Annotated in this window: 49 protein-coding genes, 1 pseudogene and 3 other annotated features (1 of these 53 running past the window's edge); of the genes and pseudogenes, 39 read left to right on the top strand and 11 right to left on the bottom strand. The window is 34.5% G+C overall.

Annotated features, from left to right (window positions below):
* The first annotated feature begins 538 nt into the window (after positions 1-538).
* From AC4BBR_RS14385 to AC4BBR_RS14330, 12 genes and pseudogenes are all read left to right on the top strand, one after another.
* The gene (locus tag AC4BBR_RS14385; RefSeq protein WP_490460187.1) at positions 539-2,035 is read left to right on the top strand and encodes an AcpB/EbpR/MafR family transcriptional regulator; all 1,497 of its coding nucleotides are present in this window, start codon (positions 539-541) and stop codon (positions 2,033-2,035) included.
* A gap of 777 nt (positions 2,036-2,812) precedes the next feature.
* Positions 2,813-3,919: a tyrosine-type recombinase/integrase gene (locus AC4BBR_RS14380; protein ID WP_490460186.1), complete on the top strand. Its 1,107-nt coding sequence runs from the start codon at positions 2,813-2,815 to the stop codon at positions 3,917-3,919.
* A 146-nt stretch (positions 3,920-4,065) separates the two neighbouring features.
* Complete coding sequence (locus AC4BBR_RS14375; protein WP_490460185.1) at positions 4,066-4,728, top strand: winged helix-turn-helix domain-containing protein; 663 nt, start codon at positions 4,066-4,068, stop codon at positions 4,726-4,728.
* 196 nt (positions 4,729-4,924) lie between these two features.
* Positions 4,925-8,953, top strand: coding sequence for a hypothetical protein (locus AC4BBR_RS14370; RefSeq protein WP_490460184.1), 4,029 nt, complete (start codon positions 4,925-4,927; stop codon positions 8,951-8,953).
* Positions 8,954-8,971: 18 nt separating this feature from the next.
* On the top strand, positions 8,972-9,322 hold the full coding sequence (locus AC4BBR_RS14365; protein WP_490460183.1) for an EF2685/EF0750 family sortase-dependent surface protein: 351 nt from the start codon (positions 8,972-8,974) through the stop codon (positions 9,320-9,322).
* A gap of 5 nt (positions 9,323-9,327) precedes the next feature.
* Positions 9,328-10,128: a WxL domain-containing protein gene (locus AC4BBR_RS14360; protein ID WP_490460182.1), complete on the top strand. Its 801-nt coding sequence runs from the start codon at positions 9,328-9,330 to the stop codon at positions 10,126-10,128.
* A 29-nt stretch (positions 10,129-10,157) separates the two neighbouring features.
* A complete protein-coding gene (locus AC4BBR_RS14355) occupies positions 10,158-10,922 on the top strand; it encodes a WxL domain-containing protein (protein WP_490460181.1) in 765 nt (254 codons plus the stop codon).
* A gap of 225 nt (positions 10,923-11,147) precedes the next feature.
* Complete coding sequence (locus tag AC4BBR_RS14350; RefSeq protein WP_490460180.1) at positions 11,148-12,248, top strand: WxLIP family cell surface protein; 1,101 nt, start codon at positions 11,148-11,150, stop codon at positions 12,246-12,248.
* 13 nt (positions 12,249-12,261) lie between these two features.
* A complete protein-coding gene (locus tag AC4BBR_RS14345) occupies positions 12,262-12,918 on the top strand; it encodes a hypothetical protein (RefSeq protein ID WP_490460179.1) in 657 nt (218 codons plus the stop codon).
* A 177-nt stretch (positions 12,919-13,095) separates the two neighbouring features.
* Positions 13,096-13,404: pseudogene (locus AC4BBR_RS14340) on the top strand (YfhO family protein); the annotation flags it as partial.
* Between the two features lie 92 nt (positions 13,405-13,496).
* Entirely contained in the window at positions 13,497-14,456 is a 960-nt protein-coding gene (locus AC4BBR_RS14335; RefSeq protein ID WP_490459128.1) for an IS30 family transposase, read from the top strand.
* 19 nt (positions 14,457-14,475) lie between these two features.
* Entirely contained in the window at positions 14,476-16,758 is a 2,283-nt protein-coding gene (locus AC4BBR_RS14330; RefSeq protein ID WP_490460178.1) for a YfhO family protein, read from the top strand.
* A gap of 137 nt (positions 16,759-16,895) precedes the next feature.
* Here the strand turns inward: AC4BBR_RS14330 and mnmM are convergent, their stop codons facing one another.
* The 5 genes from mnmM to AC4BBR_RS14305 form a co-directional block, all read right to left on the bottom strand.
* Positions 16,896-17,459 (bottom strand): tRNA 5-(aminomethyl)-2-thiouridylate-methyltransferase MnmM, encoded by a 564-nt coding sequence (gene mnmM / locus AC4BBR_RS14325; RefSeq protein WP_490460177.1) that lies wholly within the window; start codon positions 17,457-17,459, stop codon positions 16,896-16,898.
* The gene (gene mnmL / locus AC4BBR_RS14320) at positions 17,459-18,427 is read right to left on the bottom strand and encodes a tRNA modification radical SAM protein MnmL/YtqA (RefSeq protein WP_490460176.1); all 969 of its coding nucleotides are present in this window, start codon (positions 18,425-18,427) and stop codon (positions 17,459-17,461) included. Before mnmL ends, mnmM begins: the two co-directional genes overlap by 1 nt.
* A 14-nt stretch (positions 18,428-18,441) precedes the next feature.
* Positions 18,442-19,092: a phosphatase PAP2 family protein gene (locus tag AC4BBR_RS14315; RefSeq protein ID WP_490460175.1), complete on the bottom strand. Its 651-nt coding sequence runs from the start codon at positions 19,090-19,092 to the stop codon at positions 18,442-18,444.
* A gap of 233 nt (positions 19,093-19,325) precedes the next feature.
* Positions 19,326-20,354, bottom strand: a complete 1,029-nt coding sequence (locus AC4BBR_RS14310; protein ID WP_490460174.1) for a DUF4097 family beta strand repeat-containing protein — start codon at positions 20,352-20,354, stop codon at positions 19,326-19,328.
* A 1-nt stretch (position 20,355) separates the two neighbouring features.
* Positions 20,356-21,012 (bottom strand): DUF1700 domain-containing protein, encoded by a 657-nt coding sequence (locus AC4BBR_RS14305; protein ID WP_490460173.1) that lies wholly within the window; start codon positions 21,010-21,012, stop codon positions 20,356-20,358.
* A gap of 297 nt (positions 21,013-21,309) precedes the next feature.
* Here AC4BBR_RS14305 and AC4BBR_RS14300 point away from each other — a divergent pair, with 297 nt between their 5' ends.
* From AC4BBR_RS14300 to AC4BBR_RS14235, 14 genes are all read left to right on the top strand, one after another.
* Positions 21,310-23,343 (top strand): LysM peptidoglycan-binding domain-containing protein, encoded by a 2,034-nt coding sequence (locus AC4BBR_RS14300; RefSeq protein ID WP_490460172.1) that lies wholly within the window; start codon positions 21,310-21,312, stop codon positions 23,341-23,343.
* 51 nt (positions 23,344-23,394) lie between these two features.
* Positions 23,395-23,678, top strand: a binding site (T-box leader).
* Between the two features lie 313 nt (positions 23,679-23,991).
* Positions 23,992-26,505: a leucine--tRNA ligase gene (gene leuS / locus AC4BBR_RS14295; RefSeq protein WP_490460171.1), complete on the top strand. Its 2,514-nt coding sequence runs from the start codon at positions 23,992-23,994 to the stop codon at positions 26,503-26,505.
* Between the two features lie 73 nt (positions 26,506-26,578).
* A complete protein-coding gene (gene fosX, locus AC4BBR_RS14290) occupies positions 26,579-26,980 on the top strand; it encodes a FosX/FosE/FosI family fosfomycin resistance hydrolase (RefSeq protein ID WP_490460170.1) in 402 nt (133 codons plus the stop codon).
* Positions 26,981-27,419: 439 nt separating this feature from the next.
* Positions 27,420-29,021 carry a ribosomal protection-like ABC-F family protein gene (abc-f, locus tag AC4BBR_RS14285; protein WP_490460169.1) on the top strand — a complete coding sequence of 534 codons (1,602 nt, stop codon included), beginning with the start codon at positions 27,420-27,422 and terminating at the stop codon, positions 29,019-29,021.
* A 374-nt stretch (positions 29,022-29,395) separates the two neighbouring features.
* Positions 29,396-32,047 (top strand): fibronectin type III domain-containing protein, encoded by a 2,652-nt coding sequence (locus AC4BBR_RS14280; RefSeq protein ID WP_490460168.1) that lies wholly within the window; start codon positions 29,396-29,398, stop codon positions 32,045-32,047.
* A 10-nt stretch (positions 32,048-32,057) separates the two neighbouring features.
* On the top strand, positions 32,058-32,588 hold the full coding sequence (locus AC4BBR_RS14275; protein WP_490460167.1) for a hypothetical protein: 531 nt from the start codon (positions 32,058-32,060) through the stop codon (positions 32,586-32,588).
* Between the two features lie 63 nt (positions 32,589-32,651).
* Positions 32,652-33,308, top strand: coding sequence for a hypothetical protein (locus tag AC4BBR_RS14270; protein WP_490460166.1), 657 nt, complete (start codon positions 32,652-32,654; stop codon positions 33,306-33,308).
* Between the two features lie 24 nt (positions 33,309-33,332).
* A complete protein-coding gene (locus tag AC4BBR_RS14265; RefSeq protein ID WP_490460165.1) occupies positions 33,333-33,647 on the top strand; it encodes a hypothetical protein in 315 nt (104 codons plus the stop codon).
* Positions 33,648-34,027: 380 nt separating this feature from the next.
* Positions 34,028-34,861: a PRD domain-containing protein gene (locus AC4BBR_RS14260; RefSeq protein WP_490460164.1), complete on the top strand. Its 834-nt coding sequence runs from the start codon at positions 34,028-34,030 to the stop codon at positions 34,859-34,861.
* A 170-nt stretch (positions 34,862-35,031) separates the two neighbouring features.
* Positions 35,032-36,936, top strand: coding sequence for a beta-glucoside-specific PTS transporter subunit IIABC (locus tag AC4BBR_RS14255; protein WP_490460163.1), 1,905 nt, complete (start codon positions 35,032-35,034; stop codon positions 36,934-36,936).
* A gap of 79 nt (positions 36,937-37,015) precedes the next feature.
* Positions 37,016-37,738, top strand: coding sequence for a glucosamine-6-phosphate deaminase (locus AC4BBR_RS14250; protein ID WP_490460162.1), 723 nt, complete (start codon positions 37,016-37,018; stop codon positions 37,736-37,738).
* Positions 37,739-37,741: 3 nt separating this feature from the next.
* Positions 37,742-39,208 carry a glycoside hydrolase family 1 protein gene (locus tag AC4BBR_RS14245; RefSeq protein WP_490460161.1) on the top strand — a complete coding sequence of 489 codons (1,467 nt, stop codon included), beginning with the start codon at positions 37,742-37,744 and terminating at the stop codon, positions 39,206-39,208.
* Positions 39,209-39,435: 227 nt separating this feature from the next.
* Positions 39,436-39,747 carry a rhodanese-like domain-containing protein gene (locus AC4BBR_RS14240; RefSeq protein WP_490460160.1) on the top strand — a complete coding sequence of 104 codons (312 nt, stop codon included), beginning with the start codon at positions 39,436-39,438 and terminating at the stop codon, positions 39,745-39,747.
* Between the two features lie 239 nt (positions 39,748-39,986).
* Entirely contained in the window at positions 39,987-40,592 is a 606-nt protein-coding gene (locus tag AC4BBR_RS14235) for an NAD(P)H-dependent oxidoreductase (protein ID WP_490460159.1), read from the top strand.
* A gap of 429 nt (positions 40,593-41,021) precedes the next feature.
* Here AC4BBR_RS14235 and AC4BBR_RS14230 read toward each other — a convergent pair whose 3' ends face one another.
* From AC4BBR_RS14230 to AC4BBR_RS14220, 3 genes are all read right to left on the bottom strand, one after another.
* Positions 41,022-41,840, bottom strand: coding sequence for an amino acid ABC transporter substrate-binding protein (locus tag AC4BBR_RS14230; RefSeq protein ID WP_490460158.1), 819 nt, complete (start codon positions 41,838-41,840; stop codon positions 41,022-41,024).
* 14 nt (positions 41,841-41,854) lie between these two features.
* Complete coding sequence (locus tag AC4BBR_RS14225) at positions 41,855-42,490, bottom strand: amino acid ABC transporter ATP-binding protein (protein ID WP_490460157.1); 636 nt, start codon at positions 42,488-42,490, stop codon at positions 41,855-41,857.
* A 281-nt stretch (positions 42,491-42,771) separates the two neighbouring features.
* A complete protein-coding gene (locus AC4BBR_RS14220) occupies positions 42,772-43,413 on the bottom strand; it encodes an amino acid ABC transporter permease (protein WP_490460156.1) in 642 nt (213 codons plus the stop codon).
* A gap of 67 nt (positions 43,414-43,480) precedes the next feature.
* Positions 43,481-43,725 (bottom strand) — a binding site (T-box leader).
* Between the two features lie 77 nt (positions 43,726-43,802).
* Positions 43,803-44,035: a binding site (T-box leader), on the bottom strand.
* Between the two features lie 254 nt (positions 44,036-44,289).
* On the opposite strand from AC4BBR_RS14220, the gene AC4BBR_RS14215 reads away from it, so the two are divergent.
* The 6 genes from AC4BBR_RS14215 to AC4BBR_RS14190 all read left to right on the top strand — a co-directional run bounded on the left by AC4BBR_RS14215 (position 44,290) and on the right by AC4BBR_RS14190 (position 48,618).
* Positions 44,290-45,012: a gamma-glutamyl-gamma-aminobutyrate hydrolase family protein gene (locus tag AC4BBR_RS14215; protein ID WP_490460155.1), complete on the top strand. Its 723-nt coding sequence runs from the start codon at positions 44,290-44,292 to the stop codon at positions 45,010-45,012.
* A 120-nt stretch (positions 45,013-45,132) separates the two neighbouring features.
* The gene (locus AC4BBR_RS14210; protein WP_490460154.1) at positions 45,133-46,779 is read left to right on the top strand and encodes a peptide ABC transporter substrate-binding protein; all 1,647 of its coding nucleotides are present in this window, start codon (positions 45,133-45,135) and stop codon (positions 46,777-46,779) included.
* A 254-nt stretch (positions 46,780-47,033) separates the two neighbouring features.
* Positions 47,034-47,597: an alkaline shock response membrane anchor protein AmaP gene (gene amaP / locus AC4BBR_RS14205; RefSeq protein WP_490460153.1), complete on the top strand. Its 564-nt coding sequence runs from the start codon at positions 47,034-47,036 to the stop codon at positions 47,595-47,597.
* Positions 47,598-47,611: 14 nt separating this feature from the next.
* On the top strand, positions 47,612-47,824 hold the full coding sequence (locus AC4BBR_RS14200) for a DUF2273 domain-containing protein (protein ID WP_490460152.1): 213 nt from the start codon (positions 47,612-47,614) through the stop codon (positions 47,822-47,824).
* A 37-nt stretch (positions 47,825-47,861) separates the two neighbouring features.
* On the top strand, positions 47,862-48,332 hold the full coding sequence (locus tag AC4BBR_RS14195) for an Asp23/Gls24 family envelope stress response protein (protein WP_490460151.1): 471 nt from the start codon (positions 47,862-47,864) through the stop codon (positions 48,330-48,332).
* A gap of 37 nt (positions 48,333-48,369) precedes the next feature.
* Entirely contained in the window at positions 48,370-48,618 is a 249-nt protein-coding gene (locus AC4BBR_RS14190) for a GlsB/YeaQ/YmgE family stress response membrane protein (protein WP_490460150.1), read from the top strand.
* Positions 48,619-48,702: 84 nt separating this feature from the next.
* Here the strand turns inward: AC4BBR_RS14190 and AC4BBR_RS14185 are convergent, their stop codons facing one another.
* Together AC4BBR_RS14185 and AC4BBR_RS14180 are read right to left on the bottom strand one after the other, a co-directional pair.
* Complete coding sequence (locus tag AC4BBR_RS14185; protein ID WP_490460149.1) at positions 48,703-49,023, bottom strand: DUF960 domain-containing protein; 321 nt, start codon at positions 49,021-49,023, stop codon at positions 48,703-48,705.
* Between the two features lie 180 nt (positions 49,024-49,203).
* Positions 49,204-49,818 (bottom strand): 50S ribosomal protein L25/general stress protein Ctc, encoded by a 615-nt coding sequence (locus AC4BBR_RS14180; protein WP_490460148.1) that lies wholly within the window; start codon positions 49,816-49,818, stop codon positions 49,204-49,206.
* Positions 49,819-50,322: 504 nt separating this feature from the next.
* Here AC4BBR_RS14180 and AC4BBR_RS14175 point away from each other — a divergent pair.
* Both AC4BBR_RS14175 and AC4BBR_RS14170 read left to right on the top strand, forming a co-directional pair.
* Positions 50,323-51,078, top strand: coding sequence for a 16S rRNA pseudouridine(516) synthase (locus AC4BBR_RS14175; protein WP_490460147.1), 756 nt, complete (start codon positions 50,323-50,325; stop codon positions 51,076-51,078).
* On the top strand, positions 51,068-51,781 hold the full coding sequence (locus tag AC4BBR_RS14170) for a YjjG family noncanonical pyrimidine nucleotidase (RefSeq protein WP_490460146.1): 714 nt from the start codon (positions 51,068-51,070) through the stop codon (positions 51,779-51,781). The genes AC4BBR_RS14175 and AC4BBR_RS14170 overlap by 11 nt, the downstream gene beginning before the upstream one ends.
* 16 nt (positions 51,782-51,797) lie before the next feature.
* On the opposite strand, the gene AC4BBR_RS14165 is transcribed toward AC4BBR_RS14170, so the two are convergent.
* Positions 51,798-52,250: a GNAT family N-acetyltransferase gene (locus AC4BBR_RS14165; RefSeq protein WP_490460145.1), complete on the bottom strand. Its 453-nt coding sequence runs from the start codon at positions 52,248-52,250 to the stop codon at positions 51,798-51,800.
* Positions 52,251-52,390: 140 nt separating this feature from the next.
* On the opposite strand from AC4BBR_RS14165, the gene udk reads away from it, so the two are divergent.
* The 5 genes from udk to AC4BBR_RS14140 all read left to right on the top strand — a co-directional run.
* Entirely contained in the window at positions 52,391-53,020 is a 630-nt protein-coding gene (gene udk / locus AC4BBR_RS14160; RefSeq protein ID WP_490460144.1) for a uridine kinase, read from the top strand.
* A gap of 555 nt (positions 53,021-53,575) precedes the next feature.
* The gene (locus AC4BBR_RS14155) at positions 53,576-53,917 is read left to right on the top strand and encodes a type II toxin-antitoxin system PemK/MazF family toxin (RefSeq protein ID WP_490460143.1); all 342 of its coding nucleotides are present in this window, start codon (positions 53,576-53,578) and stop codon (positions 53,915-53,917) included.
* A gap of 330 nt (positions 53,918-54,247) precedes the next feature.
* Positions 54,248-55,222 carry a Gfo/Idh/MocA family protein gene (locus tag AC4BBR_RS14150; protein ID WP_490460142.1) on the top strand — a complete coding sequence of 325 codons (975 nt, stop codon included), beginning with the start codon at positions 54,248-54,250 and terminating at the stop codon, positions 55,220-55,222.
* A gap of 558 nt (positions 55,223-55,780) precedes the next feature.
* Positions 55,781-57,667, top strand: coding sequence for a BglG family transcription antiterminator (locus AC4BBR_RS14145; protein WP_490460141.1), 1,887 nt, complete (start codon positions 55,781-55,783; stop codon positions 57,665-57,667).
* On the top strand, positions 57,654-57,671 hold the 5' end (the start) of the coding sequence (locus tag AC4BBR_RS14140; RefSeq protein ID WP_490460140.1) for a PRD domain-containing protein. The gene runs 321 nt beyond the window's last position; only the first 18 of its 339 coding nucleotides appear in the window; the start codon lies at positions 57,654-57,656; the stop codon falls past the right edge of the window. Before AC4BBR_RS14145 ends, AC4BBR_RS14140 begins: the two co-directional genes overlap by 14 nt.

Here is a 57,671-nt window from a genome sequence, read left to right as displayed (position 1 = left end):
AAGTTTTAGAGCAACGTTACGCATGGATAATTTTCTGCCAAATATTTCATCCTTTTAGCATGCATACACTATATTTAGCAACATTATTCATAAATATGAGCAAAATTAATGTAAAAGAAAAAGCAATCAATGAAACAGAAATTGAGGAAGTACATAGTCCAACAGTTCTGGGAAAAATACCTGAACTATTACTGGAAGAATATCAACTATTATAATATATTGCACCACTGTTTATTCGTTTTAGAGTGTGAGGCAAAAGTGATTTTTACTTTTGTCTCACACTCCTTGTTTTCTTTTGCAATAAATTTTACACAAGCGAATGTTGGAATACATATGAACTTAATATAGAGAAAAAAAGAATTAAAACAATTTTAGTCATGTATTTGTTAAGAATTTTGTCGAGTGAGACGACTGACAAAATAAAAGTTTATACTCAATAGTTCGTTACAATAAAAGATAACAATAACAGGAAAGCACTGTATCATCCAATCAAAAATAGCTGTTGATAAATAATTAATTAAAGAAAGAGGGGGATTTTTTGGAAGATAATATCTTTGAATTGTTAGAAGAAAACAATAAGTTAATGCTGAAATTGGTAGACATTGTTTCAGAAAGTCATCGTTGGTACAGTGTGTATGAACTGGGAAAAAGACTTAACGTAGTTGAAAGAACAATTCAACGCTATATTTATCAATTGAAGGAAAAGATTGATAAATACAATGAGACGCAAGAAAATCCTATTATTCTACACTATGAAAAGTTTAAAGGAATTCAGCTTGATATGGTTAGCGACAATAATTATACAGAATTTAAGATGTATATTTTTGAGACAGATGAACGAATAAAAATTTTAAAAAAAATAATATTAGAAGATTGTTTCTTCGTAAGGAAATATGCAATAAGAAATTTTAAAAGTGAAAATTCAATTCGGAAAAACCTGAAAGAAATAAAACAATTTTTAAACATATATGGTATTTCTCTTTCCAGAGGTACATTTCGATTTATTGGAGAGGAAAAAAATATTAGAGGTTTAATATTTATTTTGAATTGGGTGCTGTTTAAAGGTGAGCAATGGCCATTTGAATCGGTTGACCAAAAAAAAGCATATGAAACATTGGATAGTTTTTCCAGTACATTTAATTTAAGTATTTCAGAGATTCAGAAAAAGCAAATGAGCTATATATTGGCAATCAATCTTATACGAGTAAGGAAAAACCGTATTATCAAGTTTGAACCAGAATGGAAAGGATATTTAAATATTCAAAACATATCAAAAAGTGTACCCTTCCTGAATTATTTTATAGAAAGATACCAAATATCTGAAGAATCAGAGATCTATTTTTATATCTTATTACTTCAAATGAAAACCAAATTTTATGAGTCTGAACACTTAAAGTATAAAATATTTAACTACCATAAAAAATGTCAGTCAGATATTTATCTAGCGACACAAAGTGCTATCGATAAGTTTGGCGTGAATTTTTTCCCCATCCCTCTTGAGGCGCAAGATCAATTTTTTATCACAAGTTTTTGCGCGCATTTGTTTTGTAAAGTATTTCCTCAGAGTCATATTGATTTAGATGGTTATAATGTTTTAAATGCTCCGGATTATAATTTCCCTAATTTAAGGGAAAGAGTAGATCAATTTATTGATGAGCTATATCAAGAAACTAAAAATGATTTGTTTTTAAACAAAGAATTTCTTTTACAAAAGTACATGCTTTTGTTTTCATCTAGTATGCCTCTTAATTTTTATGAACCTGTTATTAAAATCCGTTTAGAGACAGATTTCCCAGTCATTATTAAAAAAAATCTTAAAGCAAAAATAAGTAATTACTTTAGTCTTGAGTTCAACATAGTTTTTATAACTGATAAAAATAAACAAAAACCAGATATCGTTCTGACAAATATTCCTAATCGATTTGTGACACAAAAACAGAGTGTATATCAATCATATATTTTTGATTTTCCAATAAAGGAAAGAGATTTAGTAGAAATAAGAAAAAGGTTAAGAGCTATTTTAAGAACGAAATAGCTCTTAAGCTATAAGATCGTAGCTTTTTAGTTAGTTTTTTATTAAATAGAAGGGAATCTGTCTAATTAAAAGACAATATAGGTCAAGTTTTTACATAGTTTTACATGTATCATTGAGGTTAAGATTCAATTGAAAATGAACGTTTATAAAAAAAGTATTAATTAGATTTTTTAAATCATTTTAAGAAGAAAAAGATATTAAAACTGTAGAAATGAACTGGTAAGAACATTCATTGTGCTAAGATTAGAGAATAGCGATTACCGATGTTCAACGAAATAAAACGAAATATTTAGAAAAGTAAGGCTAATATCATAGGCTTAGGGACAACTGTTAATGTTATTTTCTTAAGTGTCAAAAAAGGTGTGAAGAGACTAGAGCATAACTTTACGAGTTGAATCTCTACCTCATCACACAAAAAATGAAATATACAACACACTGTTTTGGACCATAACTAAAGAAAACTAGAGATTAAAAAGTGGAATGAATAACTTGATTGAAATTTCGTGTTTGTAAAAAGAACAAGAAGCGGTATTTATTATCAAAAAATACATAAATATAAATAAAATATGATTTATTTATAGGTTTAATGATATATGTTTAATATTTCTAAGTCAATACTAATTTTATTTTTTTATTTTTTTAATGAAAAAAATGAAAAAATGCTTTTATGACTTTTTTTTATTTGTTCTTACTGTTGATAGTTGATTTTTTAGGTTATTTTAAGAAATTAGCCGTCAAATCGCCGTCAAAAAATAAAAGTAAAAGGATGAGTTATTTATGGCAAAAAAAGGGGAAAATATTTATAAAAGAAAAGATGGACGCTGGGAAGGGCGGTATATTAAAGGTCGAAAACCGAGTGGGGATATTCATTATGGTTATATCTATGATTATTCGTATAAAAGTGCAAAACAAAAATTAATAATAAAAAAGTCCTTCTACCAAGAAAACTATGGACAACAATCACTACCTAGCTATTCTGGAACATTAAATCAATGGGCCGCACATTGGTTAACTATTGTAAAAAAACGTGTAAAGATCAGCACATTTGTTAGCTATACGAATAAATATAGACAACATATCCAACCTTCTTTAGGCGAGTTAAATTTGCTAGATTTAACTACTGAAAAAATAAATCAATGGCTCCAACAATTGGAAAACAAACTAAGTATTAGTTCTATTCGTGTAGTGATGCAAGTTTTAAGAACCTGTTTAGAAGATGCTGTAAAAAAAGGGTTGATCACAAATAACCCTTGTAAAGGGGCACTTATTCCCAAAGCGGAAATAAAAAAAGTAAAAGCGTTAACAAAAATAGATCAGAATCGTTTATACAAGAGTGCAATCAAGCATGAAATTGGGCTTCCCGTAATTTTAGCATTAGAAACAGGACTACGAATTGGAGAAATTTCAGGATTAAAATGGAAAGATATCGACTTTTCTACGAAACTGCTTCATGTACGTCGAACTGTTCAACGGATCCAATCACTTGATCCCTTTAGCCAAACGAAGACAATTATTATCGAGCACAGTCCTAAGAGTTCATCTTCTGAGCGAACAATTCCTTTATCACCAGGTTTATATAAACTTTTAAAAGCGAAAAGGAAAGCTGCAGCAGGTTCGTACGTATTTGGTGACAGTTCACCTTGTGAACCAAGAATAATCTTATATTGGTTTAAGAAAATCTGCCAAGAAGCTTCACTTAAAAACATACACTTCCATGCGCTCAGACATACATTCGCTACAAGATGTCTAGAAAAAGGAGTTACAATTGTGACGATAAGTGCTTTGCTTGGTCATCATTCGTCAAAAATGACGTTAGATATTTACCTCAATTCATTCTTGAGCGAAAAAAGAAAAGCTATTCGTTTAATCAGTGGTCAGTGCTAATAAATATGTTTAGACAAAATAGGAATGATTAAATTAGCGCCGTCAGTTCAGCCGTCAGCATCCGGACAAAGCACGATTAGTATTGGTTAAACAATACCGCTTCTTGTTCTTTTTACAAACAAGAAATAAATAAAGGAGAGACTCTTTTGTTAAAACTAGGAATTTTAGCCGATCAGTACACACCCCATGAAGAACTAATTAATATTTTTCAATCGAGTGATTATCAAGTGTTACAAATAAAAGAACAAAGTCAATTGACTTTGCTAGATGGTCTTTTACTTGTAATGAATGGAAAAGATCAAGTTGTCGAGATCATTAATTGGTTAATTGCTTCAAATACAAACCCAAATGTATTTGTATGGATATATTCGAATACCTCTTTAGGATATGAAGAAAAGATATTGTTGGAGCTAGGTGCAAATGATGTGATTACATCAGAAGACAATCTAGATAGGTTGCCTTATATAGTAAAAAACACCTTCTCTAGACTACAAAATAGCTCGAAAGAGTCACTAGCTAAAATGAACAATTCATTTTTAAATGAACGGAATCAAACGGTCTTCGTTAACGGTAGAGAACAGCAATTAACACTGATTGAATATCGTTTGCTTAGTTATTTGTACGAACGAGCAAATGACATGGTTACTTATGAAGAGCTGTGTAAAAAATTATGGAACACTAATAATACTGAAAACAGATTTCGCTTAGCCAATATTATTTGTTTTTTAAGGAAAAAGACACATAAGAATGATCGGTTTTCCATTAAAACGACCCGATCTAAGGGATATGTTTTAATGTTGAATGATTGAATAAATAGTTAGTAATTACAAACAATTCTTTATGACGTAACGTATAACGGAGCTAGCAATAGTTATTTGTAAAAATTTTTGTTAGCTGAATTATAAAAAAGTAACTCAAATCCACTATTAATGTAATGGAGGTGATTGTTATTGTATAAAAAAATCGCTCACTAGTAATTTAATGCTCAAATAAGGAGGGGGAAAATTGAAAAGTAAGCATAAAAAAATTGTGCTAATAGCCATGTTAGGCATTTTTTGTATAACATTCGTTTTTTTAAAATTAAATGAAAGTAGTATTTCTGCAGAAGAAACTTTCAACATAAATCATAACACAGAGGCTTTAAATAATTCAATTAAAACGATACCAAAAGGAACAGCCATTCGGTCAACTTCAGAATGGAACAGTGCGATGTCAGATACTACAGGAGTGGATTATTATCTGGATGTACCGACATTAACTATAACAACGACAGCCACAGTTAGTACAGATAAGAACATTGATTTAAATGGAAATACGCTGAATTTTTCTGGGAATAATGGAAAATTACTCCTAAAAGGATATGCAAATTTCACAAATTTTACACTCTTTAGTTCCGCAGATGAACAAGGGAAAATTACATCTTCTGGTCATACTTCTAGAAATTACCGAGGGCCGATATTTGATGGAAGAGCAGACAATACAACGGCTCCCAATGTAGCGACAGACAGACAAAATGAAAATTTAGTTGTTACCTTTAAAAATTTGAATGTGAATTCTTCGGATGAATTCGCCTATTTATTCTTAGCAAAAGAAATCATTTTTAAGGGGAAGAATTCTATCTATACAGAAGGAAAAGGGATTGTAGCAACAAATATTACTATGTATGGAAATGAAAATGATCCCAATGATCCTGAAAATGCAGAGGTTTATTCGACTACGGGAACAGGTAGTGGCAATCCTAGTGAATACGCATTTTATTATGGACCATTAAATTTTGTATTGGCACCGAACTACGGAACAAATAGTAGTTGGGATAAGCGAGGTTCAGACAGTGCTAAATTCTTAGTTCAAAAAAATGCGAAAGTACACGCTGAAAATAACGGAAGAGCCACAAACGTACCCTATCAAAATGTTATTGCAAATTACCGTCATATAGAAAACAACGGAACACTCAGAGCTATTGCTAAAAACTATGGAAGTGCGTTGAGAACAATAACGAGCAATGGTTCAAATGCGCAAACACCGCATGCAAGTATTAAAGCAACTGAACATTCTGTGACAGAAATTTCTACTTTAGGAAAAAATGCCACTTATGGCGCTATATTTTCATACAAAATGAATTTAGTTGTCGATAATCCAGAGATTTTTGATGTTAGATACTTTGGGAGAAATCAGTTTTTCTTTGCCTATGATTCAGGATCGAGAAGTACGGTAAGTGTGAAAAATATGAACCATGCTGTTTGGAACAATAATTTAAACGGGGTTGGAAATCCTTCAAATATTTGGCAAGGAGTTTCAACATTTGACATAACTGGTTTATATACAACCAATCGTGGAACCGTGACATCTTCGGATAGTGACATGCAGAGCAAATTTAATTTTAATCAGTATAGTAGATGGTCAAATGATATTTTGCTTCCTGTTATAATACCAGAAAAAGAAATTGATGTTGTAAATGATACGTATGAAATTCCCAATAATAAAGTAGGATTATCTGGTCATACAGACTATACAATGCCTGATGGTTCGTATATAGACAAACCTGCGATAAATGCAGAATTAACACTTACAGTAGGGGCTGATACGTATAACACTACAACGGATAATGAAGGAAATTGGCATTTTTCTGAGATTGACTTTAAAAAATATGCTGGTGGTATAACTGGATCAATCAAATTAGTTGATAATGATTTGAGAAATGCTGATGTCAATGTAAAGTTGATTGATAAACTTCCGCCAACAGCAAAGCCAGTAAGGCAAAAAACGAATATAAATTCAATAGAAGGAATTCCAAGTGATCCTAGACAAGTACTGTCAAATATATCGGATGAAACAACACCGACAAATCAAATAACGGCGACTTGGAAAACAACGGAACAAGAAAAACAAGAATTGGTTAAGTCAGTGGGGTTAAAAGAATTAGCTGTAACACTAGCAGATGCCGCAGGTAATACTTCAATCATCAAGGTTCCATTATTAGTCGTTGATTCACAAACCGTTGTTGGAACCACTGGAGCCGTTAGAGGAAAAGATTTTGTAGCAGATTTAGATGAATGGAACGCTGATACTTCAAGAGCGATAGTCATTGATAAAGGAGAAGTCAAAGGATATTTGCTAACCGCCGACACAATTACTGATGTAACAGGAGATTCCAATAAATTTACAATAGATACAAATGCGGTTGGCAAACAAATGGATACACCTTATTTGATTACCTTAACTGCTGGGGATGCGAAAAAAACAATCACAGTTACATTTAAAGATACCTTACCACCAAGTGCCAAAAGTAAAGTTACAAAGGTTAAACTGGGTGATAGCAATGCTATATTGAATGCAGATTTAAAACAATTTGTAGCTGACTTGAACGACAACTCAACACCTGTCGAGAAGATCAAAGCAGAACTGCTCGCTAATCAAAATATTGAGGAATTAGTTTCATCTGTAGGTGTAAAAACTATTCAAATTAGGTTTACCGATGAGAGCAATAATTCTTCAGTGATTACCACACAAATTTTTGTTTACGATGATAACTGGATACTTGGAGATACAGGTGTGATTACTGGAAAAAGTTTTACAACAGATCAATCAAATTGGTCAGAGGGCGCGATTCGTGAACTTGTCATTGAACAAGGAAACGTACAAGGTTTTGATATTTCTGGAGAACAGGCAATAGACGTTACGACAGATTCGTCTAAACTATTGATTGATACATCAAATGTAGGTAATGAACAAGGAAAAGCATACCCAATTGTCTTGAAGGTAAGAGATGCGTCCAAGGTGATTACGGTTACTTTTAAAGATACACAACCACCTAAAGGAACTGGCAAGTTGACAATTATTAATCTGAACGATGCTGCTGCAATTAACGATGTGGATGATTATACAGTATTTTTAAGCGAATGGAGCGATAATGTCACGCCACAAGATAAGATCAAGGTGTCATTACTTCAAGGACAAAATATCAATTCTTTAGTCTCAGAAGCTGGAGTGAAGAGCTTTAAACTACAACTAAGAGATGAAGCTGGAAATAGTGCAGAAGTTGAAGTGCCGATTTTTGTAAAAGATACAGATGCAGAAGTATCAAAAGATAAATCATACGTTCTAAACGGAGAAAACTTTAGCATCATGGCAAAAAATTATCCAACTTCTAATGATGATTTAACGAAGATGATTCTAGAAAAAGGACACATTACTTTACAAGATACAAAAACGGGAGAGAAATTGCCTCTTTCAATGATTGAAATAGATAGAGGTACATTGCCGGATCCGATCGAGAATGGTTCGATTGTAGCATCGGGTAATTATGAAGTGATATTGTCCTATGGTCAAGACGATTCGCTAGTTACTAAAAAAATAATAGTGACAATTGAAAAAAGTATCGCTAATGTGACGGTAGAGTTCACAGATGAAGAAGATAAAGCTGTTTTTGATTCAGTAGTTATTGAAGGAACCATTGGCCAAACGATCGATTTAACAAAAAATCAAGATGTAATAAAAGCCATTGAATCTATTCAAGCTAAAAAATACATCATTGATCAATCGCCGAAAGATGAAACGGCAGTGCCTGTAACTGAAGACGGTAATATCGTACGATATACGTTTAAAGGAACATTGTTTATTGAATCTGCACCAAGCACGCTGGATTTCGGTATAAAAAGCGTGGGGATTTTTTCAACAAAAGTTGATAAAGCGGCCTATGATAAACCTTTGATTATTTGGGATAACCGAAAAAATCTTAGTAAATGGACTCTAACTGCGACACTTCAAAGTCCTTTAACAAGTCAAGTAGATCAAAGTAAGATTTTACCAGATGCTATCCGCTATAAAGTGAATGCCTTAGATGATGTGATACTTTCTGTGGGGAATGCGCAACCAGTAGCGACTCAGATTCATGATTCAGCTGGTCAATATAGTATTAGTGAGGGATGGGATCAAGGTGACTCAGGATTTATGCTGGAAATTCCTGCTGGCGGCATTCGGCGATTAGGTGAATATCAAGCGTCAATTCTATTACAACTAGGTGATACACCATAAATACAAGGAGGAGAAACTATGAAAGTATATAGAAAACAAGTATATTACTTGCTCTTCCTTGCATTGACTTTAGTTGCGATTTATAGTGGACCGGCTAAGGCTGTAAGTGCAACGGAAGTAGAGGGTGGAGCTGTTCAAACAAATGGTTCAGTCAGCTTTTATAAAGAAGAGAGTAAAAGTAGTTCCAGTGAATCTGTAACGGCTACTTCTGCAAGCAACATGTCAAAGGGGACAAAACCAGTTGGTCGATACCCATCAACAGGAGAACGTATCCAAAAAAGCTGGATATTTTTAGGATTGTTAGTGTTGCTGCTCGTATTTTTCCTGCGCTACTTTATAAAAAGGAAAAGGCAAAAGAAGGGAGTCTAACTAAAATGAAAAAGAAAAATTATTTATTTGTGCTAGGCGCTGTTGTTCTTTTGGCGAGCGTACTGATTTTTCCGAATGAAACTCAAGCGGAGACAAGTCAGAGTGGGAATGGAACTATTCGTTTTGACGGAGAATATAAGCAAGAAATAAGAGACCCTGAAAATCCAACTAAAATTGTTGATCCTGGAACAAGCCCTGTAACGACAGGAGATTTACGGATTGATTTTGTTCCTCAGTTAGACTTCGGATCAAATAAAATTTCTGATCAGGATGAAATCTATTCTGGAAATGCACAACTCTTTTTAGATGAAACGGAGGCCAGAGGAAATTTTATCCAACTATCTGATTATAGAGGAACAGCTTCTGGTTGGCTTCTTCAGGTAAGGCAAGAGACGCAGTTGAAAAATACTACAACTGTTGACAAAGAGTTAAACGGAGCAGTAATTTCGTTTGACCAATCTTGGGTAAACTCCTCGAGAGATTTGAAGCAAGCACCAATTGTTTCTAAAGATGTTATTCATATCAATAATATTGGTGAAACCTATAATTTAGCAGAAGCCAAAAAAGGAACGGGTGAGGGAACGTGGTCAATTATATTTGGCGCGTCAATTGATAATGGTAATGAAAAGAAAAACACACTTTCAAAAAGACTGGATAGACATGGAGAACAAATAAGTAATTCTTCATTCAATGATAAAACAGTCTACCAAAATTCTGCTGTGACATTATCAATACCTGGAGCAACTAAAAAAGAACCGATAAATTACCAAACGGTGATAACTTGGATTTTATCCGAGCTACCATAAATAGCACGTACAATTAGGAGGAAAAACACATGAAAAACAGTTACAAACTAATGGGAGCATCATTATTAGCTACAGTATCAGTAGGATTAGCATTACCAGCCGTATCAAAAGCAGCACCTGGGGATGTTGTTGGAAAAGGAAAAATCAATTTCACACAAGATGATAGTACAAATCCAACGAATTTACCACCAGGTGAATCATCAGGAGATCCGATTACTGAGCCAACACAAAATACAGAAGCTAATCCATTAAAAATCGTTTCAGTAACAGATCTAGATTTTGATACTCATGCGATTATTTCTAATGATTCAGATAAAACTTATGATGCAAAAGCATTCAAAACGACAACTTCAAATGGAGACGAAGCAATTATGCCTCATTTTATTCGTTTCCAAGATGTTCGTTCTGATACAGATACAAACTACTACACAGTATCAGCAAAATTAACAAAACAATTCTCGAACGGAACAAGAGTATTAAACGGAGCAACAATTGATTATAAAAATGTTTCGCTCGTTACAGGAACAAACGAAAAAACAAAACCAGATGTAACAGTAGAAGGAACCTTGACGCCAACTTTTAATTTAGCATTGGATAACAAAGCAACAATTTTAACGAATGAACAAGAAGGAAAAGGATTTGGTGTATTTGAATTAATGTTTGGTGATAAAGCTGCTACAGTTGCTAATCCAGAAGCGTACAATTCAGTGACATTGAATATCCCAGGAGATAACTTATTAAAAACAGGTGACTATCAAGCCGAAGTGACATGGTCTATTACTGACGCAAACTAAGGTATTAAAAATAATTACTTTTATACGAATGTATCACCGTAAATAAAAGCGAGGATGAGACAAAAGTAAAAAGCGCTTTTGTCCCAACCTACATTTATTTCAATTTAGATCCCAAAACAAAAATGAGTGTTCGTTTTGTTTTGGGATTGTTATTTATATAACTGGACAAAAAATAGTATGTACTAATTTTACTATTGCAATAAATAGCAGAAAAGAGGATTTTATATGAAGAGAAAAGTACTTGCTGTAGTTCTTAGTTTTGTATACATAGTGTGTCTAATTCTTCCTTTGAAAGGTTATGCAAATGAAGAGAACCAGTCTAATCCTACTCCAGGAGGCTTCTCATTTGAAGTGATTCAGCCAGATAACCAACGAAATAAAGATGTGACTTATTTTGACCTTCTCATGAAACCTGGTCAAAAACAAACTGTACAAATGAAAATGAACAACTCATCCAATAAAGAAATAAAAGTTAGCGTAAAACTGAACAGTGCAAAAACAAATAGTAATGGTGTGATAGAGTACGGACCAAATAAAATTTCAAAGGATAAATCTGCTACATATGATTTTAACGATATTGTTAAAGCGCCAAAAGAAGTAGTAATTCCAGCTGGTGGAAATCAATTAGTCAATTTCGAATTAGCGATGCCGGAATCTGAATTTAAAGGATTTATTTCAGGAGGAATACAGTTACAGCAAATAGACGACGAAGGCATAAAAAAAGAATCAGAATCTGGTATGGTGGTAAACAAATTTGCTTATTTGGTAGGGATGTTATTAAGCGAGTCTGAGATAGAAGGAATCGAACCCGATTTAAATCTAAATAAAGTATACCCAGAATTACAGAATTTTCGAAATGCTGTTTTCATTAATTTCTCCAATACTCAACCAGTTTATGTAGAAGGTATGACTGTAAATGTTCAAATCATGAAGAAAAATTCTGAAGAAGTTCTATATGAAACCAAAAAAACGAACATGAGAATGGCTCCTAATTCAATGATTGATTTTCCTGTTTCTATGAATGGAGAACAGATGAAACCAGGAACCTATCGATCTAAAATTTTAGTGACAACAACTGCTGGAGGGAAATGGTCGTGGAATCAAGAATTTAAGATAACAAATGAAGATGCTGACAAGTTCAATGAACAAGATTTAAGTTTAGTGCAAGATAGAAGTATTCAATGGGGATTAATTGGACTGATTATTGGAATTGTTTTATTACTAGTAGCAGTCATATACCTATTTATTCGTAGAATGAGAAAAAAGAAAGAAGAAAAAGAACGTTTAAAACGTAAAGCAGCTAAGAAGAGAAAGAAAAACAGATAGGAGAAGAGATGCCGTGGAAATACTTGATTGGCTTTTTACTGTTTTATTATCAATGGTTATATTAGGATTGATATTCTCGGCGATCTGCTTGTTTTCTTTGTTAAGTACGCAAAAACGATTAAAGAAAGTAAAAAACAGTAGACCAAAAAATAAGAGAAAACGGAAAAAATGGATACGCCACCGAAAAAAATTAGAACAACAGCTCAAGAAACAATGGAAGTTATTATTGTTTTTGATAATCAGTTCACTGGTATGCGGAGGCGGTGCAGTATATACCCGTTATTATCAGGCAACTAATTTAGGGAAAAAAGATTCAGATGCCATAGTTCAAGGCTATCATTTAATCAATGATATTCAAAAACAGTTAGATCAAGTCAATGATGAAGAGCATGAAGTAAAAATACAAAAGAACTTGTACGATTTATCTGCACGTTTGTCTAGTTACGGTACAAGAAGTGCAGATCGTCGCCTTTCTCAGGAAGGACAATTGTTACTGAATCGATTATACGTAAACATGAAAGAACTAGGATTAAATATAAACAACCAATCAGTTGAATCATTACGAAATAAAAAAAATATGGATGAGTACGATTCTGATATAAACAAAGCAAAGAAAAACCAAGAAAAGGTTCTCCATTACTTCCATATAGATGAACGCACATTAACATAGAAAGAGTGAATGAACCAAGAACAAAGATAGTCAAAAGTACGTACTTTTGAATGAACTACTTTAGTACTATTATTTATCTGGATTTAGCCCCTAAAACAAGCTGTTCTATTACTTGTTTGGGGCTCTTTTTTACTAAAGATGAACATGTATTTGTCAATAATAGAAAGTGAGAGAACTATGGAAAAAGTTAAGGATTTTATTAGAAGGAAAAGTGTATATGGTCTAATCAGTTTTTTAGTACCAATTATAATAATGGCATGTGTTTATAGATATATTGGTATCTATCCAGGAAGCGAAGATCGAACAATTTTAGCGAGTGATGCTTTTTCTCAATATGCAAATTTCCATGCAAGTTTCAACAATAGTTTAAAAGGAGAGCAGAGCTTTTTCTACACGTGGTATGGGTCATTAGGATTGAATTATTGGGCATTTATATCTTATTATTTAGGCGGACTTTTTACACCGCTTGTGTTTTTTTTTGATAACGCCGATAGTAAAATTAAGCTAGACAACTAAATAAGTCATTTGTGCTACACTCAAAATAGTTCCGACCAAAGAATTATAAGGAGTGAAGACAAATGACCTATACTCATCTTACATCAAATGAACTCGTGATGATAGAAGCTTATTTCAATATGAGCCAACCTGTTACGATGGTTTCTAAGACTTTAACTCGTTCTAGACAGACAATCTACAATGTTTACAACTTCCTGAAACAAGGAAAATCTATCTGTGACTATTACCAACAATATAAAGAAAATAAAACACGTTGTGGTCGACAACCCATTAGTTTGCCTACAAAACAGCATGATTACATTCAATCTATGGTGGCTCAAGGGTGGACACCTGATGTGATTATTGGTCGAGCTGAGTTTCCTATTTCATGCTCTGTTAGAACACTTTATCGTCAGTTTAAAGCGAATCAATTTGATTGCTCAAAACTACCAATGAAAGGGAAACGAAAGCCCAACGGGCATAAAGAACGTCGTGGAAAGCAAGCATTTAAACGCAATATTTCAGAACGATCCACTGACTACCCTAATTTCCAACAGGAATTTGGGCATTTAGAAGGTGACACAATTGTTGGCGTTCATCATAAAAGTGCCATCATCACTCTAGTTGAACGCCTTTCAAAAGTGATTATTACATTAAAACCAAATGGTCGGAAAGCATTGGATATTGAAAAAGCGACAACTGATTGGCTACAAAAGATTCCCAGAAACTTGTTCAAATCCATTACCTTTGATTGTGGAAAAGAATTTTCAAATTGGAAAAACATGAGTAATGTCAATGATATTTCTATCTATTTTGCAGACCCTGGAACCCCCTCACAACGCGGATTAAATGAGCATTCGAATGGGTTATTACGTAAAGATGGGCTGCCTAAAACAATGGATTTTAATCAAGTTGACCAAGCTTTTGTTGCGGCTGTCACCTCTAAAAGAAATCACATACCAAGGAAATCTTTAAATTATCGAACACCATTAGAAGTATTTTTGAGTTACATAAATGAAAGACATTTGTCTAGCTTAATTTGACAAATCAAATAATATAAATATGCCAGACTATCTTTACTTTTTAACATTGCTAAAAATTGGTAGTGTAGGCGTAAGTTTTTGGGTATTTTCAATTCAAACATTCAAAATTCCCAAATGGACACATGTATTATTAAGTATCTCCTATGCGTTGATGTCATTCGTGATTTCTTTTTCAGAGATTATTATGTGGTTAGATGGATTAATATATCTGCCATTAATTATATTGGGAATTCATCGTCTGATGGATCAAAGAAAGCCAACGATTCTATTCATTAGCTATTTATTGTTGTTTTTGTCTAATTTTTACATCGCTTTTATTGTAGGCCTTTTTTCTTTTTGTTATTTTATTGCTAGAATGTGTACGGATTTAAAAAAGAATAGTAAGCAGTTAGCGATGTATTTACTGACTTCTTTTTTAGCAGGAGGAGCGTCAATGGTGATGGTCTTGCCTACAATTTTAGATTTGAGAAACAACGGGGAGGCATTATCGCCGATTAAGCATTTGAAAACAGCTGCGACAGGACCACTTGATTTAGTAATCAAAAATATGATCGGTGTGTATGATAGTACCAAGTTTGGTTCAACTCCTTATATTTTTACAGGATTATTTGGATTGACTTTTTGTCTTTATTATTTTGTTAGTAAAAAAATTTCATTAAAAGAAAAAATGTGTTTTGGGAGTCTTTTTCTTCTGCTAATTTCTAGTTTTTATCTAGAACCTTTGAACTTATTTTGGCAGGGAATGCATGCACCTAATATGTTTTTATTTCGTTATAGTTTTTTATTTTCATTTTTAGTTTTACTGCTTGCAGGCTACGGAATACAAAAATATGAACATAGTGATTTTGAGCAATTGACAACAATTATTTTCAGTCTACTGTTCCTTTTTTTAGGAACTAAAGTAATCATAGATAGAGGGAATAGTGATTACTTAACCAGTTTTTCCTTCATTTTAACAATTCTTTTTTTAATAGGGTATCTTTTTGTATTCTACTTATTGAGCCGGACAAAAAAATACAGAAAGTTTCTTATTCCCCTTCTTTTTCTGGCGACTAGCTCTGAGCTTACGTTAAATACTTTAGAGGTTATTAAGGGGATCTCAACTGAATGGAATTATCCAGCAAGAAAATACTATTCGGGTTCTTATCCAGAGATAAAGGATTTAGTAGATCAAACAAAGGTAGAAAATACAACCTTTTATCGTTTAGAAAATTTAGATGGTGCTTCTGCTAATGATAGCTTTAACTATGGATATAGTGGTATTTCTATGTTTTCTTCAATAAGAAACCGCCATTCATCAGCTTATTTAAATGATTTAGGCTATCGTTCTCTAGGAACAAATTTAAATATTCGATATGGAAACAATACGTTATTAATGGATTCATTACTTGGAGTGAAATACAACATTTCTAAAACGACGCTCAATAAATTCGGTTTTGAGGAAACAGGAAGGCGAGGGGGATACAAATTATATGAAAATAACTACGCACTTCCTTTAGGAATAATAACGGATAAGAAAATTTATGAACCAGAAGCTGTAAAAACGCAAGCGACGTTATTTAATCATTTAGCAGAATCAAATGAAGACTTTTTCACCTTTTCTTCAACAAAAAAAATAGGAACAAAAAATTTGAAGGAAAAAACAAAAAAGATAAATCAAACAACTATTGTGACGTATACTGCAAAAAATAAAGCTGAACCTATTGAAATTGAATGGGAAGCTAAAATACCCGCAAGCAAACAAGCTTATTTTAGTGTATATCCGATCAATTATGACAATTTGGGAGCTACGAAGCTGACTATTGAGGTAAAGGGAGGACGGAGATCGTCTACTGTCTCCGAGACTGGTCAATATTATGCATTGGGTAACTATGATACAGAGACAACTGTCCAATTTAAAACTATTTTTAGTGGGCTTGTGGGAAAAAATAACATAGAGATTGTTGAACCAGATATTGCATTGATGGATACAGGAAAATTTAAAGAAGCATATCAAACGATCGAAGAAAAAGGAGTAGATCTCTCTGTTTCAGGACGAAAAGTAACAGGAAGTGCGACTGTAAAAAAAGATCAAGTTCTTTTAACAACAATCCCTTATGATAGAGGTTGGAAAGCTTATATTGATGGTAAAAGAGTAGAGATACCTACCTTCAAACAAGCGTTGTTGACGTTACCAATTCCAGCGGGAACACACGAAATTAAATTTGTGTTTCTACCAGAAGGGATAATAGTTGGAGGTTGTCTATTTATTTTGTGTATAGTTATTTTTATAGGATATTGCTATAGAGTGAAAAATGAGTAAATAACTAAAATTAGAAGGTCGAGACAAAAATCTACAGTATCTATCTGAAAGAGTGGTTTTTCTATTAAGATTTATTCGGAACTTTCAGGTGAAAATAGCTGTTTGGTTGCGTCTCGCTTGCCTTCTTTTTAAAGTACCTATTTTTTTTCGATACAAAACAAAATAGGCGGATTATTCTTCTGATTGATAAATTGATAAATCAGTACACTATATGTTTCTTGAGGTAACTGTTGAGAATACTCTTTTATCAAAGACAATTCTGCTTCACCGCCAGCATGACCGTAATAAACGACCAAAATGATCCTGCCTTTAGAAGCCAGCCGAGCAATCAATGCATCTAGCGCTTTTTTTGTTGTATCTGGTTTGGTGATAATTTGTTTATCACTTTTCGGAAGATACCCTAAATTAAAAATAGCGGCTTTCAACGGTGTTTCTACTGGAATCAATTGTTCAATGGTTTCATGTCCTTGGTGAAACAAAGTTGTTTGTTCGCGTAATCCTAGATCAGTGAGTTTCTTTTCTGTATTCGTCACTGCCTGTTTTTGAACATCAAATGCGTAAACGAAACCCTTTGAACCAACAAGCTCAGCTAGAAAAGCTGTATCATGCCCATTTCCCATCGTAGCATCAACCACAATATCCCCTTTTTGAACCACTTCTTTTAAAAGGGAGTGACTAAAATGCAGTGCGGTTTGCAACATTAATTCAAAACCTCCTTAGTGTTACGCACATTATAGATCCCCTGAACGCTATTCCGATGCTTCATTTCATCATCAATCGCATTCAAAACTTCCCATTTTTTTAAACTCCACATGGGACCAACTAAAGAATCCATTGGAGCATCACCAGTTAAACGATGGATCACGATCTCTGGAGGAATCATTTCTAGCTGATCGCAAATAACACCGACATAATTTTCTCGAGTCATCAATTGCAAACGCCCTTCATGATAATCTCGTAACATACGCGTATTTGTCATTAAATGCAGCAAATGTAATTTAATCCCTTGAATATCCGAATCAAGAATCGTTCGACGAACATTTTCTCTCATCATATCTAAACTTTCACCAGGCAATCCGTTGATTAGATGAGTACAGACACGAATATTGTGTTTCCGCAATTTTTCTACACCATCAAGATAAGTCTCATAATTATGTGCTCTATTGATTGTATTGCTGGTATTTTCGTAGGTCGTCTGTAATCCTAGTTCTACCCACAAATAATAGCGCTGATTCAGTTCAGCTAAATATTCAACCACATCATCAGGCAGACAATCTGGACGAGTACCGATCGAAATGCCGATAACGCCTTTTTCATTGACCACTTGTTCAAAACGATGACGAATTACTTCAACAGGTGCATGAGTATTTGTGAAGTTTTGAAAATAGACGATATATTGGTCAACATTCGGCCACTTTTTGTGCATCATATGAACTTCTTTTTGAAATTGGATCGGCAAAGGATCCTGAGGGGCAACGATCATATCGCCTGATCCTGAAACACTGCAAAAAGTACAACCGCCTTTAGCGACAGTTCCATCTCGATTAGGACAATCAAATCCGCCATCCAAAGGGACTTTAAAAATTTTCCCACCAAACTGCTGACGTAAAGCATAATTCCATGTATGATATCGCTTATTTGGATCTTCCGTATAGATAAATTCAGACATAATTTTTCTTCCTTTTATTGTTGTTTACTTTTAAAGCGCCAGACAAACCGTTTTTCTAAATAAATCGGGTAGCTCATCAATAACCAAGCTAAACCAAAGCAGAATCCGCCTAAAACATCGCTAGGGAAATGAACACCAACATAGATTCGGCTGATCCCAATCAGAAAAATACCTAATCCTAAAAGAAATTGTAAAAATAAACAAAGATTTTTTTGTTTAAGAAATTGTGGCAGTAATAAAATAAGTGTTCCATAAAGCAACATGCTTCCAGTAGAGTGCCCGCTTGGGAAACTGTAACTATGTTCTGTTACTAAATGATCTAATGTCGGGCGTGGACGCATAAATAATAATTTGATTAATGGATTTGCCACACCAGCAATCAATCCCATATTGATTAAAAGCCAGAGCATCTCAGCATAATATTTTCCTTTAAATAGTATGAAAACAATCGCTAAAGTCAAAATTCCCAAAGTTAAAGGATCAGCAAACTTTGTATACCAAATAAAAAAATGATTAGCAATTGGGTAAGGTGCTCTTACGATTGCCGTGATTGCTTGATCAAAACCATTCAGCCAGCTTGAATAAAAACGTACTACGTAGCCTAAGAACATAAAAACAACTAAAAAGCAGCTGCCGGCAAATTGATAATATAATTTATTTTTCATAAGAAACCCTTTCTGAAATAAGTAAAGCCTATTATAACACCAAACAATTAAGAAGACATCTGAGAATCATCAAAAAAAGAGTCCGATAAAACTAAAAGTCAGTTTTATCTAGGACTCTATATCTGAATAAACGGCGAGAAAAAAGTAGCTACTACTTCAACTTCGTTGCGATCACATTAAAACTCTAAATACTGAAGAACATTCATCTTAGCCTCTCTTAATCTAAAAGAAAATTAATCATCATCATTTTCGTAGTCTGAGGGACCTTCAACGGAAATATCGCCAGAGTTTGTTTGTAAGGTAAGTGATTTTGTTCCTTTGCCTTTTTTGTAAGAAGTCCGTTCTTTGCCGAAAATCGTACTATCACCTAACGTTGTTTTTGTTTTGATAATTACATCATATAATATTTCTTCTGTATGCAAATCGATACTTCCTTGTTGAGTTTCCACCAGTAATTTTTTTGGAATTTCTGTTCCATATAATGAAAAATCACCATTGATACTTTTAATGGCTGCCTCGCCTTTAAGATCAGTTGCTTGGATTTCGCCATTAGTAGTTTCTATTTTAGCGATCCCTTTGACCGTATTCAAGGAAATATCGCCAGATGTGCTAGTCGCAGACCAAACTGAGGCAGCAAAATCACTTATCTGAATCTCACCATTAGTGGTTTTGACAGTTGCTTCATCGGTTCGAACATCTGAATGAACATTAAGATCACCATTAGTGGTTTCCACCGCTAATTTCGTTGTATTGGTAGTATTAACATTAAGATCTGCGTTGATCATTTTAATGGATAAGTCTTTTGTAGTAACTCCGGAAAGATTGATAGTCCCATCAGAGTTACCATTGATGACTAAACGCTCGGTATCATTAGGGATAGTCAACGTTACAGCTGATCCCTGATTGAAAACACCAAATTTTATTCCATCTAGTTTTACTTTTTGCTTATTACTATTTACTGAAATGTTCAGCTGCTTATCTTTTTCCTCAACATCTAAAGAACTTTTAAGAGAAACTGGCATCGAACTCCGAGTATTCATTACAACTTTATTCGAATTTTCAGTTTGTACATAAAACTCAGCGTTGCCTGAAAGATCAAGATGAATCTCTTTGGTACTTTGTTTATTTTTTATGTCATATGTCTGTTCTTTTGTATCTATCAAAGAATGTTCAGCGCGGCTAAAAAAAACTGCACTGCCTATTCCGCCGATAATCATAGCTAAAACGCCAATACTTAGAAAAAAAGCAGTTGTCTTCTTCATACTAAACCTCTCCTCTTAAAACGCGAATATTCCAGTGTAAATAACGTTTGAATACTTTTCCAAAAAATTTTGTTAAGGGTGTTAAAATCAATAATCCAATAACCCCGGCACCAAAAAGGAAAACACTAAGGAATAATTGAAACATCGTTCCGTCATTAAAGCCTGCAAAGACAGAAATGCCTCCGAGAATCGGTGAAAATAAGAAAATAACAGCAACTAGCCAACAAGAAAATAATAGCATAATAAAAGAAAAAATCATCCAAATCATTAAAAGAAAATTAAATGAAAGGATACCTGCTATCTGACAAAATCGAACGAAACTGCTACGATGAGGCCGCTCATAGGTCCGATAAGTATCTTCATATGGATGTTTAGGTATTTCCTCATAATAATAATCATTATTTACAACGGGCTGGATTTCTTGCCAACCATCTCGTTCAAGTTTTTTTTCAGGAACAGTGATGTCAAATTCCTGTAAAATTTCTTCAGCAATCCCTCTAGGTTTCCCTAAATTTTTTGCGATTTCTTCCTCTGTTTCCCCAGCAGCTGAACGCTCGTCAAATATTGTTTCATATTTATTCAAGATAAAAACTTGCTGTTGATGGGTCAGAGGCTTTAAATAAATTTTTAATTCGATTAAAAAGTGTTCTTTATTCATTTTTTTCCCCCATTTCATTATACAATCTTGCTTCTTCTACACTATAATTTTTTTTGAAAGTAATAACAAGTCTTAAATCAAAAAATCAGCCTAAGGTAAAGAGAAGAATCGGTCTTTAGACCTAGTCCTGTTTGTAAGATAAAAGCTATGAAGATGAACAGAAAACAGAAAATAAAATAATTCGTTTTTATTTCGATTTATAAGCAAAGTAAAAGCGAAAAACATTTCTATTTTCATTAAAAACAGGTATAATATAGCTTGTAGAACACTTTTTTTAGAAAATTCGGAGGATATATTATGGAAAAGTATAAAACATCAAGAAAAGAGCGGAGGAAAGCCGAACAGAACAAGTTTGCTTCTGATCAGCTAAAAAAAGGAACTACTGTACTTAGCTCTGCAATTGTTGTATCTTCAATTGCAGCACCAATTGCAGCACCAAAACTTGCTGAAGCTTCAGAAGATAAAATACCTAGTGAACAAGTAAGTTACTCAAATACAATTACACATACAGAAGCCGTTCAAACACAAACAACGACGACTGACACAAACGATTCGATGACACAAGAAACTCAGACAACAGAGACTTCTTCAAACGAAGACACGTCTGAAACACAAGAATCATCAGAATTAAATACATCAGAAACAACACATAGTACTGAATCAACTGAATCAACTGAAACAAAGGAGTCTTCAACAACTGAAACAGAAGAATCTAAAGCACCAGATCTTGCGATGCGTTCAGCATTTGCTGCGCAAACTAGAAGTATCAGCCCAAGCGCCTTCATTGCTGAAATAGCTGGACACGCCCAATCGGTTGCAGCAGCAAATGATTTATATGCGTCTGTCATGATGGCTCAGGCAATTCTTGAAAGTGACTGGGGAAGAAGTACTTTATCTGCAGCACCAAATCATAATTTATTTGGGATCAAAGGAAGTTATCAAGGTCAATCTGTTACCATGAAAACATGGGAAGTTATTAATGGTCAGTGGATTCAAGTAGATGCTGCTTTTAGAAAATATCCTTCTTATTCGGAATCATTTAGTGACAATGCTTATGTTTTGAAAAATACGTCGTTTCAATCTGGAGTATATTATTATTCAGGAACATGGAAAAGCAACACGAATTCTTACAGAGATGCAACAGCGTGGCTAACAGGACGTTATGCAACAGATCCTAGCTATAATACAAAATTGAATAATATTATTACAACGTACAACTTAACTCAATATGACACTCCTTCATCAGGTGGAGGAAATACAGGTGGCAACACAGGTGGAAATACTGGGGGCTCAACTGGAAATACAGGTGGTTCTAATAATACAGGAACGTCAAACACTTATTACACGGTAAAATCAGGCGACTCATTATGGACGATCGCTAATGCAAATGGTGTAAGTATTGCTAATCTACGTCAATGGAACAATTTAAATGGAGATATCATTTATCCAGGTCAAAAACTGATTGTGAAAAAAGGTTCTGGTAATGCTGGAGGAGGTTCCGGAGGCAGCACAGGTGGCTCAACAAACAATACAGGTGGCTCTAGCAATACAGGAACATCAAATACTTATTACACGGTAAAATCAGGCGACTCATTATGGGCGATCGCTAATGCAAATGGTGTAAGTATTGCCAATCTACGTCAATGGAACAATTTAAATGGAGATATCATTTATCCAGGTCAAAAACTGATTGTGAAAAAAGGTTCTGGTAATGCTGGAGGAGGTTCCGGAGGCAACACAGGTGGCTCAACAAACAATACAGGTGGCTCTAGCAATACAGGAACATCAAATACTTATTACACGGTAAAATCAGGCGACTCATTGTGGGCGATCGCTAATGCAAATGGTGTAAGTATTGCCAATCTACGTCAATGGAACAATCTGAATGGAGATATCATTTATCCAGGTCAAAAATTAATTGTGAAAAAAGGTTCTGGTAATGCTGGAGGAGGAAGTTCTGAAGGCAATACAGGTGGGTCTACGAATGCTGGAACGGCCGCTGGTCACTACACAGTAAAATCAGGCGATTCACTATGGGCGATTGCTAATACAAATGGCGTAAGTATTGCTAATTTGCGTCAATGGAACAATTTAAGTGGAGATATTATTTATCCAGGTCAACGCTTAGTTGTGAAAAAAGGTCAAGGTGGATCAGCTAGTCCATCGAATAATCAAGGCGGTAGCCAAACAGTAGGTTCATATACTGTAAAAAGTGGAGATACCTTATGGGGACTTTCTCAAAAATATGGAACAAGTGTTCAAAGAATTAAGCAATTGAACGGCTTATCTAGCGATATGATTTATATTGGTCAAAAATTGAAAGTTAAATAAAACAATTGAAATTGACTGAAATTTTTGGTAGTATGATAGCACATGACAGATATATATACAGTGAAAAGGAATAGTAGAAAGAACCATGTTTTAGAGAGCGTATGGCTGGTGAAAATACGTACAGAAGCTTTCGAACTCGCCTTTGAGTTATTTTACTGAACGAGTGAATAAATGTTCTCTGATCTTTTTTTTGAAGTAAATGGGGGATGAGACATAGTTCAACAATCAGCTAAACTTTACTAAGTAAAATCGGTGGCGGCCGTTACAGCGTTGAGGCTTGTAATTTATACAAGTAAAATTAGGTGGTACCACGTTGTTAATCATACGTCCTATAGGAATTTTTCCTGTAGGACGTTTTTGTTGTGAATCACTACGATTGGCTCCACCAGAGTAGATGATGAACAATACTTGGCGACCAAAGGGAGAGAAGTTACCATACTAGTGAATCATACCACTTCGTTTCGATCTCATTAAATTCTAAGAGCTAAAGTTTTAAGAGTAGATGATGAACAATACAAGGAGTTTAAAGGGAGAGAAGTTACCATACTAGCGAGTGAAGTTAAACGCTGTAAGAAAATGTAGAAAATGAACATAAGAAATAGGTGGAAAAATTATTAAAAAAAGCTACTTAAAATAGGGGGAAAAAACGTGAGTTACGATCATAAAGAAATCGAGAAAAAATGGCAAAAATATTGGGAAAAACATAACAGTTTCACTACAGATGAAGATGTGAACAAAGAAAAATTTTATGCCCTAGATATGTTTCCGTATCCATCAGGACAAGGTCTTCATGTTGGGCATCCAGAAGGCTATACAGCGACAGATATTCTGTCACGAATGAAAAGAAGTCAAGGCTATAGTGTTTTGCATCCAATGGGGTGGGATGCGTTTGGATTACCTGCGGAACAATATGCATTAGATACTGGAAATGATCCAGCTGAATTTACGAATAAAAATATCGAAACATTTAAACGTCAAATCAATTCATTAGGTTTCAGTTATGATTGGAATCGAGAGATCAATACAACCGATCCAGAATATTATAAATGGACCCAGTGGATTTTCACAAAACTATATGAGCACGGCTTGGCTTATGAAGCCGAAGTGGCAGTCAATTGGGTACCAGAACTTGGTACTGTTATTTCAAATGAAGAAGTTATTGATGGAAAAAGCGAACGTGGCGGCTATGATGTTGTTAGAAAACCAATGCGTCAATGGATGTTGAAAATCACTGCATATGCAGATCGTTTACTGGATGATTTAGAGTTAGTCGATTGGCCTGAAAGCATCAAGGATATGCAACGTAACTGGATCGGTCGTTCTGAAGGAGCGAACGTTACGTTTAAAGTAGCTGGCTCAGAAGATGAATTTACCGTATTTACGACTCGTCCAGATACATTATTTGGTGCAACCTATACCGTTTTAGCACCTGAATTAGAATTGGTGAAAAAGATTACTACGCCAGAGCAAAAAGATGCTGTGGAAGCCTATATTGATGCTGCATCAAAAAAATCAGATTTAAACCGAACAGATCTAGCAAAAGAAAAAACAGGTGTCTTTACAGGGGCATATGCAGTGAACCCAGTCAATGGTGTTGAGATCCCAATCTGGATTGCTGATTATGTATTGGCATCATATGGTACAGGAGCAATTATGGCAGTCCCAGCTCATGATGAACGTGACTATGAATTTGCTAAAGCTTTCAATATTGATATCGTTCCAGTATTAGAAGGTGGAAATATTGAAAAAGCCCCGTATACAGGCGATGGTGTACACATCAATTCCGATTTTTTAAACGGCATGAATAAAGAAGAAGCAATTACTAAAATAAATGAATGGTTAGAAGAAAATAATGTAGGAAAAAAAGAAGTGAGTTACCGCTTGCGTGATTGGTTATTTTCACGTCAACGTTATTGGGGCGAACCAATTCCTGTGATCCATTGGGAAGATGGGACAACAACCACCGTTCCAGAATCTGAACTACCACTAAAATTACCGAAAACAGATGATATCAAGCCAAGCGGAACGGGAGAATCACCACTTGCGAATATTACTGAGTGGATTAACGTAGTCGATTCTGAAACTGGCAAAAAAGGCAAACGTGAAACGAATACGATGCCGCAATGGGCAGGAAGCTCATGGTATCATTTACGTTATATTGATCCGCATAACAAAAATGAACTTGCCAATTATGAAAAACTAGAACGCTGGTTGCCAGTAGATATCTATATTGGTGGAGCGGAACATGCCGTACTTCACTTGTTATACGCACGTTTTTGGCATAAATTTTTATATGATATCGGTGTTGTACCAACAAAAGAGCCGTATCAAAAACTATACAACCAAGGAATGATCTTAGGTCAAAGTTTCCGAGATAGCCGTGGAGTACTGGTTCCGACGAATATGGTAGAGAAACGTGATGGTATTTGGGTGAATAGTGAAACTGGTGAAGAATTAGAAGAAGCACCAGCTAAAATGAGTAAATCATTGAAAAACGTTGTGAATCCTGATGATGTTGTTGAAAAATATGGAGCTGACACCCTAAGAATGTATGAAATGTTCATGGGACCACTTGATGCATCGATTGCTTGGAGTGAAAATGGACTTGAAGGCAGTCGTAAATTCTTGGATCGTGTATGGCGCTTGATTGTAGATGAAAATGATAAAATGCGTGACCGTATTACGACTATAAACGATGGGCGTTTAACGAAGGTTTATAATCAAACAGTGAAAAAAGTGACAGAAGACATGGAAAATTTACACTTCAATACAGCGATTTCTCAATTGATGGTCTTTGTGAATGAAGCCAACAAAGTCGATGTTCTGCCATACGAATACATTGAAGGTTTCGTTCAATTACTAGCACCAATCGCGCCACATATCGGTGAAGAGCTATGGACAATTCTTGGAAATGAAGAAAGTCTAACGAATGCTCCTTGGCCGACATATGATGAAGCTGCATTGATTGAAGATGAGGTCGAAGTTGTTTTTCAAGTTAACGGAAAAGTTCGTGCAAAATTGAATATCGCTCGAGGGTTGAGCAAAGAAGAGTTAGAGGAGAAAGCTCTAGCAACAGAAGAAATCCAATCTTTTATTGATGGGAAAACAGTGCGTAAAGTGATTGTTGTTCCAGATAAATTGGTGAATATTGTAGCGAATTAAATATATTAGAAACAGAGGTGCTGAATAAAATCAGTATCTCTGTTTCATTATAAATAGGGATGTGAGGAAAAAAATGATCAGTCGTATTACCTTTATCGTACACGATTTAGAAAAGGCCACTCTCTTTTTTAAAACAATATTTGCTGCAAAAGAGGTTTATTCAAGCGGAACAGCGACGTTTTCTATAGCACAAGAAAAATTTTTCCTGATTAACAATCTTTGGATAGCGATTATGCAAGGCGATTCGTTACCTACAAAGACATATAATCACATTGCGTTTAAGATAGAAGAAAATGAGTATGAACATTACTTAGAGAAAATCAGCGCTTTAGGATTAGAAATAAAAGCTGGTCGTCAACGTGTAGAAGGTGAAGCAAATTCAATTTATTTTTACGATTTCGATAACCATTTATTTGAACTGCACACTGGAACGCTTGAAGAACGATTAAAATATTACCAACCAGGAATCAAATAAACTCATTTTGCATAAATGAAACGAACATGCTACAATATAACCAATAAATGACGAAGGTGGTGAATAAGTACAATGGTCAACATGCCAAAAATAACAACAGGTTTTTCTTATATAATCGTATACCTATCTTTTTGTCATGTTATTATTTCCGATTTTTTATCTCAAGGGACAAGTGTGTCTAAAAAGGGATAAAAAATTAAATAAAACAGACCATTCAGACTTATTTACTTGAAACGAATTAGTCATAAAATAACGGAAGAGAGTAATTTGGTTTCAACTGATCTTAATCAAAAGAGCAGTGGAAAATTGCTAGCAGACAGTAAATAATGAAGGTTGAACGGAGAACGTTGTTCAGCTTTTTTTTGTACGCTTAAAATTAGTATAAAAGATAATACATTTTATTTTTGTTGATCTGTCTGAATGGCAGAAAGAGGAAGAGATGTTAGTACAATTACAAAAAATAACCAAAAAGTATGGAATGGAACCACTTTTTGAAGAATTAAATTTGCAAATAAACAAAGGGGAAAAAATAGGATTAATTGGGACAAATGGTTCAGGTAAATCAACAATTTTAAACATCATCACAGGAATCGAGACGGTTGATTCAGGAACCATTAGCTGCAAGAAAAACGCACGTATTGGCTATTTGGCTCAAATGCCGGACATTTGTGAACAGAAGGTCAAAGACTACTTGCTAGAAACGTTCACATTCCTGAATGCAATTCAGAAACAATTAACGCAATTGGAAGAGCAAATGACGATTCCAGAATGTGATCTAGAAAAAACAGTCGTTCGTTATGGTCAAAAACAAGAAGAATTTCAACAAGCTGGTGGTTACGAGATGGACAACAAACTCGAGATGATCGCAAACGGTTTAATGATCAATGATTTGTTGCCAAAAAAACTTTCACAATTAAGCGGAGGTGAGCAGACAATCGTAGCTTTGGCAAGAATTTTATTGCAAGAAAATGATCTTGTGTTGCTAGATGAACCCACCAATCACCTGGATGCTAAAAGAATTACTTGGTTGGAAGGGTATTTGACCCATGAGAAAACAGCGTATTTGATTGTTTCTCATGATCGATTATTTTTAGATCATACGATAGAAAAAATTGTAGAGCTGGAAGATGGTCATTTACAGGAATACAAAGGAAATTATTCTGCGTATAAACGACAAAAAGAAGAGCAACTTGAAAAGCTTAGAAAAGATTTTGCAGAACAGCAAAAAGAAATTCAGAAAATAAAACTAGCAATTCGTCGCTTTCGACAGTGGGGACATGAAGGAGACAATGAAAAGTTTTTCAAAAAAGCCAAGCAACTTGAAAAACGGTTAGAAAAGATTCAGAAAATTCCTAAACCTAAAGAAGAAACAGCAAAAATAGACAAGAAATTCAAAGAAGCGAATCGCTCCGGTAAAGAAGTGCTTCAATTTAAGGAGGTCAGCAAAAGCTATGCGGATAGAACATTGTTTGAGAAAGCCGAATTTTCACTATTTTGGAAAGATCATTCGGCGATCATAGGAGAAAATGGTGTAGGTAAAAGCACCTTGTTAAAACTGGCTCTAGCGTTGGAGGCAGTTGATAGTGGTGAAATCAAGCAAGGAACGAATCTTCAAGTTGGCTATTTGCCTCAAGTTATTCAATATATGAATCCTAAACAAACAGTGTTACAATCCTTTAGTGAAGCTTGTTCTCTAGCTGAACAAGACAGTCGCCATGTATTGGCTAAGTATTCTTTCTATAGTGATGATGTAATGAAACAAGTTCGATTTTTAAGCGGTGGTGAAAAGGTTCGTTTAGAATTAGCTAAACTAATGCAAAATGAGGTCAATTTTTTAGTGCTAGACGAGCCAACCAATCACTTAGATATTGAAACGAGAGAAGAAGTAGAAGAAATACTAGAAGAATTCCAAGGTACAATGCTAGTTGTTTCACATGATCGCTTCTTTCTCCAAAAAATGTTTGATACTTTTTTAATCGTTGATCAACAGAAAATCAGGAAAAGAACTGGGACTTATATAGAGGTACTTACTTCAGAATAAGACAAACGCTTAAACAATAGAAGATCAAAGTTGGGATAGAAGAGTTCAACTCCAAAAAATATAAAGGAGTTACTTTTGTTCCAACTTTTTTAACTTAACGTGTTAAAAGAAGAAGTGTAAAATCATTACTAACTCAAAGGAAAATTTTAGAGATAAAGAAAAATCAGTGATCGCGAAAAGATAAATAAAAAATCGTAAGTATTAATAAGGTTATTTATAGTTAAGAAATAATGACTAATTATGATTAAATAAGTATAATTTTAAAAAAACTAACGTTATTAAATTGATATTTATCTCAAATTACAATACAATACAATAATAGATAGAACAAATATTATTATTATAATTTGCATAAAAAAGTTGGGAGGACTGTCGTGAGAAGAAATAGTTACTTGATATTTATCAGTTTTATCATTCTAATGATTTCCCCGGTTGATTGGTTCTATGCTATAGAAACTGAGCAATATGATGAGGGAAGTTCAGTAACGACGGAGTCAACTAAAGAAATTTTGACATCAGATTCGTCAGTAACATCTATTGAGGACAGCTCGTTTAGTCAAGAATTGGCTAAGGAAGAAGAATCGATAGAAAATGAAAAAATAACGGATAGTAATAGTATAAATGATTTAGAAGATAAAAATAAATCTGAAATAATTGATAGAAAGCTCTTAAGGAAAGACGCTGTACAAGATGTAGATGGCTTCTGGTTAGTTGATTCAGCAGCTACTTTGGCTGAATATTTAAAGGATAATCAAAAGCTGAAATTTCGTTTAACCAATAATATTGACTTAGAATCTAATGGTTATCAACTTAAAGATAACATGATCATCGATGGTGCAAACCATATTATTACATATGATAAAGGTAGTTCAGCTACTAGCGGTTTTTATGCAAATCAAGCAAATGCGGTAATTGAGATTCGTAACACACAATTTGGTAACACTGATGGTTCTGGCGCAGTTGGATATTATGGCTTTTTATCTGGAGGGTCAGCTGCAAATATGACATTTATCTTTGATAGTGTCGATTACTATTCTACAAATGGTCAAATGATTTATAACATAAACGGATCTGTCATAATGCGAGGGCAAAATACGATCGATCAAAGAGGGACGAATACATATTCCCAGGAATGGGCAGAAATTAATTACGTAGAAATTCAAAATGGTTATACTTCAATCAAGCATTCATCTAATCGAACCAGTGCATTTATTTGGTCGACAAGTAATGCCTCAGCAAATCCCCATTCAGGAGCTTCTCAAATTGTAGTTCGAGAAAATGCGCAACTGAATATCCAGACAAACAGTAATATGACTTATGGTACGTTAGCACCAAGTTATATTGTTGAGAAAAATGCTGTTTTAAATTTGGATAAGATGACACTTGCCACGGGTGGAACGAGAAATCAATTTTTTGCCTCTAATCAAACTCAGTCAGTAGTATTTGATTTTCAGGATAATGCTCAAGTTGATTTTAAATTACCTTCATCAATCGATCTTTATACTGCTAAAGGCAGAATGACGATTGCAGAGAATGCCGATGTTTCAATAGATGTTGCTAGCGGTGGGGTCTTTGCATCGTCATCTTCTAGCACATTTGCTCTTAAGATGGACAAAGCCAAACGAGTCTCATTTGCTGCTGCCAGTCTTGGAACGTTAGGACTAAATGGAGCTAATGGTGTAAATAATTTGTCTTTTTCCAGCAACTATTTAAAAAAAATAGCAACTTTTTCGAATAAAACAAATAGTACACCAACACAAGAGATTTTTAAAGAAGCTTCAGACTTGAGTGTTCAAGGAGCAAATTATACGAATATCGTAGGTTCGCCAAATCCATTTTCTACACAAGAGATACTAGCAATGAAAAATGCCCAAAAAATCGTTTTTAGCGAGTTTATAGATGTTCCAGATCAATTAGGGTTACTTGCAGCGGAAAAAACAGACACATCCATTTCGCTATATGCCTCATCAGTTAATAATGGTAGTCAAGCTAAGGAAGTAAAATTTTTTCTGTTTACTACTGAAGAGGATACAAATGATTTAAGTAAAGCTAAACATATCGTGACATTAAATACATTCGAAGATCAAGAAAATACAATACTTAGTTCAAATTATAAAGTAAGAATAAATGATTTAAACCCGAATACAAATTATTGGGCACAAATGATTGTTGTTAATCAAGCAGGTGAAAGTGAATTTTCGGATGCAGAAATGTTTGCTACTAAACCTCAATTAAAAAACATCACAGCAAATGTCACAACGACATCAGCTATTATTAATGGTGAATTGGCTAGTGATACTGGTAAATGGACAGATTATTCAAATGGAGAAGCGGTAGCGATTCCTAATCAAGAGGCTTATTATGGCGGTAACTATCAACAAGTCAAAGTAGAATACAGTAAGAGTAAAGACTTTCCAGCTCAGGAGACAAAATCTCAACTTGCGGATCTTTTAGGAGATAAAAATCAAACATTCTCAACGAAATTAAAAGATCTAGATGGCGATGTTACCTATTACGTACGTGTAAGAGTGATTGGCGTTTCAGGTGAAGAAATTGTGCTGGCAATGACACCTCTTACTGAATTTCAAACAGTGACAGAAATTATCAAAGTAGAAGTCCCAATCGAAATGGCTTTTCAGACACAGAACAAAGATATTGCTACAGCGCAAGAAGGAGAATTATCTTCCGAAGATTACCAAATTGTAAATAAAGGGAATGCAGCAACAAAACTATCGATAACAAATCTAGTCAAAGAAAATACGGATGCTAACCAATTGCTGCTGTTGAATAATCTTGTCGGAAACGTTGGTCAGAATGAACTTGCGTTACAAATGCTTATAGATAATAATCAGTCAGAACCGCTTTTTTTAACAAGTGAATTGGCAAACAATCCTTTGCCAATCGGTGTTTTAAATGCAAACGAACAAAAAAAACTGACTCTTAGAGGAAAGTATTTCAATGCAACGAAACAAGCGATATTTCCAACGTACAAGCTGACATTTAAAGTTGAAAAAAATGAAGAATGAGGGGCATTCTATGGACAAAACAAATGAAGATAAGAAGAAAAAGAAACGTCTGTTGGTTTTATTATTGCTGTTCTTGTTAGCTGTATCAGCAGGTGGCTTATACTATTATTTTTCGACTAAAGTAGAGCCTGTTCAAGTGGTTTCTGGTGATTATTTACCGGATACAAAAGGTGCTAAGAAGATGAGTGATAAAGAAGTGAAAGCGACTGAACAAAAAGCAGTTGATGCGAGTAAGTTTAATATGGTCATCAAATCTGATGCAGTTTTTGAGACGGGTGATAGTGAAGGTAGTCTATATATTCAAAATCCAATCGAAAACGGTTATCCAATCAATGTGGTGATTCGTTTAGACAGTAACAATGAACAAGTGTATTCTTCTGGTGCGATTCAGCCAGGATATGAAATAAATGGAGCAAAGCTAGATAAAAAGCTTGCTAAAGGAGATCATCCCGCAACAGCTACATTTGATATTTATGATTCGAAAACGAATAAAAAGCTTGGACAAGTTCAAGCGGGAATTACCATTCGAGTCAATAACTAACATCGTTATTTAACAGATTTTCTGTTAAAAATAAATCATTTCACACATAGAAGGAGAAACAATATGAAAAAAACAAACATTTTACTTGCTACAACGATGCTAGGTCTAAGCGTATCAGGAATCACACAATTAGCTTCAGCTGAAACAATTGACGGAGAAAACTCTGCAGATGTGATTATCAACGGAACAATCGGTAAGTTAGACAACACGGATCCAAATACGAATATTCCAGAAGGTTCTGATGAGTGGATCAATGTTACTGTTGATACAGCAACAGCATTTCACACAACAACAGCAAGTGCACATAAAAACATTGAATCTGCAGATTATAGTATTGTAAATAATTCAGGTCGCGGTGTTGCTGTGACATTGAATAATATGGATGGAACACCTAAGTATGTTGATACATTAACAATCAATGCTAAAGGAAATAACTTAGTATCTGCTCCTGCAGCTATCAACATAGTTGATAATAATGCGTTAGCTGATTTGACAAGTGCACCTGTTTGGATGCGTTTGGCAAATAAAGATGGACGTTTAAATATTGATACCGATGCGGCTTCAGCGTATGCTAATTCTGCTAAATTCTACTATACAGGTACAACTGTGGCTGATCTACCAGCAAATGTTGATCAAAATACTACAGCTGAAAATTATACATTGACATTGAAATTTACATCAATCCAAAAAGATGGTTCAACACTTGGTGTAACACCCTAACTCAATAAAAGGCTGTGATAAACAATGAAACAATTTAGTTGTCACATCATTACGATAATTTTTTTAGTGGGCTGCGTTAGTTTTTATCAAGATTTTACCTATGCTGCAACTGATATAGAAATCCATGGGCAAATTGGTGGAAATGAAGCACAGACTCAGGAGTCAAAAGAACTAGAATCAGAAATAGATACAAAATTAGCACAACCAAAACAGGTACACATAGGGCTAAAGAAATTTCCTGTCACAGGTAGTATTATTGAAAAGTTCACACCAATCGGTTTGGTGGTGCTCTTGCTTTATATACTGCTTAGTAGATGGAAAGCATATAAAAAAAAATAATCATAAGAGATTAAGGTTGGAACAGAAGGGGTTACTTCTGCTTCCACCTTTTTGTTTGAATTTAGGATATGGAGCGCAACGATCGGATTTGTCCGAGTAGATGATGTGAGTAGTGAAATGATGAATAAATATGGGCTGTCTCAAAATATAGATTTAACGCAATTTAAAATAGAGAAAACTAATAAAAAAAGATTTGACAGCGCTTTCTTGTCGTGCTATATTGACTATAGCTAATGGAATTGTTACTGATTTGTCAGGCATAACCATAATATAGTAAAGATGATAAAAGTATTTTTGTCGTGTTTACTATGTTATGGTTTTTTCTTTTTAGTCAGGTTTGGACAAGTTAGCTACATTTTTTAGTTATGGGAGGTGATGAATTGTATATAAAAAAACGAATCAACAATAATGTTGTGTTAGCTGTTGATGGGGAATTAGAAGTAATTGTTGTTGGAAAAGGTTTAGGATTTCAGGCGTACCCTAATGATCCTGTAGATATAGGATTAATTCAGCAAGTTTATCTGCCTACTGAAAAAATGAATGTTAAACAAATGGCAGTTTTGCTAAATGAAGCTAGTTTTGAAGAGATCATCTTGATAGAAAAGATAGTGAAAATTGGTGAAGTTAAGCTAGGAAGAAAAATCAAACCAGTTATTTTGTTTAGTTTACTAGATCATCTACTATTTGCATTCAAGCGACATAAAGAGAAATTGAAAATTCGTAGTCCGATTGAATGGGAAATCAAACAATTTTATCCCAGAGAAGTTGAAGTTGGTCGTCAGGCTCTTACGTTAATTAGAGAAGAAAAAGGAGTCCTTTTGCCAGAATCTGAAGCAGTATTTATTGCAATGCATTTTGTGAATTATCAATTTAATCAGGAATCGATGGAAACAACAATGGACTATATGGAAACGATGGGCGATATTTCTCAGTTAGTTCGTTATTATTTCCAGGTAGAATTGGATGAAAACTCAATCAATTACCAACGTTTTTTCAACCATCTACGCTATTATTTAATGCGCTTAAACACCCAAGAAAGTATGAACTCACTTGATAATGAAGAAATTGTTTTAACCGTAAAAAAAAAATACCCAAAAGAGTTTAAATGCAGTTTGAAAATCAGTCATTATCTAGAAGAACGCTACAATAAAAAGGCAACATTTGATGAGCAATTATATCTGACATTGCACTTGGCCAGATTATTAAATTCATAGACAAATCAATACAAGGATTCGTGACAGTACGGCTGGCAAGACCTGTTTGAAAAAAGTTATTTTCTAAAGAAAATAATTTTTTTTGAGTAGGTCTTTTTTTTAGGAAAGTTGAAGAGAGGTAATTTAGTGAATAAATAAGAAACATATCAAACAGAAAAGAGGGGAAACGTATGCAAAATCTAGCAAAAAAAATCATTACTTTAGTAGGTGGTGATGAGAATATCAACAGTTTGACTCATTGTGTCACAAGATTAAGGTTCAATTTAAAAAGTGAGTCTCAAGCACAGACAAAAGCGTTAGAAGAACTTGATGGCGTTATGGGCGTTCAAAAAAAAGGTGGACAATATCAGGTAATCATTGGCGGAAAAGTCAGTAAAGTATATGCAGAAATCATGAAAGTCTTACCTCGTTTAGATGATAATGAAGGACTAGTTGAAACTGATGACCAAAAAGATTCTTTGCTGAATCGTTTTATTAATACTTTATCAGCTATTTTAGTCCCTAGTTTAGCGCCGATTATTGGAGGAGGGATGCTTAAAGGATTTTTATTCATGCTGACTAGTTTAGGATGGGCTGACCCAGAAAGCGGGACAATGTTTGTGCTGAATATGACAGGAGATGCAATGTTTTATTTCTTTCCATTTTTACTTGCAGTCAGTAGTGCTCGCAGATTTAAAACGAATGAGTATATGGCTTTGAGTTTAGCAGGTGTATTGATGTATCCAACCTTGGTTAATGCGGCAATGGCTGGAGAGTTAACGAAGGTTCAATTTTTAGGTTTTCTACCTGTTCCAATCGTGAATTACAGTAGCTCCATTTTACCAATCATTTTGGCAGTTTTTCTGTTAAGTCATGTGTATCGCTTTTTTGAAAAAAAGATTCCGAGTATGGTGACTGTGATTTTTACACCATTACTGACATTGATTTTTCTAGTACCTATCATGTTAATTGTTTTGGCGCCGATTGGATTTTATATTGGTGAGTATATTGCTCAAGGAATTGAAGCATTAATTAATTTTTCGCCACTATTCTCAGGCTTTGTGATTGGTGCAAGTCGTCCTTTACTTGTATTGATGGGGATGCATCATGCAATTCGACCGATTACTCAACAGCAAATTGCGACATATGGTTATTCTACAATGGGTGCGATGAATTTTATGAGTACAATGGCCCAAGCTACAGCAGCTTTTGCTGTATATTTTTTAAGTTCAAATAGAAAAATGAAGCAAGTAGCTTTGTCTTCAACGGTATCTGGGTATTTAGGAATTACTGAACCTGCACTATATGGTGTCTTAGTAAAATACAAAGCGGCGTTTGTTGGTGCCTCTTTAGGAGGAGGTATTGGAGGCGCTGCAGGAGCTATTTTAGGTGCTAAATCAATGGCACCTGTTATGCCAAGTATCCTTTCAATTCCCGTTTTTTTAAACGATGCAGCACTTGGGTTCATTATTGGGTTAGTTGTTACAGTCACAGCTACATTTATTATTACATTTTTACTAGCCAAAAGTGTAATGAAAATTGATGATTCACGTGAAAAGGACATTGAAAAAAAGATGCTTGTTCATAAAGAGCAAGATGTTGTGACCATTAGCTCGCCTGTTTCTGGGATGGCGTATCCAATTAGTGAGATTGCCGACCAAACATTTTCAAAAGAATTAGTAGGAAAAGGGAGCGCAATTATGCCTGATGAGGACATCATTATTTCTCCAGTTGATGGAGTTGTGACCATTGCTTTTAAAACAAAACATGCGGTTGGATTAACATCAAAAGAAGGGATTGAACTCTTGATTCATGTTGGAATAGACACAGTTGAATTGGAAGGACAATATTTTGATCTACTGTGTAAACAGAGCCAAACAGTTAAAGTAGGGACTCCGTTGATTCAATTTGATCGAGAAAAAATTAGTGAATTGGGCTACGATATAAGTGTGGTTATAATTGTGACGAACTCTGATGAGTATCTATCAGTTCTAGCGATGGATGATCTAAAAAAAGTTGAAAATGAAGATCCTTTGATAACAGTTGTTCCTATGTTAACAAAGACAGAAAATCATGTAGGTTTGATTATAGAGTAAGAAGAAAGTCTAATATTGAAGTATATCAAGAAATACAACGAAGATGTTGAGTGTTTAATAGTATATGAGGAGGAAAAAAATGAAAGTTATTTTAACTAAAGATTACGATGAATTGAGTAAAGTTGCGGCACAATTATTAATAGGCGAGATGTTTCGACGTCACGAGCGAGTGAATTTGGCTATTACAGCTGGAACGACGCCAATAGGCATGTATAAAAAACTAGTTGGGGAGGTTAAAGATAAAGAATATTTTGATAATGTACATTATTATAATTTTGATGAGATTCCATATAAATCAGGGACTCTTGAAGGTGTAACAATGGGTGACTTAAGAGAATTATATTATACGCCCGCTGGAATTTCAGAAGAGAAAATTCATATTTTAAATGGGGAAAATTACACAGAACAAGATAATCGAATAGCAGAGGCTGGAGGATTAGATGCGATTTTACTAGGAATCGGAGCAGATGGTCATTACTGCGGGAATTTACCTGGTACAACGAAGTTCACTGATTTTACAACAAAAGTTATCTGTGATAAAAAAATGAAAGAACGAATCGGATCACATTTTGAAAATTCAGAGGAAACGCCTGATTTTTATGTTACAATGGGACCTAGAAGCGTGATGAATGCGAAACACTTGATTCTTTTTGCGAGTGGGGTAAAAAAAGCGAAAATTATGAAAGCGTTTGTTGAAAGCGCGGTCACAGACGAAATACCTGCTTCTATTTTGAAAATGCATCCGCATTTAACAGTTATTCTTGACGAAGCAGCAGCAAGTTTATTAGAGAAGGAGAAATGACCAATGAACAACTCAGTATTTCCAGAAAGTTTTTTATGGGGGGGAGCAACAGCAGCCAATCAGTATGAAGGCGGCTATCTTTCGGGCGGCAAGGGGCTAAGCACTCTCGATGCAATTACAGGTGGTAGCCATACAACACCAAGAATGATTACCTATAAAACCAAAGAAGGCAAAGTGGAAACGTGTACCCGAGGAGAAGCCTTGCCAGAAGGTGCAACGGGTTATGTTGATCCTAGCCAATATTATCCAAGTCATGTAGCAACAGATTTTTATCACCATTATAAGGAAGACATTGCATTATTTGCAGAAATGGGCTTTAAATGTTTTAGACTTTCGATCGCTTGGTCTAGAATCTGTCCAAAAGGAACAACGGAAATTAACGAAGAGGGCTTAGCTTTTTATGATAAAGTTTTTGATGAGTTGTTAAGTTATGGAATTGAACCGATTGTGACGATTAATCACTTTGATATTCCAATGTATTTAGCAGATGAATTAGATGGTTGGTCAAGCCGAAAGGTGATTGATTACTTCTTGTTTTTCTGTGAAACATTATTTAAACGTTACAAAGATAAAGTTAAATACTGGATGACTTTTAATGAAATCAATTTCTTGCGTAGTTGGACGCAAATTGGGATTCATCAAAATGATCCGCAAGCAAAATATCAAGCAGCGCACCATTTATTTGTTGCAAGCGCAAAGGCTGTTACATTAGGACATGAAATCAATCCAGATTTTAATATAGGAATGATGGTAGCGTATATTCCAAGTTATCCAATGAGTTGTAATCCAGAAGATGTTATGGAAGCGCTCAAATTTAATCGTGAGCAGGAATTTTACATGGATGTCCAAGTCAAAGGGGACTATCCAGCGCACAAATTAAAAGAATTTGAACGAGAAAATGTTGTGATCAAAAAAGAAGCGGGAGATGATGAACTCATCAAGGAAGGAACTGTTGATTATATTGGTTTTAGTTATTATATGTCGACTGTTTCAACTTCTAATCCAGATGAAGTCAAATATGTAGGCGGTAATCAAATGCCGGCAGTCAAAAACCCTTATTTACAAGAATCAGATTGGGGCTGGGCTGTAGATCCTCTAGGCTTACGTATTTCTTTGTGTAAATTGTATGATCGTTACAACGTACCGCTATTTGTCGTAGAAAATGGTTTTGGAGCAGTGGATAAAGTTGAAGCTGACGGTACGATTCAGGATGATTACCGTATTGATTATTTTAGTAAACATATATCTGCAATGAAAGATGCGATTGAATTAGATGGTGTTGATTTAATCGGCTATACACCTTGGGGTTGTATTGATCTAGTCAGTGCTGGAACAGGTGAAATGAAAAAACGTTATGGATTTATTTACGTTGATATGGATGATGAAGGAAATGGGACGTTAGATCGCTCAAGAAAACAATCATTTTATTGGTATAAAAAAATAATTGCAGCAAATGGTATACAAGAATAATAAAAAGTGATTAGGTTGTGACAGACACATGTGAGAGCAATAGCTCTCATGTGTGCTTGTCGCAACCTCTAATTTTAATATGCTCTTTATAAATTTTCAAAAAAAGAGTGTAAAATGTTGTAGTGAGAATGAACAGTGGTATACTGCTAATGAGGCGAATTTGCTGCTTATGAAAGTAAATGACAGCGATTAGATATTTGAATAGCCGCAGGAGGAATAGCAATAAGATGAAAAGAGTATCAATCAAGGAATTAAAAGAATTAATCGAGTTAACCGTCAATGAACCGGTTTCGATCATTGATGTTCGAGAAGTGAATGAATTTGTTGCTGGTCATATTGCTAACGCAAAAAATTATCCATTGTCTACATTACCAGAAGCTATGACAGAGCTTAATCGTGAACAGCCGCATTACGTTATTTGCCAACATGGTGTGCGCTCAGAACATGCGTGTTCTTTTCTTGAAAATTATGGATACAATGTTGTTTCTGTTTCAGAAGGTATGTCTGTTTGGGATGGAAAAGAAAACAGTTATCAATAAGAAAACGAGGTTGGGACAGAAGCATTTTCTTCTGCTCCCACCGTCTATTCGGATTTTAGGTGACTGAGTTGTAACTCATAGAGTTATATCGCAGTCACCTTTTTTTATTGAATAAATAGTTGAAAGTATTGATTTTATAATAACTTATTTTTAGTAAGCAAACTATTTGCGGGAATACTTACTTTTTGTTAGTATATAAATGTAGATAAGAAAATAACAGTTATTGGAGGAAAAAGATCATGGCAACAAAGTTATTAATCGCATATTATAGCTCAACAGGAACAGGTACACAAATGGTTACATGGGCCAAAGAAGCAGCTGAAGCAAATGGCGCTGAAGTTCGTTTGAGAAAAGTCCATGAGTTAGCACCAGATGTGGCAATCGATTCAAATCCAGCATGGCGTAAAAATGTGGAAGCAACTGCGGGTATTCCAGAAGTGACAAGTGACGATTTATTATGGGCAGATGCGTATATTTTCTCTTCACCTTCACGTTTTGGCGTAATGGCTAGCCAATTAAAACAATTTTTTGATTTACAAGGTGGGCTTTGGGCACAAGGTAAATTAGCAAATAAATTTGTAACAGCCTTTTCTTCTGCACAAAATCCAAATGGTGGACAAGAGCAAGTAATTCAAGGTATTTACACAGTAATGCAACACTGGGGTGCAATCATCGTGCCTGCAGGCTATGTAAATCCATCAACTTTTGCGGCAGGTGGAAATCCTTATGGAACTAGTGCTTCAATTGATGGTGAAGGAAATATGTTGAAAGCTGATGAAGTGAAAGCAGCGATTCAAGATCAAACAAAACGTTTAGTTGATGTGGCTAGTAAGTATTTAGGTTAACAAAAAAAGCAAAAATTATATAGAACCTTTTAATACTTTTATTAAAGTGTATTTCAAATAACGCACAGAGCGCATTAGCATGGAAAACGTTAAAGCGAGGTTGGAACAAAAGCGTTTAGCTCCGAGAAATAAGAAGAAATTTCCGAAGGAGCAGCTTTTGCACCACCGTTTATTCGGTTATAGAGTGTGAGGTAAAAGTGCTTTTTACTTTTGTCTCATATTTTTTTTGTTGTCTATACTGCCTAATATGAGTGTACTTTTTCTATTTGCTAGTTAACTAATACTCAAAAAGGGAGATTAAAATCCCGACAAGAAGTGGGCGGATAAATGCGTATAGCATGTGTTACCTTCTTAAGTCATAAGAGTGGCATAAGGCGAATCTTTAAAATACGCAAAATAAGAGCTGATTTATCTTAAAGAAATGGGTTTTTATTTCGTTACATCTTCTCCAAACCATTTTTTAGAAATCTCTGCCAATTTACCAGATTTTTTTAGGTCTTCAAACGCTATATTGATTTTTTTCGCTAATTCTTTATCAGACTTTCTTAAACCAACAGCAAATGCTTCGCTTTCAAATTGACCGCTAACAATCGAATAATCACCCAAGTTATCCTCGTGAGAAAGATAGTAATTCGCGTAAACACGATCAATCAGCAAGCCGTCGATTCGTCCTGATTTTAAATCCATAAAGGCTTCATTAAAACCGTCATATAAAATAGCTGTTTTATCATTTACAAAGTTTTTCAAAATTGTTGGTTGTTCTTCAAAACTATGATAGCCTGATGAACCATTTTGAGCTCCTAAGATTTTTCCTTTCATATCAGTGAAGCTGTTGATATTATTCTTTTTTAAGGAGACCACGACTTGCTCATTTTTCATATATTCATCACTAAACAAGACCTTTTCTTCTCGTTCAGCACTTTTAGAGTAGCCATTCCAAATCAAGTCGATCGTCTGATTCTGTAATTCATTTTCTTTCATCGACCAATCAATTGGCTGAAAGTCAACCGTAATTCCGTATAAATCAAATACGACCCGAGCTAGATCAACATCAAAACCGATGATCTCACCAGACTTATTTTGAAAGCCCATGGGGACAAAGGAATCATCTAAACCAACAATCACGCGTTTTTCAGAATTGATTCGTGACCATTGATCGGTATCTGTTTTTTTTCTACCACAAGCTGCTATTGAGAGAATAGCAATTAATACAGTTATGGTAAGGAGTAGATAGTTTTTTTTCTTCATATAAAGTGTCCTTTCTACTGAACAGGTTTTACTGTTAGTAAGTTATCAGTAATATTTTCAGCAAAATTCATGTCATGAGTGACGACGATTTGAGTCATGCCTTGCGCTTTTAGCGTTAAAATCACTTCTTCTACTTGTTGACGAAGTTCAGGATCAAGCGCACTAGTTGGTTCATCATACCCTAATACTTTAGGTTTCACGGCAAGGGCACGGGCGAGAGCTACTCGTTGCTTTTGACCCCCAGATAATTGATAAGGATACAAGCGCTCTTTTCCGCTGAGGCCAAATTTTGTCAGTAAATCAATTGCTTCAACTTCACTGGCTTCTTTCGTTTGTTTTAAAGAAAGAATCGGTGCTAACGTTATATTGTCTAAAACTGAAAGGTGAGGGAATAATTGAAAATCCTGAAAAACGATTCCAACGACTTGGTGCGCATTATCCATTTCAACAGGATTAAAAGGCACACCATCCATCGTCAGTTCACCAGAATCGATTGTCTCTAGACCCGCTAAACAACGTAATAAAGTTGTCTTTCCACCGCCAGAAGGTCCGACAATTGTCAATATTTCTCCATCTTTGATTTCTAAATTCAATTGATCGATGATACGACGACCATCAAAACTTTTAGTTAAATTTTTTATTAGTAACATAATTTTCCTCCTAAATTTAAAAGCGTAGCGGGCTCGTTCAGCTCCGATAGGAAAATAGGAAATTATGAATGAGGTGTTTTTTGCCTCAATCATAATTTATCTTTTTCCCGAAGAGGTAGCCCGCGGAGCTAGATATGATTCAAAGCGTAACAGGCTCGTTCAGCTCTGACAGGAAAATAGGAAATTATGAATGAGGTGTTTTTTGCCTCAATCATAATTTATCTTTTTCCCGAAGAGGTAGCCCGCGGAGCTAGACATGATATCTGGTAACAACGTTCCGCTTATTTATAATACTGATAGTGTTTTTCTAATTTTTTCGAAGCTAAAGTCAACACAGCTGTCAATAATAGATAAATAACACCAACTAAAACCAAGGGCAATAAACTTACATCACGACTCATCGCAATTTTCCCTGCGCGTAATAAATCTCCTAAACCAAGTACATAAATCAAAGAAGTATCCTTAACTAAATTAATCACTTCATTACCGATTGAAGGTAAGACGACTTTGATCACTTGGGGTAGAATAATCCTGGAGATCGTTTGAAATCGCGTTAAACGTAAAACTTTAGCTGCTTCATATTGACCTTCTGGAATTGATTGAATCCCACCGCGAAAAATTTCTGCAAAATAGGCTGCATAGTTTAAAATAAAAGCGAACAAAGCTGCATCATATCGTTCAAAGACGATCCCAATCAATGGTAACCCGTAAAAAACAAAAATAAGTTGTAATAATAATGGTGTTCCCCGCATTAGCCAAATATAAATGGTGATCAGAAAATTCAACGGTTTAAAATTTGTTTGTAAGGCGAATGCAACTAAAATCCCAAGTGGGATCGAGCCTAATAGTGTAAAAATAAATACTTTCAATGTCATGAGTGCACCGTCTGATAAAGCCGGCATGATGTCTAAAACGTAGTTCATAATTTTTCCCCCAATTGTTTTTAATTTTTTTCTAAGCATAAATAAAAAATCCTCTTGGCTAATGTGCCAAGAGGACGAAATAATCGTGGTTCCACCTCAATTTGTTAATCCCTCACAGGATTAACCTCATGGAATCTTTAGTAAGCTAAAGATTCTTTTCTGATAACGGAGAATGCCGCATCTTCTTACTTGATTCAGAAGGTGACTGAAACAGATGTGTTCATCAAAGGTTTCCAGCTTTTTTTCTCAGCGAATAAAAAAGTCTCTGTCAGGAAATGGTCTGTGATTACTTGTTCTGTTTATACGTTTTTGTTTTGTTGATCATTTTATCTTGTATTAAGGTTAATGCCGAAATTTATGAGTAAACAAAAAGTCCTTTGGCTTATTTGCCAAAGGACGTAAAATTCGTGGTTCCACCTTTATTTATTATCGCTTCACAACGATAACCTCATGAAGTCGTATAGACTTCCAATGCTGTAACGGGCATGCCCGAACTTTCCTACTGATACGTTCAAAAAGTTAACTCCCAGATGTGGTTCGCTTTATCTTTTTGTCTTTTTTCACCAACCAAAGACTCTCTTCAATGAAAAAATAAAGGTACTCTTCTGTTCTTTGTTTTGTACAACTTTACCACCAGTTTTTCTACTTGTCAACAACTCTTTGTTTAGAAAATTTAGAAAATAGTTCGTTTTAAGCATAAAAGTAACTGATTAAGGAAAGTTGAGGTAAAATAGAAATAATTCTTTTCTATTAAAAAGTAAGTAAATGGTGATAGATAAAAACTATCGCACTGTTTTTATTAGTACTACCCTTTCGCATATATATCTGATAAACTAGTTACAATTATTATCGGAAAGTAAAAAGGAGAGGTGCCAATTGAAACGGCCAATTATTGGAATTGCTGCCAACGAAATTGAAGATGCAGGAGCACAATTGTACCATTTACCGATTAGTTACACTCCTTGTGGTTATGTGAAAGCAGTCCAAAATGCTGGTGGTTTACCCTTGGTTTTACCAGTGGGTGCTCCTGATTTGGCTAAGGATTATATTAACCAGATCGATAAATTGATTTTAGCTGGTGGGCAAAATGTGTCGCCGACATTATATGGAGAAACCATTCAAGTTGAAGAAGCTTCGCTATCGAAAGAAAGAGATCAATTTGAATTAGCTTTGATAGATGCGGCTATCGTTCAAAAGAAGCCGATTTTTGCCGTTTGCCGTGGGCTGCAACTAGTTAATGTCGCTCTCGGTGGTAGTTTATATCAAGATATCAGCTATTTAAATGACACGAAAATTGCCCATATGCAAGTGCCGATATCTAGAGAAATTCCGACACATAAAATTCATACAGAAGACACAAGTATTTTACGTGAAATCTACGGCGAAAGAACAATTGTCAATTCGTTTCATTTTCAAGCGGTAAAAAAATTATCAACAAGACTAAAGGTCACTGCTCGTAGTGAAGATGGTATTATTGAAGGTGTAGAAAGCAAAGATGCGAGTTTAGTATTTTTAGGTGTACAATGGCATCCTGATTTTGCTTATGATTATTTAGAACAAGAGATGGCCATTTTTCGTTATGTCGTTGAAAAATTGTAAATTATCTAGCTTTACAGAATAGATTATTTGAAAATCAAGAAATGACCTTTAAGGTGATTTTCTAAATTACTAAGAAATGATGCATTCTGTTCAGTTTTAAAAAAGAGGAGGAATTGGATAATGAAGAAAAAGTTTGGTATTTTTGTATTGGCAGCGAGTTTGCTATTGACTGCTTGTGGTGGAGGAAAAGGGACAAGTTCATCGGATGAAAAAAACAATAGCGACAAAACGGCTCAGACGCAAGTAATCAAAGTCGCTTCTGGTGGAGAATTGTCAACGTTGGACAGCGCTCATTATACAGATGTTTATAGCTCAGATATGATTGGTCAGGTCGTTGAAGGACTTTATCGTATGGATAAAAGCAACGATCCTGAGTTGGCAGTGGCGGCCAGTGACCCGATGGTTAGTGAAGATGGATTAGTTTACACGTTCAAATTAAAAGATACAAAATGGAGCAATGGCGATCCTGTTGTAGCAGGTGATTTTGTTTCATCATTCAAAAATGTTGTAGACCCAAGTTTTGGTTCAAGTAGTAGCAATCAAATGGATATTTTCAAAAATGGTCGAAAAATCCGTGAAGGACAAGCGAAACTCGATGAACTTGGAGTGAAAGCAATAGATGATCAAACCTTAGAAATGACCCTGGAATACCCAATACCTTACTTAGCTCAAGTCTTGGTAGGAACGCCATTTATGCCTAAAAATGAAAAATTCGTCAAAGAAAAAGGTGAAGCGTATGGAACTTCTGCGGATACCTTTGTTGGTAATGGTCCATTTGTGATTTCTGGTTGGGATGGTAATACAGAAGAGTGGACACTAACGAAAAACAAAAATTATTGGGATCAAAAAAATGTCAAACTAGATACAATTGAGGTTCAAGTTGTTAAAGAAATCGGCACTGGGACAAATCTGTTTGATGCAGGAGACTTAGATTATACTGTTTTAGCAGATACGTACGCATTGCAATATAAAGATTCTCCACAAGCTTATTTTACGCCTAAAGCGATGGTTGGCTATTTAAGCCCTAATCACAAACGAGATGTGACGGGTAATGTAAATGTTCGTAAAGCGATTTTACAAGCAATCGACAAAAAAACATTCGCTAAAGATATTTTGGGCGATGGTTCAACTGCTATCAATGGTTTTGTACCTAAAGATTTTGCGAAAGATCCTAAGAATGGCGAGGATTTCCGTAAAGAAAATGGTGACTTTCTCCCGTTTGATTTGAAAGCTGCTCAAAAAAATTGGGAAACGGCTAAGAAAGAATTAGGCAAAGAAGAGATCGAATTAGAATTACTTTCAGCCGATTCTGCACTTGCAAAAAAGACCATCGAATATGTTCAAGGACAGTTGCAACAAAATCTCCCGGGGTTAACAATCACATTAAAATCTGTACCATTACAAAATCGTTTGGATTTACAAACTGCTAGTGACTTCGATCTTGTTTTTGGTACATGGACGCCAGATTATGCTGATCCGATTAATTTCTTAGAGTTCTATGATTCTAAGAGCGGTTTGAATACTGCTGGTTATAACAATCCTGAATATGATAAGGGGTTGAATGAGGCTAGAATTACTTTAGCGAATTCAGCAGAAAAACGCTGGAATAAATTAAAGGAATTAGAAGAAACATTAATTGAAAAAGATGCAGCTGTTTTGCCTCTTTATCAAGGGGCGATCGGTTATCTTAAGACAGATCAATTAAAAGAACTACAGGTGTTTCCTTTTGGAAGAACCGTTTCGTATCGTTTAGCATATGTTGAATGATTGATGAAAAACTAAAAAAGCAAGTTGATCGTTAAGGAATTTTATAACTCAACTTGCTTTTTTAGTATTTATAATAAGGTGTTAAATGTATTCATGTTAGTGTTTATAGTATGTATTTAGATGGGAATAATAAAAAAATCCAACAAGGAGCATGCATATCTTTTGTAATTGTCGAATAATGCGTTTAACATAGTTTGTGTAGAGAAGAAAAACTTTTTTTGTAAAAGAACAAACAACGTTGGAGGGGGAAATTCATGCGAGTGATCAAAGGACTTATAGCTTTATTGTTAATAGCAGGGATTTTTGGGATTGTCGGTTTATATTCTCAAATGGTAGATTTGGACGTTGTGACCATGTTTTTCAATAATTTACTATTTCAATATGATTGGTTGTTTTATTTATACCAAGTTGTTCTTTTTGTTCTATTAGCACTATTGTTATTGACTTTTTTGATGATTTTATTCAAACCAGTCACCAAAAAACAAATCAACATAAAAAAAGACACTGGGCAAGTCAACTTACCGTTGAATACACTAGAATCGATTGTCAGATCTTCATTACAAGAAATTGCAAATATTGATGATACTCAAGTAAAAGTAAAGTTGACAAAAAAACAAAAAGCAACTATTGAAGTCAACATAGCAGGTGAAAAACAGCAGCAATTATTAAGTGAGGGGAAACTAATTCAAGAATTAATCCCACAAGCGTTACAGAATATGGTGATGATTGAGACAAATAAAATAAAAGTCATTTTCAAAAAGAAAAAAGCAGAATCATCCTTGTTGCCAATCAGTAAAAAAGAGTCTCGAGTGGTTTAAAAGGAGGAAAAATAGTGAAAAAACGAATAGTAGCTCCTTACCGCAATCAAATCATATTCACTAGTTTAGCCGTCCTAATGGCCATATTTTTTATGACGATTGGTTTTTGGAAAACAGTTTTGCTTGTCGTTTTAACAGGAATCGGCTATTTTATAGGCAAAACGCAAGATGAAAAACGCTCTATCTCTTCAATTTTAGCTTCTATACAAGCTTTTTTTGAAAGGTAAAATAAATTGAATCAAAATCAGAAAGGTTGAGAAGAAAATGGATAACAAAGCAAATGGAAACACAACTGAGGAAACAAATGCAAATGGGATCAAAACAAAATTAACATTTGACGATCAAGTCGTGAAAAAAATTGCTGGCATCGCCGTATCAGAAATACCTGGTATCTTAGGATTGAGCGGAAATGCAATTACAAACTTGACCGACAAATTTACGAATGGAAACAATCCAACGAAAGGAATCAGTGCTGAAGTTGGAACAAAACAAGTAGCTATTGATTTAGATGTCATTGGGGAATATGGAAAAAATATTGCCCAAGTATTCGATACAGCGACTAAAAAAGTTGCGGATGAAGTGAAAAATATGACCGGATTAGACGTTATTGAATTTAACATGAATGTGGATGATGTCATGTCAAAAGAACAATACGAAGAAAAATTCGAGAACAAGAAAAAAGATGATAATGAAAATGATAAAAAACAAGAAAACAATACACGTACGTTACAATAATAGATCGTTGTATTTGATTTAGAGGAGGAAGGTTACTATGCTTAGTTTTATTTGGTCATTAATTGTCGGCGGTGTGTTGGGTGCGATTGCTGGATCAATTCTAGGGAGAGATGTGCCGGGTGGTGTGATCGGCAATATCATCGTTGGATTTATCGGAAGCTGGCTAGGTACGATGCTTTTAGGCGATTTTGGTCCAATTATTGGTGGATTTCCAATCATTTCTGCATTGATTGGTGCGATCATCTGCATTGCAATCTATTCGTTTATTGCGAAACGAATAGCTTAATAAAAACATACTAAGAGTTGAGGTCGGAACAAAGATCCATGAAGGCGGTAGCACTCATGGATCTTTGTTCCGATTTTTTGCTTATTATTCTATCATTTCAGCTGGTAATAAAATCGTTTCTTTATGACCATCATCAAAAGCAAAAACTTGTGATGGATATTCTTCAGAATAAGTGAAAGGCAAGTCAACGGCCATTTGGACATCACTGATTTCTTGTGAAAAATGAACAGTTACTTTTCCGCCGTTATCGATCAAATCAAAATACAGCATGTTCGTAAGAGGAATAACTCCTTTTAAATCCAAATCAATAATCAGCCAGATACTGTCAATCAAAGCGCCAGGTAAGCTTTCAACTACACCTAAGGAAGCGTAACGACTACGTTCGCTATCAAAACTTTCAATCATCTATTCGCCCTCCTTTATCTATCTACTATCAATAGTATACCTTATTTAGTTAAAACTCGCTTCTGTGGTGTTTGGTAAAAAAAGCAAATGTAGCGCTGAAAATAACTTGAGAGATATCTTATTAAAAAAGAGATAAGGCCAAAAGACCTTATCTCACGGAATCTATTTTTAAGCAACCAATTATTCTGGTTTTTCACCAATCACTGTTGGTTCAGCTGCTTCGTCAGAACTTCCTTCTTCGGTTGCGGCTTTCGCTTCTGTAACTGCGACGATTTGCTCTTCACCGTCAGTAATGATGTCGTAATCTTTATTTTTTGGTAGATCAGCGACGGTAATTGCATCACCAATCGCAAGTTTAGTAATATCGACTTCGACACGTTCTGGTAATTTATCTGGAGTTGCTGAAACTAATACATTGTATAAGTTTTGGATTAATTCGCCACCAACTTTAACACCTTCAGCTTCACCGACAAGAACGATTTCTGCTTCTACTTCTGTAGCTTCTTTCATGTTCACAGCTAAAAATTCAACATGTTTCATTTGACTTGTAAACGTATCTAATTGCGCTTTGTACATTAAAGTGTTGATTTTTTTTCCGCCAATATTCATTGTGATTACAGCGTTGACACCATTATCACGCAAAATCTTTGTTAGTTCTTTTTCTTCAACTGAAATAGGTGTACTTTCGATTTCATACCCATATACGACTGCAGGTACTTGACCTGTGTGACGTAGTTGATTTCTTAGTGAACGTGGACGGACAGCTCTTTCTTTAACTTCTAACGATACTGACATAACCAAAATCCTCCTTAAATTTAAAGCTTAATAGGCTTATTTAGTTCTGGAGAACTAGCCCATGTAGCTAAATAAATCAAAATGAATTTGTATTTGGTTATCTGCAAAACACAACATGATGGAAAAAAGGAGTTTTGCTGACGCTTATTGTAAAACTGTAAAAGCATAACTTAGCTAAGGTTTTCTGGTTCAGATGTGAAACGAACAAGCAGCTCTTACAAAACGTATTGCAAAAACAAAAAATCCCGAATAATTGTGCACAATTATCCAGGGGAAAATTCCATATGATACCTTATTCTCTCCCAGGTCATTACGCTGTTTTTGAGAAACCTTATTCACTTTCTATATTAACCATAACGCGAATCAAAAGTTAAGTCAAGGAAAGTGAAAGAGAAGAGGTTGCGTTTTAAATATTACTTAAAGTTTTAATTAGTGGAATATGAATCGTTTTCTTTTCATTATCCAAATTTTGTACTAAAATATTACTTGAAATGAGGAAAACTAATGCGCTTAGATAAATTATTAGAACAAGAAAAAATCGGCTCTAAAAGAAAAGTCAAAGCCTTGATCCGCAGCAAGCAAGTCACCGTTAATGGACAAGTCATTATAGATGAAAGTCAGAATGTAGATGCAACAATACAGGATATTTTTATCGGGAATAAAAAAATTCAACAAGAGACACATGTTTACTATATGTTGAATAAACCTCAAGGAGTTGTGACTGCGTTGAAAGATGCTCAGCATCAAACTGTCATCGATTTAATCAGCGCAAGTGATCAAAGAGCTGGGTTGTATCCAGTGGGGAGATTAGATCGTGATACAGAAGGATTGTTGCTAATTACAGATAATGGTCAGTTGGGATATCAATTATTATTGCCTCAAAAAAAAGTTTCAAAGCGTTATGAAGTTATGGTTAATGAACCTTTGACTGCATTTGACCGTGAAGTCTTTGCTGAAGGCGTTGTATTTTCTGACGGTAAAAAATGTAAACCAGCTGAACTTACAATTCTATCTTCAGAAAAAAATATAAGTCATGCTTATATAGATATCACCGAAGGGAAATTCCATCAGGTTAAAAAGATGTTTTTATCTGTTGGGAAAAAAGTAACGTACTTAAAACGTCTATCGATGGGACCAATTCATCTAGATCAAACGCTTGGTTTAGGAGAATACCGTTCTTTAAGCCAACAAGAATTACAGACATTATTGCCTTATTTTACCGTGCATAAAAAAGAAAAGAGTGTGGAATATGAGATTTAAAACATTATTATTTGATGTTGATGATACATTACTAGATTTTCAAATAGCAGAAAAAAAAGCTCTACAAGCCCTATTTCAAGAAGAAGAACTAACATTGACAGATGAAATAGAAGCAACGTATAAAAAAATCAACAGCCAATTATGGCGAGAGTTTGAACAAGGAAAAATAGACAAAAAAACAGTGACAGATACACGTTTTAGTTTGCTGTTTACTCAGTTGAATAAAAAAGTAGATGGGAAAAAAATGGGGGAGCAGTATCGCTATCATTTAAGTCAAGGGCATGATTTGTTAGGAAATAGTAAAGAAATTATTGAACGACTTAAACCGGATTACGAATTGTATATTGTCACAAATGGTGTTGCAAAAACGCAGTATCAACGATTGGATGATTCTAAAATGACAACATTTTTCGACGATATCTTTGTTTCAGAAGAAGTAGGCTATCAAAAGCCGATGAAAGAATATTTTGATTATGTTTTTGAACGGATACCAAATTTTGAACGAAAAAAAACACTAATTATTGGTGATTCACTTGCTTCCGATATTCAAGGAGGTAATTTAGCGAAGATTCAGACTCTGTGGTTAAATCCGTCACAACAACCGTCTACATCAGCTATTCAGCCAACCTATGAAATTAGTCGTTTAGATGACATTTTTAGTATTCTGGAACAACCAATCGAGGAGAACTTTAAAAATTCCTGATTACTTAGTTACTATTTTACACATCAATACTTAATCGAACCATATCTTTCAAAACAAGCTTATTTTCGATAATCTCTTCTTTATAGTGGCGAAGAAAAAAGTTACGATCAATACTTGTCATCCGAAAGCCACATTTTTGATATAAATATAATTGTCCAAAACTGGTACTTCCAGTACCTATTTCTACTGTTTTGTAATAATTCTTCCGAGCATGAGCTAATGCAAATTGGATCAAATTTTCACCAAGATTTTGTCCGCGATACTTTTCTGATACGGCTACATTGACGATTTCGAGTGTTTCAGGTCTTGTTGGAAGTAATACTAAAATTGCTGTGATTGTTTCATTGAGAATCATTTCAAAACTTAAGCCACGTTTTACGTAGTCGTTTACCGACAGATTATTTGGATCAGCTAATAATAATAAGTCATAATGAGTTTTTTGAAGTTCTTGAATTTCTCTAATCTCCATACTATTTTTCCCTTCTGATGAAACTGAATAATACTTGGTTACCAAAAAATAATAGATAAAATTGTAGCTTTCTTCTTAGTTTCTATTATAATAGAAAAAGGTTAATATGACTATTACATATAAAAGAGAGGTTTCGTTGAATGAAAAATACTCAACCAATCGTGATTGGTGTTACTGGCGGTTCCGGCAGTGGGAAAACTAGTGTCAGTCGGGCGATATTCAATCAATTTCCCAATCATTCTATTATGATGCTAGAACAAGATTCTTATTATAAAGACCAAAGCCATCTGAGTTTTGAAGAACGATTAGCAACTAATTATGATCATCCGTTTGCTTTTGATACAGATTTGTTGATCGAGCATTTACAGCAATTGATAAACTATCAAACAATTGAAAAACCAGTGTATGATTATGTTGCACATACAAGAAGTTCCGACATTATTATTCAAGAACCAAAGGAAGTAATTATTTTAGAAGGTATTTTGATTTTAGAAGATGTTCGTTTAAGAGAGTTGATGGATATTAAGTTATATGTAGATACAGATGATGACATCCGTATTATCCGCAGAATCAAACGTGATATGGAAGAGCGGGGGAGAACATTAGATTCTGTTATAGAACAGTATCTAACAGTGGTGAAACCGATGTACCATCAATTTATTGAGTCAACGAAACGTTATGCTGATGTAATTGTTCCAGAAGGTGGAGAAAATCATGTGGCTATTGATTTGATTACCACGAAAGTAGCTAGTATTTTAAATGAGATATAAAAGATAAATTGAAATGAAATGCCACAATAATTTAGAAAAATAATAGCAAAGAGAGGAGTCAGAAACAAGAGTTATTCTGATTTCTCTCTTTGTTTATAGAATAATAGAAAATATAAAATAAGAATTTGATGAGAAATGTTATTTCGTTTTAACAGATCTATAAACAAGTCTCTTCTTTTTAATCAATTTATTCATATATATATTCTATTTTAAATAGGAATAAGAAAATATATGTGGGTATTTTGATGATTTTTATTTGTTGTTTTTTTTATTACAAGATAATGAGAGACAACGTTCTTTTTATTTATGTTGATAATTTTTTATTTTTATTTAGATATATTTTTTTATTTTTTTGGATTGGTGGAATAAATGTACGAATGTATATTACAATTTTTTTTGATAAAAAAACATAATTTTTTTTCTCATGAAATCCTTTTTTTGTAGAGATTATCAAAGTTTTCATAGGTTGGTATAAAATTTTGGGAAACTCTACTAGATGAGCATGATATAATTTACACGGAAGAAGTTTTTGATTAGTTAGGAGGGTAAAGTATTATGATGAGAAGGGGAGAAATCTTTTATGCAAATCTCTCACCTGTTGTTGGTTCAGAACAAGGAGGGATTAGACCAGTATTGATCATTCAAAATAATAAGGGGAATTTATTTAGTCCAACGTTAATTGTTGCGCCTATTACTAGAAATGTAAATAAGAAAATGCAGCCGACGCAAGTCAAAGTAGACATACCTCATGATGATCGTATGACGCCGTCATTGGTATTGCTAGAGCAAATCCGAACACTAGATAAAGAAAGAATTCTTCACAAAATTTGTCAGTTACAAGAAGACGATATGTCGAAGGTCAACCGAGCACTGAAAATAAGTATTGGTATTCGTTAAATGGGGAGTAGTACATAGATAAAGATATACATAAATATTCGTAAACAGCGGATTGAAAATTAGGGGAATGACTAGATTAAACAATTTGCGAATATTATATTTAGAAAATTGAAGATTGATTAGGTCGGATGGTGTAGAAGTTTATTTCCAAAGGACTTGCTTCTATTTTTGCCGGTTATTTTAATTTAGAGCCTGAGCCCAAAAAACTAATTTTAGTTTTTTGGGCTCAGGCTCTAAATTTGTCTAAAGTAGGATAACTGTAGTCGAAAAGTATTTTTTGAATTTTTCAGAGTTTATCGTTATAGTATAGTTTGAAGGGGTTGAATAAGAATGAAGAAAATTCGCTATGGTATAATGAGTACTGCTCAAATCGTTCCCCGGTTTGTAGAAGGAATTAAAAAAAGTTGTTTAGGTGAATCTGTAGCCATTGCATCGCGTACTTTGTATAAGGCGGTAAAAATGGCAGAAGAATTGAATATCGCTAAAGTTTATGGTAGTTATGAGGAATTATGTATGGATGATGAGATAGATATTATCTATGTGGCTACATATAATAAAGGACATTATGAAGCGGCAAAAATGGCATTAACATATAAGAAGCATGTTTTAGTAGAGAAGCCGTTTACTCTTAGGCTAACTCAAGCAGAAGAACTTTTTGAATTGGCACAAAAAAATGGTTGTTTCTTAATGGAAGCGCAAAAAGCTGTTTTTTTACCAATTAGTTTACAAGTGAAAAAAGTGATTCAGCAAAATAAAATTGGCCGAGTACATTGGTTGCAGTCTGTAACCTCGTATCCTAATGTTGATCATATCAGTTGGTTTCATTCATTAGATGCTGGAGGTGGCACGCTTTATGGATCAGGCAGTTATCCTATACAATACATGCAATTTGTACTAGATCAACCGATTGCGGAATACCATGGCAATTCTACAAGAAGAACAGGTGCAACGGATGATCAAGTAAATCTGGCTCTGAAGTTTCAAAATCAGGTGCTAGGAACTATTTTCATCTCCGTGAATTTAGATATTCCAAGTAAAATGACCATCTATGGTGAAAAAGGTCGTATAGAAATACCGTATTTCTGGAAGACTAAGCAAGCGATGATTTATTACGAAGATGGTAGTCAAGAAACTTTATCAAGTGAATTTGACAGTGAGTTTGTTTTTGAAGTAGACCATGTCAACGAATGTCTTCAAAATCAGCTGTTGGAAAGTCCTATTATGACTAAGAAAATGACACTAGATACTCTAGGATTGATGGACCACCTCTACGCTAATTGGTTGGAAGAGGACAATAAATCATAAAGACATTGCAATTGAGATCTATCTATGTTAAAGTTATCCTCATGCGACGAGTTGACTCAATCAGATAGCTTCGGCTGTTCCGTTTTGACGGCTAGTGATTGACAAAACAACAGAGGCACATATGTTAAATCATACCTACCGGATGTAGGCGTGTCGGATAAATATTTTTGTGGAGAAGATGTTATCTATTTATTTTTATAAATACTGTGGCAAAAAAGAAGACTTCGGTCTTCTTTTTTGTTATGAAATGAAGTGCAACTCATTATCTGTTGTATGATTAATGATAAAACTATTTTTTTCTTGTTGCACTAGTTGGTGCAATAAGAATGCATTAATGAATAATTTTTTTGCACTAAGAAAAAAGACTGATAAATCTAGTGACAATGCTTGAAATCGATGTAGGATATCTTATAAAATAACAATTTAGGGAATACAAATTTTCTGAAAAAAATAGTATACTAAGAAAGTTGCACTTGTGTAAGTGCAACTTTTTTGTATTGTTATGCAATAAAAATCAAGCTATAGTTCAAGTGTAAGGGAAAGAAAGTTGGTGAGTATATGTCACTGCACTTATCAAAACGAGAAATAAAAATCTTGTTATTACTTTTAGATTTAGAAGACAGCGTTACAACAAAAGAATTGGCAGAAACATTTCATGTTAGTGTGCGGACGATCAAATATGATTTAGAAAATGTGCGAGATTGGTTCAAAGAACAAAACGTTTTGCTTAAGACGCGCCGCAATAAAGGAATCTGGCTAGAAATACCTGATTCAGAGCGTTTAACTTTGAAAAATGAAATCATTGAAGTAGAACGATTCGAAACTTATCCAGATCAAGAATTGCGAGTAAATCAGTTGATTTTCCGATTGCTATTAGCATCGAACTGTTTAACGTCGCAAGAGCTGGCGGAGGACTTGCAAGTTAGCAGAAATACAATCGTCAGTGATTTAGATCGTGTAGAAGAATTGATCCAAACGTACGAACTTGCACTTAATCGCCAAAGTCGGCAGGGATTTTCGATCATTGGTGAAGAAAGCAAAATACGTCTGTTGATGGAGTACATCACACAAAAAGAAATAACCGAGTATGATATTTATCAAATCATGAGTTATTTTGTTCAATCAGGACAACAGAAGAAGTTACAGGAAGTTCATGTTGGTGTTAATACGATTTTTCAAAAAATCTATCAAGTTGCGTTAAAAGAAATGACAGGTTTGTTAGACCCTTCTTTATTTGATCAATTCAATTATGCTGAAATACTTTCAATCACATTACGTGTTGCAACTGCAGCTTCCAGAATGCAGCGCCATCATACAGTTGGCGGGTATAAAATGCTGACAAACCAAAAAGTACTGCTGAAAAAACAAGAGTTGCCATTTTTATTGATGAAGAAAGTCTTTGATCATTATGAGTTGCCGCTTTTGGCAGATGAATATTTTTATATTTATAGTGATGTGTTTGTTGCAAATAATCAACAAGACATTGTCGGATTGACAGAACAGTTGATTAAAGATGTCTCAGAAGAAATCAATTTTCCTTTTTATCGTGATCGTCAGTTATTTACGAATCTTTTCGCTCATTTGTCCTTACGTTTAACAAAAAGACATCTTTTTATAAATGAGTATAATCCGTTTGTTGATGACATTAAGGCGAAGTATCCGCAATTATTTTCAGCAATTCAACTTGCTAGCCAAAGCGATATAGTGGGGTCAGCTTTATTGATTAATGATTCATTTATTGCCTATATCGCTTTGCACTTTTTAGTTGCATATGAAAAAAATCTTCTTGAAGTCAATGTGGTAAGGATCGTATATGTTTGCTCAACAGGGTTAGGTGTGACGAGTTTGATTGAACAGAAAATTCTAGAAGAAGTTTCGAATGTTGAGATTGCTGGATTTGCTTCGGTTTTAAATGCTGTAGATGTAATCGAAGAAAAAAATCCGGATTTGGTTTTGAGTATTTTTCCAATCGAAATTGTGAATCGGCCGTTTATTAAAGTTAATCCATTACCAACAAAAGCCGATGTTCACAATATTCAAGAAGAAGTCAATAAAATTTTGACTCATGCCCAAACTGGAAAAGTACCTCGTTTGATTCCAAGGCAACAAGTGAAAGAAACACAAGGAATCGAAGAGGAAAGTCGGGATATTCTCGTGCGTACATACGTGATTTACGAAGAATTACTTAAAGCGTTCGCCGAAAAATTAACGCAAGAATATAAAGAAGCATTTTTACTTCATGTGATGCTGATGGTTCACCGAATCACGTTTGATAGTCAATATGAGAATGAAGGGAATATCGTAAAAGAAACATTGTTAGCTCAGCAAGAATTAGTAGAACAAATTGAACGGATTTTTGCTAAAAATGATTTAATGGTTAATCAAGCAGAAATTACTGCTTTATTGAATTATATAAGAGAGGAGTACACGCATGAAGTTAAATGATGAT

The sequence above is a fragment of the Enterococcus sp. AMC1251 genome (assembly GCF_058216535.1).
Note: the sequence above shows the minus strand (reverse complement) of the source record. Positions and strands in the feature narration are given on the sequence as shown.

Bases quoted from the DNA above. Each gene is read 5' to 3' on its own strand.
- AC4BBR_RS14330 (WP_490460178.1), top strand. From the start codon at position 14,476: ATGCCAGACTATCTTTACTTTTTAACATTGCTAAAAATTGGTAGTGTA.
- AC4BBR_RS14255 (WP_490460163.1), top strand. From the start codon at position 35,032: ATGCAAAATCTAGCAAAAAAAATCATTACTTTAGTAGGTGGTGATGAG.
- fosX (WP_490460170.1), top strand. From the start codon at position 26,579: ATGATCAGTCGTATTACCTTTATCGTACACGATTTAGAAAAGGCCACT.
- AC4BBR_RS14245 (WP_490460161.1), top strand. From the start codon at position 37,742: ATGAACAACTCAGTATTTCCAGAAAGTTTTTTATGGGGGGGAGCAACA.
- AC4BBR_RS14220 (WP_490460156.1), bottom strand. From the start codon at position 43,413: ATGAACTACGTTTTAGACATCATGCCGGCTTTATCAGACGGTGCACTC.
- AC4BBR_RS14300 (WP_490460172.1), top strand. From the start codon at position 21,310: ATGGAAAAGTATAAAACATCAAGAAAAGAGCGGAGGAAAGCCGAACAG.
- AC4BBR_RS14365 (WP_490460183.1), top strand. From the start codon at position 8,972: ATGAAAGTATATAGAAAACAAGTATATTACTTGCTCTTCCTTGCATTG.
- AC4BBR_RS14190 (WP_490460150.1), top strand. From the start codon at position 48,370: ATGCTTAGTTTTATTTGGTCATTAATTGTCGGCGGTGTGTTGGGTGCG.
- AC4BBR_RS14380 (WP_490460186.1), top strand. From the start codon at position 2,813: ATGGCAAAAAAAGGGGAAAATATTTATAAAAGAAAAGATGGACGCTGG.
- AC4BBR_RS14275 (WP_490460167.1), top strand. From the start codon at position 32,058: ATGGACAAAACAAATGAAGATAAGAAGAAAAAGAAACGTCTGTTGGTT.
- AC4BBR_RS14210 (WP_490460154.1), top strand. From the start codon at position 45,133: ATGAAGAAAAAGTTTGGTATTTTTGTATTGGCAGCGAGTTTGCTATTG.
- AC4BBR_RS14225 (WP_490460157.1), bottom strand. From the start codon at position 42,490: ATGTTACTAATAAAAAATTTAACTAAAAGTTTTGATGGTCGTCGTATC.
- AC4BBR_RS14170 (WP_490460146.1), top strand. From the start codon at position 51,068: ATGAGATTTAAAACATTATTATTTGATGTTGATGATACATTACTAGAT.
- AC4BBR_RS14165 (WP_490460145.1), bottom strand. From the start codon at position 52,250: ATGGAGATTAGAGAAATTCAAGAACTTCAAAAAACTCATTATGACTTA.
- AC4BBR_RS14145 (WP_490460141.1), top strand. From the start codon at position 55,781: ATGTCACTGCACTTATCAAAACGAGAAATAAAAATCTTGTTATTACTT.
- AC4BBR_RS14270 (WP_490460166.1), top strand. From the start codon at position 32,652: ATGAAAAAAACAAACATTTTACTTGCTACAACGATGCTAGGTCTAAGC.
- AC4BBR_RS14265 (WP_490460165.1), top strand. From the start codon at position 33,333: ATGAAACAATTTAGTTGTCACATCATTACGATAATTTTTTTAGTGGGC.
- AC4BBR_RS14350 (WP_490460180.1), top strand. From the start codon at position 11,148: ATGAAGAGAAAAGTACTTGCTGTAGTTCTTAGTTTTGTATACATAGTG.
- abc-f (WP_490460169.1), top strand. From the start codon at position 27,420: ATGTTAGTACAATTACAAAAAATAACCAAAAAGTATGGAATGGAACCA.
- mnmL (WP_490460176.1), bottom strand. From the start codon at position 18,427: ATGTCTGAATTTATCTATACGGAAGATCCAAATAAGCGATATCATACA.
- AC4BBR_RS14150 (WP_490460142.1), top strand. From the start codon at position 54,248: ATGAAGAAAATTCGCTATGGTATAATGAGTACTGCTCAAATCGTTCCC.
- AC4BBR_RS14335 (WP_490459128.1), top strand. From the start codon at position 13,497: ATGACCTATACTCATCTTACATCAAATGAACTCGTGATGATAGAAGCT.
- AC4BBR_RS14360 (WP_490460182.1), top strand. From the start codon at position 9,328: ATGAAAAAGAAAAATTATTTATTTGTGCTAGGCGCTGTTGTTCTTTTG.
- AC4BBR_RS14230 (WP_490460158.1), bottom strand. From the start codon at position 41,840: ATGAAGAAAAAAAACTATCTACTCCTTACCATAACTGTATTAATTGCT.
- AC4BBR_RS14315 (WP_490460175.1), bottom strand. From the start codon at position 19,092: ATGAAAAATAAATTATATTATCAATTTGCCGGCAGCTGCTTTTTAGTT.
- AC4BBR_RS14240 (WP_490460160.1), top strand. From the start codon at position 39,436: ATGAAAAGAGTATCAATCAAGGAATTAAAAGAATTAATCGAGTTAACC.
- AC4BBR_RS14305 (WP_490460173.1), bottom strand. From the start codon at position 21,012: ATGAATAAAGAACACTTTTTAATCGAATTAAAAATTTATTTAAAGCCT.
- AC4BBR_RS14155 (WP_490460143.1), top strand. From the start codon at position 53,576: ATGATGAGAAGGGGAGAAATCTTTTATGCAAATCTCTCACCTGTTGTT.
- AC4BBR_RS14180 (WP_490460148.1), bottom strand. From the start codon at position 49,818: ATGTCAGTATCGTTAGAAGTTAAAGAAAGAGCTGTCCGTCCACGTTCA.
- AC4BBR_RS14195 (WP_490460151.1), top strand. From the start codon at position 47,862: ATGGATAACAAAGCAAATGGAAACACAACTGAGGAAACAAATGCAAAT.
- AC4BBR_RS14235 (WP_490460159.1), top strand. From the start codon at position 39,987: ATGGCAACAAAGTTATTAATCGCATATTATAGCTCAACAGGAACAGGT.
- AC4BBR_RS14185 (WP_490460149.1), bottom strand. From the start codon at position 49,023: ATGATTGAAAGTTTTGATAGCGAACGTAGTCGTTACGCTTCCTTAGGT.
- AC4BBR_RS14250 (WP_490460162.1), top strand. From the start codon at position 37,016: ATGAAAGTTATTTTAACTAAAGATTACGATGAATTGAGTAAAGTTGCG.
- AC4BBR_RS14355 (WP_490460181.1), top strand. From the start codon at position 10,158: ATGAAAAACAGTTACAAACTAATGGGAGCATCATTATTAGCTACAGTA.
- AC4BBR_RS14310 (WP_490460174.1), bottom strand. From the start codon at position 20,354: ATGAAGAAGACAACTGCTTTTTTTCTAAGTATTGGCGTTTTAGCTATG.
- udk (WP_490460144.1), top strand. From the start codon at position 52,391: ATGAAAAATACTCAACCAATCGTGATTGGTGTTACTGGCGGTTCCGGC.
- mnmM (WP_490460177.1), bottom strand. From the start codon at position 17,459: ATGTTGCAAACCGCACTGCATTTTAGTCACTCCCTTTTAAAAGAAGTG.
- AC4BBR_RS14175 (WP_490460147.1), top strand. From the start codon at position 50,323: ATGCGCTTAGATAAATTATTAGAACAAGAAAAAATCGGCTCTAAAAGA.
- amaP (WP_490460153.1), top strand. From the start codon at position 47,034: ATGCGAGTGATCAAAGGACTTATAGCTTTATTGTTAATAGCAGGGATT.